Consider the following 55,969-nt stretch of genomic DNA (forward strand, 5'->3'; position numbering starts at 1 on the left):
CTGCCCAGCCACCCCGCCACGCTCCGCTCCCCGACCTCGCCGAGCCCACTCCCATCGCCCAGCCCACCCAGCCCGCCCACTACGCCCAGCCCACTCCTGTCGACCAGCCCACCCGGCCCGGTCGCCTTGCCCAGCCCACCCGCCTTGGCCAGCCCGCTCACCGCGTCCGGCTTGCTCACCGCGCCCTTCTGGCAAGAGTTCGCCTGGCGGAGCGGACAGGTCCGCCGACGCACGCATAAGCGCCCCCGGCAAGCGCCTACCTCGGCGTGTCGGCCTGCTCGGTGAGAGTTGTGCGTGCGTGGCGGTCCACCGGCGTCGGGTTGGCGTGGCGGTCCACGGGGATTGGGTTTGCGTGGCGGTCCACCGGGGCTGGGTTGGCGTAACCGTCTGGGCGGGTTGGGTTTGCGTGACCGTATGGGTGGGCTGGCGGGTCATTCGCCGGTCTCCTTGACCGCGTGGCCTTCGACGGTGAACGAGATGCCAGGTCCCCACAACCCGAGCGGCGGCATGTGCGCCTTGACCACGACCAGTACGCCGGGTTGCCCATCGACATCGGTCGCCTGCCCCTCGACCGAGTCGATCAACTCGTTGCGAACAACCCCGTCGATCAACTCCCGAGTTCGAGCCTCCCCGTCCCCCGGCTCCCGATTGATCACCGACGCGTAGTGCGCCCCCTCGGACGCCGCCGCCGTGATCGTGTTCCGCACATACAAGAACAACCCCACCTGCAGCACCCCCAAAAACAACGGCACCACAAGCATCGAAACCATCACAAACTCCACCACCGCAGCCCCCCGCTCCCCCCGCGGCACTGGCCCGCGCACAGCTCCCCGCCCACTCCCCTCACCCCGTCCCGAGGCAGGGACCACAGCATCCCGCTCCCCCAATCGCAAAGCACGCAGCACCCCGCCCCGCTCACCCCGTCGCAGAGCGCGAAGTACAGCCCCCCGCACACTCCGTCCCGACGCACGGAGCACAGCACCCCAGCCACTCCAGTCGCCCCATCGCGACGAACGGAACACAGCGCCTTGGTCGCTCCGTCCCGAGGCACGGAGTACAGCACCCCGGGCACTCCAGTCGCCCCGCCGCGACGTACGGAGCGCGGCGTGCCGGTCATCCCGTTGCGGGGCGCGGGGTGCAGCGCTCCGGCGTTCGTCGCGTGGGAAGCGGGCGGGCCGGGTCCGCACCTCCGCCGCAGCTGGGCGGGTCGAAGCAGCGCCCCGGTTACTCCGTCGCGGGGCACCCCGAAGTACCGCCGGGACCTTGGGTAGGTGGAGCGGGTGGAAGTGGTGGGGTTGGGTCACTTGTTGGAGACGGAGTCCAGGGCTTTGCCTAGCATGTCGGCGAGTTTGGGGCCGGCGATGGCCCAGATCGCCACGACGAGGCCTGCCGTCATCACGGTGATCAGGACCCAGCCGGGGACGTCGCCGCGTTCCTTCGCGGCCGGTCTGGGCCTCATCACCAGCGTCAGGAACAGTCTGGTCATCAACAGGGACATGGCATCTCCTCAATTCATCCGGCGATCAGCCGGATCCCGACGGCGCCTGGGTAGAAGGCGAAGGCAATGGTCACCGGGAGCACGAGAAACACCACCGGAATCATCATGGCGACCTCCCGGCGGGCGCCCGACTCGATCAGCTCCCGGCGGCTGGCTTCGCGGATGTCACCCGCCTGAGCTCGCAGTACGTCGGCCAGCGGCGTCCCGCGCTCGAGCGCGACCGCCAGCCCATCAGCAAACCGCGACAGCGCCAGCAACCCGCTGCGATCCGCCAACGCATCGAGCGCCCGCACCAACGGATCACCCGCTCGCGTCTCGGCGAGAACTCGTTGCAGCTCATCGGCCAGCTCACCACGACACGACCGCGCAACCCGGTCCAGCGCGGCCGCAGGACCTTCGCCTGCAGCAACTGACAAGGCCAGCAACTCGGCGACGGTCGGCAACTCGGCCAGCAACCGGCGCTCGCGACGGCGCACCTGGCTGGTCAGGTACGTATCGCGGGACAGCACCCCGATGATCGCCAGGAAGCAACACAGGACCAGCAGCCCGATCGGATTCCCGATGCCCAACGACAACGAAACAAGGGCGATCAGCAACCCCACCCCGAACCCAGCGGCGCCCCACAACACCTGCTCGATCCGGAATTCCTCAACAGTACGGTCGATTCCGGCCCGCCCCAGCCGCCGCCGAATCGACGCGGCCCCACCCAGAATCCGCTCCAGCCGCCCCGCCCCGGCCCGCAACGACGGCCCGAACAGCCGCACGATCGCATAGAACGGCGACCCAGAATCCACCACTCCCCGGAACACATCGGACCCACCGAGATCCCGCAGATACGGCCCGATCCGGTCATCGACAGACGGCTTCCGCAGGAACGGCAACCGCCGCACCACCAGCAACAACCCACCACCGAGCAACCCACCCAGAAAAGCCCCCAGCACCATCGGACTCATCGCAGCAGCTCCCCACCGAACGTCGGCCGAAGAAAGGCGAGGTGGGGCGTCAGAGTCCACGCAGAACCCGTCGACCCGGTCGGGACGAAGGTGGCGTGGGCCGTCGGAGCCGATGCACCAGCCAGCGAGCGGGCCCGAAAGAACGTGGCCTGGGCCGTCGCAGCCGACGCACCAGCCAGCGAGCGGGCCCCAAAGAACATGGCCTGGGCCGTCGCAGCCGACGCACCGGCCAGCGGGCGGGCGCGAGGGAAGGTGGCGTGGGGTGTTGGAGTCATCGCAGCACCCGTTCTGGTTCTGGTAGGCGGCCGATGCGGAGCATCAGGCGGTAGGCGAAGACGCAGACGACGGCGCCGATGCCGATGATCAGGGCGCCTACCGGGGAGTTGTAGCGCTGGATTACGTCGCCTTGGAAGGAGAGCATGGCCAGGACCAACCAGGGGGCGGCGACTGCTACCCGGGCGCCGTTGACTGACCAGGATTGTCTGGCCTCCAGTTCGGATCTGGTGCGGGCGTCGTCGCGGAGGAAGCTCGAGAGGGAACGGAGCAGGCGGCCGAGGTCGCCACCGCCGACCTCGCGGGCGATTCGCAGTGCTTCGATCACGCGGTCGCCGACTGGGTCGGCCAAGCGAGCCTTCAACCGGTCAAGGGAATCCGCGAAGCGGCCAGTGGACGCATAGTCCGAACCGAACCGCCGGAACGGCTCCCGCAGCGGCAACGGCCCCCGCTCCCCTACCTGGGCCAGCGCCTCGGACAACGACAGACCAGCCCGTACTGCGGACGCGATGTTGTCGACCACATCAGGCCACAGCTCGCGGAACTCCGCCAACCGCCTGCGCGCCCGTCCCTTCAGCAAAGCGACCGGCGCCCCACCCGCCATCACGCCGAACACCAGCCCGATCGGCAACGCAGCCGAGACGAGGAACATCAACAGAAACGCGACAAACCCCGTGATCACACAGGCCCCGATGAACGCGGCCGGCGTCACGCCCTCAACCCCGGCGGCAGCCAGCAGATCCCGGCTGCGAGTCACCAGACGGCCATCCGTACTGACCTTGGCCTCACGCGGCGCGACGAACGTCCAGATGATCAGCAGTACGCCGATACCGAAGAAGAGACCGAGCAGGAGCCCCATCAGCTCAGCCCTCCCGGCAACTCGGTGAGCAGCCCGGCCGGCGAGTACCCACGCTGCAGGAAGCGCTCGGGATGCGGCAACTGCCCTTCAGCCCGCCGCAACTGCCCGTCGACCGTGGCGAACAGGTTCTCCGTCTCGATCGCCTGCCCCTCGATACGCCCGCTGACCGCGAGGATCTCGCGCACCCGGCGCTGGCCGTCATGACTGATCCCGAGGTGAACCACCAGGTCGACGCACCCCGCGACGGTCGGCAGTACGAACCGGGAGCCGATGTTCTCCCCCGCCAGCAGCGGCAGCGTGCACATCTTGGTCAGCGCCTCGCGAGCCGAGTTGGCGTGAATCGTGCACATGCCAGGAAGTCCACTGTTCAAAGCGAGCAGCAGGTCGAGGCACTCCTCGCCGCGGACCTCACCGACGATCACCCGCGAGGGCCGCATCCGCAGCGACTCCTTGACCAGGTCGCGCAACCGGACCTCGCCGGTCCCTTCGAGGCCTGCCTGCCGGGTCTGCATCGAGACCCAGTCCGGGATCGGCAGCTTGATCTCGAAGACCTCTTCGCAGCTGATCACCCGCTCGCTGCCGGGGATCGAACCGGACAACGCGTTCAGCATCGTCGTCTTGCCCGCCTGCGTCCCACCCGAGACGAGGATGTTGAGACCGCACGCGACGGCCGCGTCGAGCACCGCGGCGGCGTGCTGGGTCAGCGAGCCGAGCGCGACCAGATCGGCCAGCCGGGTCGCCCGGACGGTGAACTTGCGGATGTTGATCGCCGCGTAGCGCTGGGTGATACCGCCGAGCACGATGTGCACCCGGCTGCCGTCGGGCAGCCGCGCGTCGGTGAACGGCTGGGAGACGTCGATCCGCCGGCCGGTCGTCTTCAGCATCCGCTCGACCAGGTCGCTGACCTCCTCCTCGGTCAGCACCGTGGTGGTCAGCTCGTGCCGGCCCTCACGCGCGATGAACACGCGGCTCGGCTCGTTGATCCAGATCTCCTCGACCGCCGGGTCGTCGAGATAGCGCTGCAGCGGGCCGAAGCCGGCCACCCGGTCGTGCACCTCGCGGCTGACCGCTTCGAGGTCGCCGATCGGCGGCACGATCCCGGTCAGGCTGCGCTCGTCGTACTCCTTGACGACCGTCGCGACGATCGCGTTCACCGCGCCGGGGTTGCGCAGCGGGTCGATGCCCTCGCGCCGGACCAGGTCGCGGACCTGGGCGTCGATCAGCTCGACCGCGTCGCCGCCGACGTACCGGCGCGGGGCAAGTCTGTCGGCTGTCATCGTCTCCCCGTGAGCGTCTCGGACGGCGACCCGAGCGGTCACCCTGAGCGACATCCTTTCAACCCTGGGCCGACCGGCGCCACCCGGTCCCGACCGCCTGTGGATAACCGTGCCACGACACAGGCTCACAGAACGTATCGGTCGCCTCACCCCAAGTCCACCGAGTTGCACGTTGTTGCACCCAGGCGCGGGGCGGCGGACCTCTTGGCAGGGAGACTCGGGTGGGTGTAACGCCGGTGGCAGGACGGGGCGTCGTACAGGTGAGACCACGACGGAGAGGCCGGGATGAGATCTACGACGGACGACTTCGAGGAGTTCGCCAGAGCGCGAACGCCACAGTTGTATCGGACGGCTTGGTTGCTGACCGGGGACCGGCACCACGCCGAGGATCTGGTCCAGGAGACGCTGGCGAAGATGTTCCGGGCCTGGCGGGGCCTGCAGCGGATCGACAACCCGCCGGCCTACGCCCAGACAGTGCTGGCCAGGACCTTCATCTCGCAACGGCGCCGGCGCAGCTGGAGCGAGCAGCCGGTGTCCTCGATGCCGGAGCGGGCCGACCGGCCGGGTGATCCGGCGTTGCGGATCTCGCTGCAGAACGCGCTGGCCGAACTGGCCCCTCTCGACCGTGCGGTGCTGGTGCTGCGGTTCTTCGAAGATCGCAGCGTCGAACAGGTCGCGCTGGATCTCGGCAAGAACGCCGGTGCGATCAGGACCAGAACGTCCAGAGCCCTGGACCGGCTGCGCGCCGTCCTGGGCGCGGACGCCGACCACCTGATCGCTCTCTGAGAAGAAGGACCCCGATGAAGAACCTGAACGACACCCTGCCCGAGCTGATGCGCCGGGCCACCGAGAACCTCGACCCCGAGTCCACCGACCTGGTCGAACGCGGCATGGCCCGCGGCCTCACCCTGCGCCGCCGCCGCACCGCCCTGTTCACCGCCACCGGTGCCACGGCGGTGCTGGCCACAGCCGCCGTCATCGTCGGCGGCAACCAGCTCTTCGCCAAGGACGCCCAACCCCCGGCCGCCAGTACGACGACCAAGCAGTCGACCGCGGTGACCAAGGAAGCGCCTAAGCCGGTCACCATGAAGGAGACCCAGGCGACGCTGACCAAGCTCCTGCCCGCGCGCCTCAAGGTCGCCAAGGCCCAGGTCTGGGACGACGGCGGGGGCTACCAGGCCGAGCTGATCGTCAACGACGGCAAGGGCCCGTCCCTGCTCAGCCTGGCAATCAGACCAGCGTGGGGGAAGGACCAGGGCTGTTCGGACCAGAAGCCCGGAACCTGCGCCCCTCGCGCGGACGGCTCAGTGCTCACGGTCGTGAAGGACGAGGTCGACGAGCGGACTCCTGGCGTCCTCACCAACCGTATCTACCTCATTCGCCCCGGCGGCGAGACGATCGCCCTGTCGAGCCTCAACGGCCCCACCGTGACTCGCAACGGCGCCGTCACGGTCGAGAAGTCTCGCCCCAAGCCCCCGCTGACCACGGCCGAACTGGTCAAGATCGCGGACAGCGACACCTGGCGCTTCCCGCCGAAGCCGGTGGAGTCGAACACCCCGGAGAAGCCCCAGCCGACGAGCCCCGGGGTGAGCAAGCCGCCGGTACCGGTGCAGGAGACCCTGCAGACGCTCAGAGCCGTACTACCGAAGGGCCTTCAGGTCACCCAGCCGCAGACGCGGGGTGGCACTCCGGAGGATTACAACGCAGCCTCTGTGATCGTCGACGATGGCAAGGGCAAGTCCTATGTCGAGGCGTTCGTCACCTACGAGGTGCCGACGGTCAAGAAGTGCGGAGTAGAGGGAGCACCGAACCACTGCAAGGTCCTGCCAGGTGGCGGTGTGGCCGGCTGGGACAAGAACTCCCCTGAGTACAGCGACGCCCGGCAGAACAAGGAGGGCGTACTGGGGAACACGGCCGTGATCCGCTACGCGGACGGCCGCTACATCAGCATCACCAGCTACAACGCGATTGCGGAGAAGGGGTTCAAGCACACCCGGCCCAAGCCGGCCATCAGCGTCGAGAAGCTGCTGGACATGGCAGGCGACAAGGACTGGAAGTTCCCCGGCACCAAGAAGTAAAGGCTCTCTCGTCCGCCGCCGGCCCTCTGAGGGGTGGGTCAGCGGTGGACGAGGGTGTGCTCGAAGGCGTAGCGGGAGGCGCGGAACAGGTGTGAGCCGTACTCCACCGCGCGACCGTGGTCGTCGTAGGTGATCCGTGTGGTCGCCAGCAGCGGGCAGCCCGGCTCTTCCATCAGGAGCCGGGCTTGCTCTGCAGTAGCGGGTTGAGCCGAGATGGTCTGGTGCGCCACCTTCAGGCGAACCCCCTCAGCCCGCAGCAGCTCATAGAGTCCGCGCTCGGCCAATGTGTTCGGGTCGGTGTCGAGCATCTCCGGGGGCAGCCAGTTGCGCATCAGGGCCAGTGGCTCGCCGTCGGCGCGACGGAGCCGCTCCAGGCGCAGTACGCGATCGCCCTGCTCGCATTGGAGGGCAGCGGCGACGTCTGGGGTCGCCGGGGCGATACCGAAGCGCAGTACCTCCGTCTGGGGCTTGCGATGCGCAGCGGCCAGGTCGTCGTACAGGCTGGTCAGTTCGAGGCTGCGGCGGACCTGGCCCGAGTTGCCGACGACCTGGGTGCCCACACCGCGCTTGCGGACCAGCAGGCCCTGGTCGACCAGCCGGGCGATCGCCTGGCGGACGGTGGGGCGGCTGAGGCCGTACGCCTCCGCGAGGTCCACCTCGTTGCTGAGCCGGGAACCGACCGGAAGGTCACCGCCCTGGATCGCCGCTTCGAGCTGCTGCGCGAGTTGTACGTGAAGCGGGGTGCGGCTGGTGCGATCTACGCTGACCTGGACGGTGCTCATGGGCACATCTTGGAGGGTCGGGGGCGCACCGTCGAGTCGAAGCATCGATTTGATCAGATCTCTTCCAATCTCGTGCCGGCGAGGAGAGCGCGGGAAAGCCTCATCCGAGCTCGTCGAGTTGGACGGGACGCCGTTCCTCGTGCGACTTCATCGCAGCCAGCGCGACCCGCAACGCGTTGCGGGCGTCCTCGCCGGTGACGGGCGGGGCCGAGCCGGTCCGGATCGCGTCGGCGAACTGCGACATCTCCGCGACGTACGCGTCGGTGAACATCTCCTCGTCGCTGCGCAGCGTCTGCTGGCTGATCCCGTGCTCGCCGTAGTGCAGCATCGGAGTGTTCGCGTGCCGCCCGGCCGTCACCATCCCCTTCGACCCGAACACCTCCCCGCGCACGTCGTACCCGTACAGCGCCGAGAAGTTCGCCTCCGCCGTCGCGATCGCGCCGTTGTCGAAGCTGAGCATCACCGCGGCGGTGTCGATCAGCCCGGTCTCCTTGTACTGCGGGGCGACCAGCGCATCGGCCCGTGTGTACACCTCGACCGGCCGGCCGCCCGGGTTGAGCCAGAGCAACGTGTCGAAGTCGTGGATCAGCGTCTCGCGGAAGATCGTCCACGGCTTGATCCCGGCCGCATGCGTCATCCCGGCCGGCCAGCCGGGATCGCGGGTGACCGAGCGCATCAGCTGCGGCGTACCGATCTCGCCGTTGACGACCGCGGCGTGCGCGGCCGCGAAGTCGCTGGCGAAGCGCCGGTTGAAGCCGACCTGGAAGACCACACCCGCTTGCTTCGTCGCCGCGATCGCGCGGTCCATCTCGGCCAGCTCGAGCGAGGCCGGCTTCTCGCAGAAGATCGCCTTGCCTGCCTCGGCCGCGCGGACGACCAGCTCGCTGTGCACCTTCGCGATCGAGGTGATCGCGACCGCGTCGATCTCGGGATCCTTCAGCACGTCGTCGATGTCCGGGTACGCCCGGGCGTCGTACTTCGCCGCGAGGCTCTCGGCCACGTCGACCCGCGGGTCCACCACCGCGGCCAGCTCGGCGGCCGGCACCCGGCGCGCGACGTTGCCCGCATGCATGGTGCCGATCCGGCCGGCGCCGATCAACGCGATCCGGATGACTTGCAGCCCATGGTCGGTACGCATGTGGTCGATCTCCTCATGACGTGTGGTGTTCCCCGTTGTGACGAGCAACTACTAGTAGTAGCAACATCTACTAGAGCGCTCTAGTCACGAGCTAGCGAACACTGCTTTGATGGGCCCGTCAAGAGTTCTGCGGCGTAATCGTTTTCGGACTAGTTGGAGGTGATTCCTTGTCCCGCGCGACGATGGAGGACGTCGCCCGGCTGGCCGGGGTGTCGCGAGCGCTCGTCTCGATCGTGTACCGCGACGCGCCAGGGGCCAGCGATGCGACCAGGGCACGCGTACTGGCCGCAGGGAAAGAGCTCGGCTACCGGCCCGACCACCGCGCCCGGCTGCTCGGCCGCACCAGGACCCGGTTGCTCGGCGTGACATTCGACGTCCGGGCTCCCTTCCACGGCGACCTGGTCGAGGCCCTGTACTCCGCTGCGGAAGCCGCCGGCTACGACCTCGCGCTCAGCGCCGTCGCCCCGTCGCGTGCCGAGCCCCGCGCCGTGCAGTCCTTGCTGGACTACCGTTGCGAGGCATTGATCCTCCTCGGCCCACAGCTCTCGCCATCCGCCCTGTCGGCCCTGGCCGAGTCACAGCCCGTCATCTCGATCGGCCGCAACGTCCGCGCGGCCGGCGTCGACGTAGTACGGACTGATGACGTCGCCGGTTCACGGCTGGCCGTGGAACACCTGCTGTCGTTGGGCCATACGAGCATCCTGCACATCGACGGCGGCAAGACGCCGGGCGCGACAGAGCGGCGTACCGGCTATCGCAAGGCCATTCGCCATGCCGGCTTCGAGGCGCACGTCCAGCCCGGCGGCCGCACCGAGGCCGACGGAGCCGACGCCGCCAAGACCTTCCTCAACGAGCCCCCACCCGTCACCGCCGTCACCCTCTTCAACGACCGCGCAGCGATGGGTTTCCTGGACACCATCCGCCAGTCCCCCTTGGAGATCCCAGCAGACCTCTCGGTGGTCGGCTACGACAACACCGCCATCGCCGCCTCCTCCCACCTCAACCTCACCACCGTTGCGCAAAACACCACAGCACTGGCTACCCAGACCATCACCACCGCGCATGCCCGGCTGACCGGCACTCCGCCGACCAGCCCAGTGGTGATCCCCCCGACCCTGGTCCCCCGCTGCACTACTGCGCCACCGCGCTAGGTAGGCAGGTTGTGCGGGGTGATCGGGTAGATGTTGGAGGGAAGGGAGTGCGGGGCGTCCGGGAGAAGGTGGTGGGCCTGGAGAAGGGCGTGGCAGCTGCGGCGGAGGTCTGCGGGGAGGTCGTGGTGCAGGACGAGCGATAGGGCGCCACTGCGGAGTAGTGCCCGGTTGTCGGGGTCCAGGTCGTGGCCTATGAAGCAGCGGTAGGGGCGGTTTAAGTCACTGAAGGCGTTGACGATGGCCTGGTTGCCGCCGCCGATCGAGTAGACAGCGTTGATGGCGGGGTCTGCAGTGAGGGCCTTGAGAGCGAGGGCATGGGTTGTGGCGTCCAGGCCGTCGGTGTTGTTGAGCTCGACGATCGAGCGGTCGGGGGCCGGCCGGCGGAGGGTGGTACGGAAGCCCATCTCGCGCTCTTCCTCACCACGGAAGGTGTCGCGGCTCAGGGTGACCAGAATGTTGCCGGGGGCATCGCCGAGCCATTGGGAGACCAGGTACGCCGCAGTAGCCCCCGCCGCTCGATTGTCGATCCCGACGTAGGCGACCCGACGGCTCGTCGGCAGGTCGGTCACCAACGTCACCACCGGAATCCCGGCCGCGACCAGGCGATCGACCGCCTCGACGACCTCCGGCTCGTCCGGCGCCTTGAGGATGACGCCCTGCGAGCCGCGCCGGCGTACCAGGTCGAGCGCCTCGACCATCGCGGGCGCCGACGCCGTCTCGTCCAAGGCGAACCGGGCACGGATGACGGCCGGCCGCAGACCCGGCAGCTCACCCTCCAGGGCCGCCCTGACCGCACCGGTGAAGCGCGCAGGCGCCTGCATGACCAGGTCGACCACCAGCGTGCGACCTCCGAGACGCAACTGGTCCTGTTGCCGCTCCAACTCCCGGACGGCCCGGTCGACCTGACGCTGCGCGCGCGTGCTCACCCCGGCCCGGCCGTTCAGCACCCGGTCGACCGTGGTCTCGCTCAGCCCGGCCTGCACCGCGATGTCGCGGACGCGAAAAGCACGGCTCATTCGCGCTCCCCGGATGACGGGTTTTTGACGGGTTTCAGGTGTACCGCCTCAATCATCCAGGCACCAGGCTGAAGCCACCACGAGAGGAGCCCTACCGATGACCTGGCTCAAGCCCGAAGACGCCCGCCTGGAAGACCTGCTCGCCGTACTGCGCACCGGCACCGACCCCGCCGGCTACCCGTACGCCGACGCGATCGAGCAGCAGGTCCCGCTGTACGACGCCGCCCGCATCCGTAAGGAGGACCCGCCTTCGGTGCAGGCCGAGCTGGCGAAGGCGCTCAGCGACGGCCCCGGCATCGTCGTCCTGAAAGGTGCTTTCGGCAACGATGTGGTCGACGCCACGACGGCCGAGTTCGGCAAGATGATCGACGACCAGCACCGGGCCGGGACCGCGGCCGGCGACCACTTCGCCAAGCCCGGTGCCAACGACCGGGTCTGGAACGCCTTGGAGAAGCTGGCGCTGCGGGCGCCCGAGGTATTCGCCGCCTACTACTCCAACGAGCTGTTCGCGTTGACGGCGAAGGCGTGGCTCGGCCCGGCGTACCAGGTCACGTCGCAGGTGAACGTGGTGAATCCGGGAGGTGAAGGTCAGACGGTGCATCGCGATTACCACCTCGGATTCCAGTCGAACGAGGTCGCGGCTCAATACCCTGCTCATGTGCACAAGCTGTCCAGCGTGCTGACACTGCAGGGGGCGGTCGCGCACTGTGACATGCCGGTGGAGAGTGGGCCGACGCTCTACCTGCCGCACTCGCACAAGTACGAGCTGGGTTACCTCGCCTGGCGGCAGCCCGAGTTCGGCGCGCACTTCGTCGCTCATCACGTGCAGTTGCCGCTGACCAAGGGCGACGCGGTGTTCTTCAACCCGGCGCTGTTCCACGCGGCCGGCAGCAACCACTCGAGCGACATCTTCCGGATGGCGAACCTGCTGCAGATCTCATCGGCGTTCGGCCGGGCGATGGAGAGCGTCGACCGGGTCCGGATGGCGGTCACCCTCTATCCCGTACTGCGTACTCTGCGGCACGATGACGCCTTCGATCTGGACAATGTCATCGCCGCGAGCGCCGAGGGATACGCTTTCCCGACCAACCTGGACCGGGACCAGCCGATCGGCGGGCTCGCTCCACAGACCCAGGCCGATCTGGTCCGCCAAGCCCTCGCCGAGGACTGGCCCGACATCCGGCTGCAGCAGGCCCTCGACGAGCACACCGTACGCCGCCGTACGGCTGATATCTGAGCAAGGGAGAACGCATGGAACCGCTTCGCATCGGAGTCCTCGGCGCCGCCCGGATCGCGGGCCGCGCGATCGCCGAACCGGCCCGGCTGACCGGCGCCCGGCTGGTCGCGGTCGCTGCCCGGGATACCGGCCGGGCGGAGGCGTTCGCCGCCGAGCACGGGGTGGAGCGGGTGCTGGCGAGCTACCAGGACGTGATCGACGATCCGGAGGTCGAGGCGATCTACAACCCGCTCGCCAACGGTCTGCACGGTCCGTGGAACCTCCGGGCGATTGCCGCCGGCAAGCATGTACTGACGGAGAAACCCTCCGCGAGCAATGCGACCGAGGCGGCCTTGGTGCGTGATGCTGCGCGCGAGCGGGGCGTAGTACTGATGGAGGGCTTCCACTACGTCTTCCATCCGGTGACGCGGCGGCTGCACGAGTTGCTGGCGAAGGGTGAGCTCGGTGAGCTGCAGCACGTCGAGGCGACCATGGTGATGCCGCCACCGGCCGACGACGACCCGCGCTGGTCGCTGTCGCTCGCTGGTGGTGCGGTGATGGATGTCGGCTGCTATGCGCTGCATGCGCAGCGGATGCTCGCGCCCTGGGGTGGTGGAGCGCCGAAGCTGGCCAGTGCCCGGGCAGGAGAGCGCAAGCGGCTTCCTGGTGTGGATGAGTGGCTCAATGCCGACCTTGTGTTCCCCAACGGGGCTACTGGCGCAGTGCGGACGAGCATGGCCGGTGAGGAGCTCGACTTCAGCCTGCGGATCATCGGTACGCGGGGTGAGGCGTTCGCACCGAGCTTCGTCCTGCCGCACCTGGACGACCGGGTCACGGTGAAGACCAAGGAGGACACCTGGGTCGAGCGGCTCGGTACCAAGTCCTCCTACACGTACCAACTGGAGGCGTTCGCCGCGCACCTCCGCGACGGCGCACCGCTGATCACCGACGCCGACGACGCCCACGCGACGATGGAACTCATCGACGCCTGCTACCGCGACGCCGGCCTCCAGCCCCGCCCTTCCTCGACTATCTAGCCGCCCACACCCTGGTGATGGCCCGGGTGGCGTTCAGGTCCTTCAGCGGATCTCCTGCGATCAGCAGGAGGTCCGCCCGTCGGCCTGCCTCGACAACACCTCGGTCTGCCAGCTTGAAGTGCTTCGCTGGTCCGGCTGTCGCCGCAGTGAGAGCTTCGGCGTTGGTCAGGCCGGCTTGGGTCAGCAACTCGAGCTCCCGGTGCAGGCTGGCGCCGTACTCGACCGGTGGAACACCAGGCTGATCATTGGCGTCGGTACCGGCGAGGATCGGCACACCCGCTTCATGCAGCGCGCTGACCGTCTCGAGGGCATCCTCAAGGCGAGTGCCTCTGAGCTTGCTGATCGACTCCGCCATCGTCAGCGTCGGTACTACGACCTGCCCGGCCGCCGCGATCGCCTCGACCTGCTCAGGACGCAGCACCTCCCCAGGCGGCACGTGGGTGACGATGTCCACGCCGATGGCGATCGCGAGATCATAGGCGCCCAGCGAAGTGGCGTGAGCGATCGTCCTCAGCCCTGCATCGCGTGCAGCCACAACAAGCGCCGCAGCCGTTTCGGGGTCTGGTCCGCCCTCTCCCGGTGCTTCGAGGACCAGCTTGAGGTAGTCGGAGCCGTCCGCGATCCGGCTGCTCACCATGTCGCCGGCCTGCTCCGGCGTACCGGCGTACGCGCCCTCCGGCATCCCGAACTGCGCATGCCGCCCACCCCGGCCGATGACCGGCAGCCCCGCGCTCCTGATGTCGGTGACGCCCGGCTGGTTGCGCAACGACTGCACCAGCGAGGCCGGCCAGGTCGCCATGTCGAGCGCGGTGGTCACGCCGTACGACACCAGCTTCGCCAGCGTCTCCGGCCCCTTCAGATGCAGATGCGCGTCGATCAGCCCCGGCAGAAGCGTCAAACCGTCCGCCTCGACCACCTCGGCAGGCTCACCTGCTTCAGCCGCGATCACCTGGCCGTCGATCACCACATCCCGCGGCCCGGTGAGCTCCCGCCCGTCGAACACCCGAGCCCCACGAATCAGCGTCGTCGCCATCGGTCCTCCTCCGTACGGGACAACTAGCACTTTATAGTACAAGCTGTACCATAAGTGCATGACGAGCCCCACCGACCCCCGGATCGAGCGGACCCGGCAGCACGTGCTCGCCTGTGCTCGCGCGCTGTTGCTGACCGAAGGCGCCGAGGCGGTGACCTTCAGCGCACTGGCCAGGCAGGCCCGCGTCTCGCGCAACACCCTCTACCGGCACTGGGCGACCCCCGAGCAACTACTCGTCGACCTGACCCTCGAGTACTACGTGATGCGCGTCGACGACAACGAGTCGATGACCGTGCCCGAGTTCCTCCACGGCCTGCGCGGCAACCTGAGCACGTCGGAGACCGCGTCGATTCTGACGGCCCTGATCGCCCGGGCGCACCGCGACGAGAGCACGTCCGAGGCGCTCCAGCACCTCGCGGGCCGGCGCAAGGAGGCGCTCGCCGCGATCACCGGTCCGCTCAGCGACGCCCAGTTCGCGGCGCTCGTCGGCCCACTCTTCTACCAGGCATTCGTCGCCCGCGGCCGTCTCGACGACGCTTTCGTCGACGAACTCATCAGCCTGACCACTCCAGGTTAAACGTTCAAATTTGTTCCGTTGATGCCTTGACGCGCACTTATGAACAGTGGCTAACTAACTGGAGCCGCCCAGTCATGAGGAGACTCCCGTGCGTCGTCGCTCGCTGTCCTTACTGTCCGTCGTCGGTCTGATCGCGCTGGCCGCGCCCTTCGCCTCCTCTGCGGGCACAGCAGCCAGTACGCCGTACGCCGGCCCTGCTGCCGGGCCGGTCTCGCCGCAACCCCAGCAGGTGACCAACCGGAGTGACGGGTTCGCCCTGCCGCCCGTGGTCGGGCTGGTGCGGGGCAAGGACTCCGATGCGGACAGCGAACGAGTCGTGCGGCAGGTGCTCAACCGGGCCGGGGTGACCGAGGTCAAGGCCACCGACGGCGTCGACCCCGGTACGCCGACCACCATCTGGCTCGGTGAAGGACCCTTGGACGGGCTGCAGGTCAGCGGTAGTGCCGGGTTGCCCGCCGAGGGGTACGTGCTGGCGGCTGGGCGCGATCGTCAGGGCCGCAATCAGGTAGTACTGGATGGCGTCGACACCGACGGCACGTACTACGCCGCCCAGACGCTCACTCAACTCGTGCAGACCCGGCACACCGGCACCGACTGGATGCCTGGCGTCTCGATCCGGGACTGGCCGACCATGCGGTACCGCGGCTCGATCGAGGGCTTCTACGGCACGCCTTGGTCGCAGGCCGACCGGCTGGATCATGTCGACTACCTCGGCGCGCACCGGATGAACACCTACGAGTACGCGCCGAAGGACGACCCGTACCACCGGGAGAAGTGGCGCGAGCCCTACCCCGCCGACAAGCTCGCGCAGCTGGGCGAACTCGTCACCCGCGCCCGCCAGAACAAGGTCGACTTCACCTTCGCCCTGTCCCCCGGACTCGACATCTGCTACACCTCCGAGTCGGACTTCCAGGCGCTGATCGCGAAGTTCGAGGCGCTCTACGCGCTCGGCGGACGGTCGTTCAACGTGCCGCTCGACGACATCGACTACAACACCTGGCACTGCGACGCCGACCGGGCGAAGTACGGGACCGGCGGAGCCGCCGCCGGACGCGCGCAGAGCGAACTGCTGAACCGCGTCCAGCGCGAGTGGGTCGAGACCAAGCCCGATCTCGCACCGCTGCAGATGGTGCCCACGGAGTACTACAACGTCTCGGAAAGCCCGTACAAGAAGGCATTGCGGGAGCAGCTCGACTCCGACGTCGTCGTGCACTGGACCGGCGTCGGCGTCGTACCGCAGACGATCACAGCCGCACAGGCCGCTGCCGCGAAGGCCGTCTTCGGGCACAACATCCTGATCTGGGACAACTACCCGGTCAACGACTATGCGGCCGGACGCCTGCTGCTCGCTCCGTACAGCGGCCGCGAACCCGCCCTCGCCGCCGACGTCGTCGGCATCATCTCCAACCCGATGAACCAGGCCGCGGTCAGCAAGATCGCGCTCTACTCCTTCGCCGAACTCGGCTGGAACCCTGCCTCCTACAACGAGCAGGCCTCCTGGCTTCGCGCCCTGGCGGAACGCTCCGACGGCGAGCAGCGCACGATCAACGCCCTGAAGGTGTTCGCCGACCTCAACACGTACGACGGCACCCTCCACTCGGCGAGCGCGCCGGTGCTCCAGGCCGCGATCGACACCTTCTGGCAGACCTGGCGTACCGGCGACAGGGCTTCCGCGATTGCGGTACTCCGGCCAGTCGTGAAGGCCGTCGCCGAGGCGCCGGCCACGATCCGCGCCGGCGTGCCCGATCCGGCCTTCGCCGCCGAGGCAGAGTCGTGGCTCAAGGCAACCGAACTGTGGGGCCAGGCGATGCTGCGCGGACTCGATCTGCTCACCACCCTCGACAACGGGAACGGCGCCCGCGCCTGGACGGCCCGTCAGGAGATCGATGCGCTGGTCACCCAGGCCAAGGCGATCCGCGACAGCCGACTGCCGCACAGTGGGACGTATCCGCGGATCGGCGAGCGCGTCGTCGACGAGCTGCTCGCCGAGATCGGCCGCGTCCAGGATCGCTGGCTCGGCGTCGTCCCGGCGCGTGCTGCATCGACGACGCTCGGCATCTATCAGGACAACGTGCCGGCGCGGATGGTCGACGGCGACCTGAACACGTTCTTCTGGAGCAATGGGACTCCTGCGCCGGACTCCGAGGTGCGGGTCGACCTCGGCGAGAGCACGGCGATCGGTGACATCGCCTTGCTGATGGGCAAAGCGGGCAGTCCTAGCGACTTCATCCAGTCGGGTGCGCTCGAGTACTCGGTCGATGGGGCTCACTGGACCGAGCTGACGCGTGCCACCACGGCCGAGGTACGGGTCACGGCGCCAGTTGGAACGAAGGCGCGCTATGTCCGGTACCGGGCGTTGGCGGCGGACGACTTCTGGGTTGTCGTGCGTGAGTTCTCGGTGCAGACGCTTGGCGGCGGCAAGACCTCGATGACAGTCACCGGTACGCCGACGCCCGCCACGGGTTCGTCGTACCAGGCAGCCGTCGATGGCAACGTTGGGACGGCCTATCTGGCGGGCAATGCGCCGGTAGCCGGGGACGCGTTGGTGGCGACGCTGTCGGCGCCTCGGGCTCTTGCAGCGGTGACTGTGCTCCAGCGGACGGCCGCAGTGGGGTCTGCTGAGGTAGAGGTCCGCGTTGGCGGGCAGTGGCGTCAGGTTGGTCGCGTGACGAGGGCATACACCGAGTTGGCTTTTGGCAGCCTTCAAGCGGAGGCGATTCGCCTTGTATGGAACGGCGGGAGCGCTACCCCACAGGTAGCCGAGCTGATCCCGCGCTGGGCGGATGCACCGCCCGTCACGCTCGCAGTCGACGACACCGACGTGGTCCGGGGTCAGACCACCACCGTCAACGTCGCCCTGGCTGCGCCCGTCGATGTCACGGGCACGCTCTCCATCGCAGCTCCCGCTGGCTGGGGAGCGCCGGCTAGCCAGCAGGTCGAGGTAACACGCGGCTTCACTCGCACAGTCTCCTTGAAGCTGACCCCACCAGCCGACGCGCCTCTGACGGCAGTCGCCATCCCGGTGACCTTCACGATCGGCAGTCAGACCTACACCAGCACGCTGACCGCGTCGGTTCGCCCGAAGACCTCCACCACCAACGCCCTGCTGAACCGACCAGCCACCGCATCAAGCGTCGAGCCCGGCACCTCCTTCACCCCGGACCTCGCCATCGACGGCAACCCGACCACCCGCTGGGCCTCTGGCTACGACGACGCTTCCTGGCTACAGGTCGACCTGGGCACCACCACTCGACTCGGCAAGGTGGTCCTCCAATGGGAAGCCGCCTTCGGATCGGCGTACCGGCTGGAGGTCTCCGACAACGGCACTACGTGGACCACCGCAGCCGACATCACCGGCGGCGACGGCGGTACCGACACCGTCTGGCTCGACGCGACCGGCCGCTACCTACGCCTCCAGGGAGTCGACCGCGCCACGACCTACGGCTACTCCCTGTATGACTTCGCCGCCTACGCGATCGTCCCGTGACCGTATTGCAAGTCCATCCAGACTAGATCTCAACTCACTCTGAGTAGTCACCGAGCCTCTACATTCGACCCATGCGGCAGACGATCAGAAGACTTCTGCGGTCGACGACCGCAGGAGGAGCTGCTCTCCTGGTGATCGTGGCCGGCCTCGGTACGCCGACGCCGGCCTTCGCCAACACCAGCCGGCCGAACACGGACTCGTTCAGCATCAGCAAGTGGCTCGTGTTCCCCGAGCTGTTCCTGTGCCTGAACTACTCCGTGACCGGCACCCTGACCTACAAAGCGGTCCGGTACGGGCCGGTCGACGGCAACATCGACTATCGCGTGGCCAGTCCGCAGGTGGTGGCGCCGACACTGACCGTCAACGGGTATCAGTACGACTCGGTCAGCCATGGGTGCACGCGGAAGCCGCTGGCGTGGCTGAAGCTCGACGTGCAGCACGCGTACAAGGGCTACGGGTGCTCGTTCAATCCGAGTATCAGCGTGCAGGTGCCGTTCTCGATCGGGGTCGGCTTCTGGCCGAGCTGCGGCAACCGGAAGGTCGGCTTCTGGAACTCCAGCTATGGGCAGGCGAAGAGCTGGAAGCAGTACAACTCGTCGGCACGGGTGAAGTTCGATCAGCAGAGGTGGTACCAGCCGCAGCACAATCCGCTGCCCAAGCCGAGTTGCTACGGCGTGATGGTCCGGTACCACGTGTACATGCGTGGGATCGACGACACGAAGGACACCGGGCAGCTCGCGATCTGCCCGACTCCTGAGTGGTGACTTCGACTGGGGTAGTCACCACTCAGGAGTGAGCGGTCAGTCGTGCGTCGGGAAGCCCAGGTTGAGGCCGCCGTGGGATGGGTCCAGCCAGCGGGAGGTGATGACCTTGCCGCGGGTGAAGAAGTGGACGCCTTCGGTGCCGTGGGCGTGGGTGTCGCCGAAGAGTGAGTTCTTCCAGCCGCCGAACGAGTAGTACGCCATCGGGACCGGGATCGGCACGTTGACGCCGACCATGCCGACCTCGACCTCGGTCTGGTACCGCCGGGCAGCGCCGCCGTCGTTGGTGAAGATCGCCGTGCCGTTGCCGTACGGATTCGAGTTCACCAGCTCGAGCGCCGCGTCGTACGACGGGACGCGCAGCACCGACAGCACCGGCCCGAAGATCTCGTCGGTGTAGATCGACATATCCGGGGTGACCTTGTCGAACAGCGTCGGGCCGAGCCAGAAGCCATCGTCGCCACCGTCGAACGGACCCTCGCGGCCGTCGACGGCCAGCTCCGCGCCGGCCTCGACCCCGGCCTCGACGTACCCGACGACCTTGTCGCGGTGCGGTCCGGTGACGAGCGGGCCCATGTCGCTGCCGCGGGTGCCGTCGCCGGTCTTCAGCGTCCCCATCCGCTCGCGGATCTTGGCGATCAGGTCGTCGGCGACCGGCTCGACCGCGACCAGCGCGGAGATCGCCATGCAGCGCTCACCGGCTGAGCCGAAGCCGGCGTTGACGGCGGCGTCGGCGGCGAGGTCGAGATCGGCGTCGGGCAGGACGACCATGTGGTTCTTGGCGCCGCCCAGCGCCTGGACGCGCTTGCCGTTCCGGGTGCCGGCCTCGTAGACGTAGCGCGCGATCGGCGTCGAGCCGACGAACGAGACGGCCTTGACGTCGGGGTGCTCGAGCAGCCGGTCGACAGCCTCCTTGTCACCGTGCACGACGTTCATCACGCCGTCCGGCAGCCCCGCCTCCTTCCAGAGCGCGGCGACCGCGTTGACCGCGGACGGGTCCTTCTCCGACGGCTTGATCACCACGCTGTTGCCACAGGCGATCGCGATCGGGACGAACCACAGCGGCACCATCGCCGGGAAGTTGAACGGCGAGATGACCGCGACCACGCCGAGCGACTGCCGGATCGAGTAGACGTCGACGTTGGTCGAGACGTTCTCGCTGAAACCGCCCTTGAGCAGGTGCGGGATGCCGCACGCGAACTCGACCACCTCCAGCCCACGGGTGACCTCGCCGAGCGCGTCCGAGAGCACCTTGCCGTGCTCGGCGGTGATCAGCGCGGCGATCTCCTCCTTGCGCGCGTTCAACAGCTCGCGGAAGGCGAACAGCACCTGGGCGCGCTTGGTGAGCGAGATCGTGCCCCACGCCTTCGACGCGTCGTGGGCGACCTTGACCACCTCGTCGACGGTGGCCGCCGAGGCCAGGTCGAGCTCACCGGTCGCCTCGCCGGTGGCCGGGTTGTAGACCTTGCTGGTCCGCTCGGAGACTCCCGTCCACGGGCTTCCGCCGACCAGATGGGTGATTCGCTCAATGCTCACAGCTGCATCCCTCGCTCGTTCGGTAAGTCTGCGTTCCTCGTCCGATGACCTCGCCGGCCTTCATCCGTCAGTCCTCATCCGTCGGCCTTCACTCGCCGGTCCTCATCCGAGGACCTCGTCGCGGGCGACCATCTCGACCTCGACCGGGCGGCCCTCCTGCAGTGACCGGACGCCGGCCGTGCAGACCGCCGCGGCCGCGTACCCGTCCCAGGCGCTCGGGCCGTCGATCTCGCCCTTCGCCGCGGCGTCCACCCAGCGCTGGACCTCGATGTCGTACGCGAGCCCGAACCGGACCCGGAAGTCGTCCGGCACCGCGCCACCCCAGTGTCCGGCCTGCTTGGTCAGTACGTCGACCCCGAGACCGATCGTCGCGCTGCCCTTCTCGGCGACAGCCTCACAGCGCACCTCGTACCCGACCTGGAAGTTCACGAACACCTCCACGTCGGCGATCGCGCCATTGGCCATCTCGAAGATCGCCAGCTGCGGATCGAGCACCCCTTCGGCGACCAGGCTGGTCGGCTTCGGGGCGTGCACGGTGATCCGCTTGATCTCGTCGTCGAACAGCCAGCGCGCCACGTCGACCTCGTGCACCAGGGAATCGCGCACGATCATCTCGCTACGGAAAGTCTCCGGGACCGTCTTGTTCCGGTGCACGTTGTGCAGCAACAGCGTCCGGCCGAGCTCACCGGAGTCCAACAGCTGCTTCAACCGCGCGTACTCCGGGTCGAACCGCCGCATGAACCCGACCTGGATCAACGACCGCCCCAGCTTGTGCTCCGCCTCGACCACCCGCAACGACGACTCGGCATCCATCGTCAACGGCTTCTCACAGAGCACCGGCTTCCCCTGCTCCAGACAAGCCATCAACTGCTCCCCATGAGCAAACCCCGGCGAGGCGATGATGACCGCATCGACCTCGTCATCACCGATCAACGCCAGTGGATCTCCAACCACCCGCACGTCGCCCAGCGCCGCAGCCAAGGTGGTTGCCCGCGCGGTGTCTGGGTCGGACACCGCGACGAGGCGGGCGCCTGAGATGCGGCGGGCGACCCGTTCGGCGTGGTCGGCGCCCATGGCTCCGACGCCGATGATGCCGATCCTGAGGTCCTGGGTCATGTGCTCTCCAGCGGGGATTGGATCCTGGCCGGCCCGTCGACCGGCCGTGCCACCGCACCTGCGTCGATGTCGCGCAGCTCGTGGCTGAGCGCCTCCAGCTCGGAACCACCGGCCATCTCGTTGGTCAGCTGCTCCAGCGTGATGTCGGCACGATGCGTGTCCAGCGCCACCCGGCCCAGCTTGAGTACGACGAAGTGGTTCCCGACCAGATACGCGTGGTGCGGGTTGTGGGTGATGAAGACGACGCCCAGCCCGGCATCGCGCGCCTTGACGATGTACTTCAGCACGACCCCCGACTGCTTGACGCCGAGCGCCGCCGTCGGCTCGTCCAGGATCAGCACCTTGGCGCCGAAGTAGATCGCCCGCGCGATCGCGATGCACTGCCGCTGACCACCCGACAGCATCCCGACCGGCTGATCGAGGTTGGGGATCGAGATCCCCATCTTGGTCAGCTCCTCCTGCGCGATCCGCGTCATCTGGCGGATGTCGAGCCGGCCGAACCCCTTGGTGATCTCGTTGCCGAGGAAGAAGTTCCGCCAGACCGACATCAGCGGCGCGAGCGCCAGGTCTTGATAGACCGTCGCGATCCCGCTGTCCAGCGACTCCCGCGGCGACTTGAACCGGCGCTCCTCACCGTTCACCGACAGCGTCCCGTCGGAGTGCTCGTGCAGGCCGGCGATGATCTTGATCAACGTCGACTTGCCCGCGCCGTTGTCGCCCAGCACGCAGGTGATCTCGCCCTGCCGGACCGCCAGCGAGACCCCGCGCAACGCGTTCACGTTGCCGTAGCTCTTGCCGACCTGGTCCAGGTGCACCACCGGGGTGGTCGGCCCGGCGGCCGCCTCGGCGTCGAAACTGCTCGTGGTGGTCATCGCGCTTCCGCCTTCTTCTTGACGACGAGGTTCACGATCGTGGCCAGCAGCAACATCACGCCCAGGAACGCCTTGAACCAGTCCGGGTTCCAGCCGGCGTACACGACGCCCAGCTGGACCATGCCGAAGATCAGCGCCCCGACCGCGCCGCCGACCACGGAGCCGTAGCCGCCGGTCAGCAGACAGCCGCCGACCACCGCCGCGATGATGTAGAGGAACTCCTTGCCGACACCCTCACCGGACTGCACGACTCCGTTCTGCGCGAACAGCAGGTGCATGCCGGTGAACCAGGCGAAGAAGCCGACCGCCATGAACAGGCCGATCTTGACCCGCTTCACCGGTACGCCGACCGCCCGGGCCGCGGCGGCGTCGCCACCGACCGCGAAGATCCAGTTGCCGATCTTGGTCTTCAGCAGGAACCAGGCGGCGATCGCGACGAAGACGATCCACCAGACGATGATGATCTTGACCGTGATCCCGCCCAGCTTGAACTGCGACGCGAACACGGCGTGGCCGGTGGAGAACCCGTCCATGTCGCTGATCGAGTTCGACGCCACGGCGCCCGACGTCAGCCGGGTCACCGCGATGTTCAGGCCTTGCAGGATGAAGAAGGTGCCGAGCGTCACCAGGAAGCTCGGCAGCCCGGTCTTCATCAGCAGCCAGCCGTTGAAGGCGCCGATCAGCAGAGCCAGCGCCAGCGACACGACCATGGCGAGCCAGACGTTGACGCTGAACTGGTACGCGAAGATGCCCGCGGTCAGACCGGCCGTCGTCACCGCGACGCCGGCCGACAGGTCGAACTCGCCGCCGACCATCAGCAGCGAGACCGGGACGGCCATGACACCGATCAGGGCGGCCCCGTACAGGATCGTCCCCACGTTGTTGATGTCCCGGAAGGGAGCCGCGGCGATCGCGAAGAAGATCAGAATCGCCGCCGCGCCGACCAGGGAGCCGATCTCCGGCCGGCTCAGCAGGCGGGCGCCCACCGACCGGGTGGAGACCCGGTCGTCGGCCGCCGCCGGCGTGGTGATCGTCGATGCCATGGCCGGACCTCAGCGCGTCCCGGCCGCGGCGTACTTCGCGACGGCCTCGATGTTCGACTTGTCGATGAACGCCGGCCCGGTGAGGGTCGCCTCGCCACCGCCGATCGTGTCGCCGTTGGTCTTGTTCAGCCAGATCGCGTCGACGGCCAGGTAACCCTGCAGGTACGGCTGCTGGTCGACGGCGAAGTCGACGGTGCCGTCCTGGACGGCCTTGGCCATCTCCTTGCTCATGTCGAAGCTGCCGATCTTGGCCGACGAGCCGGCGTCCTTGGCCGCCTGGACGGCGGTCAGCGCGACGCCCGCGTTCAGCGCCATCACGTAGTCGGCGCCCTTGTCCTGCTGCAGCTTCGAGGTGATCGTAGCCTGCGTCCCGGGCTGGTCGGCGCCGTCGACGTTCAGGTTCTCGACCGCGCCGAACTTGTCCTTGATGCCCTGGCAGCGCGCCTCGAGGCTGACGTTGCCCTGCTCGTGGATGACGCAGATGACCTTCTTGGCGCCGAGCGCCTTCAGCTTCTCACCGGTCGCCTGACCCGCGATCCGCTCGTCCTGACCGAAGTACCCGATCGCGCCGGAGGTCTTCCAGGTGTCCAGGCCGCCGTTGAGGACGGTCACCGGGATGCCGGCCGCCACCGCCTTCTTCACGTTCGGGATCACCGCGTCGGGCTTGTTCAGGGTGACCGCGATGCCGTCGACCTTGGAGTCGATCGCCGTCTGGACCAGGTTGGCCTGGCCGGCCCCGTCGGGGTCGGAGGAGTACTGCAGCTCGATGTTGTCCTTCTGCGCGGCCGCCTCGGCGCCGCGGCGGACGATGTCCCAGAAGGTGTCACCCTGCTTGGAATGGGTGATCAGGGCAACCTTCATCCGTGGCGTGGTCGCCACGTTGCCGGACGAGCCGCTCGCCTTCTCCTCCTCCTTCTTGCCGCCGGAGGAACTACAGGCGCCGAGCGCCGCGACGAGCACGAGCGCCGCCCCCGTGGCCACCGCCTTCTTCTGCCACCGAACCATGACTACCAACCAGCCTTTCAGACGTTCCGCGGTAACGCCGCGGCGTACGGATGTGACCAGAGAGCAATACTCTGCTGGTCGTCATACGGATACACCACCACCCCCGTGGGTCTGCAGATATTTCAGCGTTCGTGTCGCGATCGGTAGCGGCACGTCCGGCGGGCAGGGGTACATGTCCTGCTCGACGATCGCGAAAACATCCGCGTCGAGCCGCGCCAGCGCGTCCAGCACCGGCGCCAACTCGGGCACGCCCTGCGGCGGCTCGCACATCACGCCCCGCCGGACCGCCTCGTCGAACCCGATCCCGTCGGCCTCCGCCTGCGCGAGCACCACCGGATCGACCTGCTTCAGGTGCACATAACCGATCCGCTCCGGATACTTCCGGATCAGCTCGAGGTTGTCGCCGCCGCAATAGCTGATGTGGCCGGTGTCGAGGCAGAGGTTGACGTGCTCCCCGTCGGTCTCCTCGAGGAACCGCTCCACCGTCTCCTGGCTGTCCACGTGTCCGTCCGCATGCGGATGGAACTGCGTCTTCAGCCCGTACTCCGCGGCGATCCGCCGGCCGAGCTCGGTCACCTGCTTGCCGTGCCGGGCCTGCCCCTCGTGATCCAGCCGCGGCTCGATCACCTGACCGTCGTCGCCGCGCCACATCGACGGGATGACCACGAGGTGCTTGGCGCCCATCGCCGCGGCCAGCTCGGCAGCGGCCGAGACATCACGCCAGGTCGAGTCCCATGAGTCCGGCCGGTGCAGGTGCTCGAAGATCGTCCCGGCGGTCACTTCCAGGCCGCGCTTGTCCAGCTCTTCCTTCAGCCGGACGGGATCGGTCGGGAGATACCCGGGCGGGCCGAGCTCGATCCGCGTGTAGCCGGCCTCGGCGACCTCGTCGAGGAACCGCTGCCACGGGGTCTGCTTCTCGTCGTTCGCGAACCAGACGCCCCACGAGTCGGGCGCGCTGCCGATCTTGACGCTACCCATTGCGGCCTCCCGCGCTGGGCGCTTCGACCGGTGCGAGGTACGGCCTCTGCGCCTTCTTGGACTCCTCGTACTTCGCGGAGGCCGCGCGGGTCGAGTCGAGGCCGGACACCTGGCTGACCGGTACGTCCCACCACGACTCGCTGTCGGGGGCGCCGATCAGCGGGTCGGTCTTGACGTGGATCGCGATCGGGCCGTCGGCGGCTTTCGCAGTACCGATCGCCTTCTCCAGGTCGGCGCGACTGTTCACGTCGAGCACCTCGACGCCGAGGCTGCGCACGTTGGCGGCCAGGTCGACCGGCAGGTAGTCCCCGTCCAGCCGGCCGTCGCCTGAGCGCCGGCGGTACGCCGTACCGAACCTCTGTGAGCCAAGGGATTCCGACAACGCGCCGATCGAGGCGAAGCCGTGGTTCTGGACCAGGACGACGATGATCTTGACGTTCTCCTGGACCGCGGTGACGAGCTCGCTGGACATCATCAGGTACGACCCGTCGCCGACCAGGACGAAGACGTCGCGCTCGGGTGCGCCGAGGCGGACGCCCAGTCCGCCGGCGATCTCGTATCCCATGCAGGAGTAGCCATATTCGACGTGGTATCCCTTCGGATCGCGAGTCCGCCAGAGTTTGTGCAGGTCACCCGGCATCGAACCGGCTGCGCACACCACCACATCAGACGCCGCCGACAATTCGTTGACGGCGCCGAGGACCTCGCCCTGGGTGAGCAGTCCTTCGGCGAGTTTCGCCGTCACCTCCGCAGGCGGGTTGTAGGTGTTGTCCACAATCGCGTCCCACTGGGTTGCGAGCTCGGTCGTCAATGATCTGTACTGGTTCTCCACCGACCAACCGTCGAGCTGGGAAGCCAAGAAAACAAGGGCTTCCCGGGCGTCGGCGACGACAGGGAGACCAGCATGCTTGCCACCGTCGAAGCGCGCCACGTTGATATTGACGAACCGGACGTCCGGGTTCTGGAAGGCGGTCCGCGAGGCCGTTGTGAAGTCGGCGAAGCGGGTGCCGACGCCGATCACCAGGTCGGCCTCGCGGGCCAACGCGTTCGCGGCCGTCGTGCCCGTGGACCCGACCGCGCCGACCGACTGCGGGTGGTCGTAGCGCAGGGATCCCTTGCCTGCTTGGCTTTCCGCGACCGGGATGCCGGTCCGCTCGGCAAACTCGCGCAAGGCGTCCTGGGCGCGGGAGTAGGCGACGCCACCACCGGCCACGATCAGGGGTTTCTTCGAAGACCGGATGAGCTGTGCCGCTTTGTCGACAATCGATGCCTCGGGCAACGGGCGGGCGATGTACCAGGTGCGCTCGGCGAACAGCTCCTCGGGCCAGTCGAAGGCTTCTGCCTGCACGTCCTGCGGCAAGGCGATCGTGACCGCGCCGGTCTCGACCGGGTCGGTCAGCACGCGCATCGCGTTGAGCAGGGCGGAGGGTAGTTGCTCGGGGCGCCAGATCCGGTCGAAGTACTTCGAGACGGGGCGGAAGGCGTCGTTGACGGAGACGTCGCCGGCGGTCGTGCTCTCGAGTTCCTGCAGCACCGGCGTAGCCACCCGCGTGCTGAACACATCCGACGGAAGGAGCAATACAGGCAGCCGATTGACGGTCGCCAGGGCCGCCCCGGTGATCATGTTGGTCGAGCCGGGTCCGACGCTGGCCGTGCACGCGTAGGTCTGCAGGCGATCCCGGGTCCGCGCAAACGCCGAAGCGCTGTGCACCATCGCCTGCTCGTTGCGGGCAAGGATGTACGGCAACGCCTCCGGATCCTCCAGCTCGGACTGCAGCAAAGCCTGTCCGAGCCCAGCCACGTTACCGTGCCCAAAAATCCCGAAGCATCCGGCGAACAACCTCTGCCGCTCGCCATCCCGCTCCGAGTACTGAACGCTCAGAAATCGCACCAGCGCCTGCGCCACTGTGAGACGCACCGTCATCGCTCTCCTCCAAACCCCATAGCCACAGCCCAACCAGCAATCCCATCCGAACACACCGACCGCACCATCTCGGCCGCCGCAGGCCGTGGCCCGTTGGCCTGCGCCCTCACTCGGCGTTCCCGAACGGCAGCCTCGGGTCGATCTTCTCCGTCTTCCAGAGTTCGCGGACCCAGCCGTGGTGGGGGTCGTCGCTGATCAGCCACTCGCGTTCGGCACCGGGGCCGGCCATCACGTTCAGGTAGTACATGTCATAACCAGGAGGCGCCATCGCAGGACCATGCCAACCGTGTGGCACCAGGACCACATCCCCGCCGCGTACTTCTGCCAGTACGTCGATGGGGCGGTCGTCGGTGCCGTAGACCCGCTGGTAGCCGATCGGGTCGTTGCCCTTGACAACCTCAGGAGCATCGTCGGAGAGCTGCAGCTCGAAGTAGTAGATCTCCTCGAGCACACTCTCCTTACCAGGCTTGTGCTCGTCGTGCTTGTGCGGCGGGTACGACGACCAGTTCCCTGCCGGGGTGAGAACCTCGCAGGCGATGATCGAGTCGGCCTCGAGGACGGCCGGCGTACCGAAGTTCCGCACCTGCCGGGAGGCGACACCCGCACCTCGCAGTTCGGTCTCGACCTGCTCGACTCCGATCCGCCGGAACGGATAATCCGACGCCGCCCGCGCATGCGGGAACGCGATCCGGGCACCACCGGCGCTGACGACGGCCATCGTGGTGTTCCGCGGCACGTAGGCCAGATCGGTCGCGCCGGCGAACACGTCGGCACGGCCGCCCAGTGCGACGGTCTCGCCGTCGACGATCACCTCGGCCGACCCCGACAACGGCAACACCAGCCATTCGGAGTCCCCGGTCTCGATCTCGACGGATTGCCCCGGCCGGAGCGTACCGACGTACAGGCCGGTGTGTTCCCAGTCTTTCTCCCCCGGGCTGACAACCACATCGAAGCCATCCCGCGCCGTCGACCCCGCGGGCCGGAACCACTCGGTCATGCGACACCTCCGTCGACATCAGCTGCTCCGCGGACCTCGCGCGCGGTCATGCGGCGCCTCCGTGGACTAGGGATGAGGCTTGGTCTACGGCGGCGGCTACGTCGCCGTCGGGCGGGAAGAGGAGGGCTCGGCCTACGACGAGACCTCGGACGGAGGGGAGGCTCAAGGCTTTGCCCCAGGAGGCGTAGGTCTCTTCGGGGGCTACGGTCGGGTCGCCGCCGAGGAGGAGGGTCGGGAGCGTCGTGGCTTCCATGACGCGGGCCAGGTCGTCGACCACCGGGAGCTTGAGCCAGGTATAGGCGCTGGTGGCGCCGAGGCCGGAGGCGATGTGGATCGACTTGATGACCGAGTCCGGGTCGAGCAGGTTGGTGACGCGGCCGTCGCGGCGTACCGACCAGAACGGTTCGACCATCGCCATCAGTTTGCGTTCGGCGAGTTCGGTGACCGCCTGCGCGCTGCTCTCCAGCGTGGCGACCGTACCGGGGTCGTCGAGGCAGATCCTGGTCAGCATCTTGCCGCCGTCCAGCCGGCGCCCGGCGATGTCATCCGCCGTACCGTAAGCCGTGAACCGGTCGTCCAGCTCGAACGACGCGCCTTGCAGGCCGCCACGGTTCATCGACCCGATCACGACCTTGCCCTCGAGCGCGCCGAGCAGCAGCAGGTCCTCGAGGATGTCCGGCGTCGCGAGCACACCGTCGACGCCCGGCCGGCGCAGCGCAGTACACAGCCGATCGATCAACGCCGGCCGACTGGCCATCGCCATCCGATCGTCCCGCACGCCCAGCGCACCCCGAGCCGGATGATCTGCCGCCACAATCAGCAGCCGCCCATCCTCCCCCACCAACTCCCGCCGCCGCCGCTGCTGCCACCCCTCAGCAATCCGCTCCGGATACCGCACCCTGATCTCAGTCGGATTCACCCCAACCCCCAGTTCAGAACCCGCCCAACCACCACTTGCCCCGCCACCTCGCGGGCTCACCATCCTCGCTTCAACGCCGCCGTCACCCAGCACACCCTTGCCAGCACCACCGGCGGCGCTGGTCTGCTCAGCGCTGGTCTCGTGGGGTTCGCCTCCGCGGGGTTTGCTTGCGTACAGCCCGGTCTCGCCGAGGTCGTCGCCGTCGGCGGTCATGCGGAGTTCTCCAGGAGGGCCAGGACTTCGGATTCGGTGGGCATGGCGGTGGAGCATTCGAGGCGGGAGGCGACGATGGCGCCGGCGATGTTGGCGAAGCGGATGACCTTCTCCAGCGGCCAGCCGGCCAGCAGGCCGTGGCAGAGGGCGCCACCGAAGCCGTCGCCAGCGCCTAGGCCGTTGACTACCTCCACCGGGAAGGGCGGGACCTCCACGCGTTCGTCGCGGGTGCGGGCCAGGGTGCCTTTCGGGCCTTGCTTGACGACGGCCAGGTCGAGTCCGCGATCCAGCAGAGCTTGGGCCGCCTTGTCGGGATCCGTCTCGCCGACGGCGACCTCGCACTCCTCTCGGTTGCCCACAGCAACCGTGCAGTGCTGCAGCGCCCGCTCGACCTGCTCGTGCGCCTCACTCGGATCTGCCCAGAACATCGGCCGGTAGTCCAGGTCGAGGACCGTGAACTTCCGGCGTTCCCGAGCCTCCCACGCGGTGAAGTGCGCGGTCCGCGACGGCTCCGCCGACAACCCGGTGACCGTCGACCAGTAGATCGACGCCTCGCGAACAGCGTCCAGATCGAGCTCGGACGGGTTGATCACCAGGTCCGGCGCCTTCGGGAACCGGTAGAAGTACAAGGGGAAGTTGTCCGGCGGGAAGATCTCGCAGAACGTGATCGGCGTCGGCAACCCGTCGACCGGCGTCACGAACCGATCGTCGACACCCAGCTCCAGCAGCGACCGATGGATGAAGGTGCCGAACGGATCGTTCCCGGTCCGGCTGATCACCGCCGACTTCCGGCCGTGCCGGGCGGCGGCGACGGCGACGTTGGTCGCGCTCCCGCCGAGGAACTTGCCGAAGCTCTCGACATCCTCCAGATGCGTCCCCGTCTGCAGCGGATACAGGTCGACCCCGATCCGCCCGATGGTGAGTACGTCGTCCGCCATCAAACCGCCTCCGCGATCCGCCGCAGGTGCTCGATACTCGCCCGTACGTCGGCCAGCGGCCCGTCCCCATCAGGTCGCCCAGCCAGAATCGTGTCCTGCTCCAGCACGTACCAGCCGTCATACCCGGACTTCTCCAGCGCCGACACGATCGTCGCCAGGTCGATGTCACCGCCACCCAACGGGCGGTACATCCCGGCCCGTACGGCGTCCGTGTAGCTGACCTCGCCCGACTGCACCTTCAAGGCCCACGAAGCGTCCACGTCCTTGAGATGCGTGTGCTTGATCCGCGCAGTGTGCTTCAACGCCAACGCCACCGGATCGACCCCGCCGATCAACAGGTGCCCGGTATCGAGCGTGAGCCCGATCGTCGAGCCCGCAAGCACGCGGTCGACATCAGCCGCGTTCTCGACCATCGTGCCGACGTGCGGGTGCAGTGTCGCCGTGATCCCCTGCTTGGCGGCCAGCCCGGCCAGCGCGTCGAGGTTGGCCAGCAACGTCGCCCAGCCCGCGTCGTCAAGTACAGGCCTATCGTCATACCCATCAAGACCTGTCGCGGCCGCAAGTACCAATGTGCTGGCCCCGGCAGCGACAAACCCTTCCAGAGCACGCGCGACCTCAGGAGCCGGATCGTGCGAAGGGTCGTGCAGTACGACGGGTACGAACCCGCCGACCGCCCGCAACCCGAGATCCGCGAGCGCCTTCGCCTTCTCGGCCGGATCGTCAGGCAGGAACCCGTCCGGCCCGAACTCGGTCGCCGCGATGCCCACCTCGCGCATCTGCGCCAGCACCGTCTCTGGGTCGTACTGCCAACCCCAGTCCGGGACCTCGCAGACACCCCACGAGATGGGCGCTCCGGCGATCCTGGTGGCAACGTCACTCATCGGCCGATCTCCTCCAGAAGTACGACGCGGTTCTCGCGTCGGGACAGTTCACATGCGTCGGCAATTCGGAAGGCCTGCAAAGCATCGCGGACCGTGCAAGGGACAGGGCGGGCGCCGGCGACCACCTCGGTGAAAGCCGTCAGCTCGGCGACGTAGGCCGGCTGGAACCGGTCCATGAAGGTGCTGTGCGACTGCCCGCCGGGGAACGTCACGCCAGGCTCGGCCGACCGCAAGGCGGTGTGCTCGTCGAGGCCGACGGCGATCGAGCCGAGTGAACCGAGCACCTCCATCCGTACGTCGTGGCCGGCCGCGTTGTAGCGGGTGCCGCTCACCGCGACGAAGGTGCTGTCGTCGAGGGTCAGCAGCGCGGCGGCGGCGTCGATGTCGCCGTACTCGCCGAAGAACGACTCGCCGCGGTTGGCGCCGGTGGCGAAGACGCTGGCCACCTCGCGACCGGTGACGAACCGGATGATGTCGAAGTCGTGGACGGTGCAGTCGCGGAAGAAGCCGCCGCTGGTCGGGATGTACTCGCGCGGCGGCGGGAACGCGTCGTTGGTGTTGGCCCGGATGTGGTGGATGAAGCCGAGCTCACCGCTTGCGACCTGCTCCTGCGCCGAGCGATAGCCGGCGTCGAAGCGGCGCTGGAAACCGATGTGCACCGGAACGTCCGAGCCCTCGACCAGCTCGACGATCCGCTGGGTCTCACCGAGATCGATCGCGACCGGCTTCTCGCAGAAGGTCGGAATGCCCGCCGCGACGGCCTGCTCGATGAGCGCCGCGTGAGCCGAGGTGGCCGCGGCGATGACGAACCCGTCGATGCCACTGGCCAGCAGATCGTCCACGGAGGCCGCGAACTCCAGGCCGAGATCCTTGGCGACCAGCTCCGCCCGGCTCGCCTCGACGTCGGTGACGACGACCTGCTCCACCGCCGCCAGACTCTTCAGCGTCGCGGCGTGGAACGCCCCGATCCGCCCGGTTCCGACCAACCCGATTCGCATCCTGGCATCCCTCTCGTCAAGGCTCGCGGCTGTCCGCCGGACCAGCCTCCCGCGGTGCTGGTTCGCCCCGTCAGCTTTGCTGGCCGCACCAGGCGTGTCAATACTTTGTAAGCACATTTTCACGTCGGGACATACAAACCTCCTTCCTGTAACATCCGGACATGGCCGCCCTCCCGATCCAGATCGATCGGACGAGCCCGGTGCCGCTCTATCACCAGCTCGCCGAGCAGCTGACCGCCGCGATCAGCGACGGCACGCTGCGCCCGGGCGACCCGTTCGAGAACGAGCTGGCGATGTCCGGCCGGCTCAGCCTGTCCCGGCCGACGGTCCGCCGGGCGATCTCCGAGCTGGTCAACAAGGGGCTGCTGGTCCGCCGCCGGGGCATCGGCACGACGGTCGCCAACCAGATGGTCCATCGGCGCGCGGAGCTGACCAGCCTGTACGACGATCTGGTCCGTGAGGGTCGCACTCCGCGTACCGAAGTACTGTCCCTGGTCTGTGCCGCTCAGGACGACCGAGCCGCCGAGGCGCTCAGCCTTTCGTCCGGCACCCCGCTGGTCTCCATCGTCAGGCTCCGGTACGCCGGCGACCAACCGCTCGCGATCCTCCGCAACTGGTTGCCCCCGGCAATGGACGACCTGACCACCGAACTCCTCGAAACCGATGGCCTGTACGCCGTACTCCGCGCCCGCGGCATCCGCCCCACCGTCGCCCGCCAGCGCATCGGCGCCCGCAACGCGACCGCCGAGGAACGCCGCACCCTCCACATGTCCAAGGCCGAACCCCTGGTCACCATGACCCGCAGCGCCTACGACGCCGACGGCTCCCCCGTCGAATTCGGCGACCACTGCTACCGAGCCGACCAGTACTCCGTAGACGTCATCGTCTCCGAACGCTGACCAGTGTCATCATCTGCCAATGACAGATGATGAGCCGATCGTCGTTCGCCCACTCGCGGTCGACGACGACAGCTTCCTCAACCCGCCGCCGGGAGCACCCGCCTACTACGGATTCCCGGTCTTGGACGAGACGGAGGTCGATGGCTTCCGCTTCGGGATGATCACGGACTTTCTGTCGGCGCCGGACACCTACGGCGACGGCTTCGTGGTGGCACCCGACAACTCGCGCGCCGGGCTGATCTGGCAGTCGGAGACTGCCGTGCACTTCAACGAGAGGACGCCAGCGGGTCACAACCGCTGGGGTCTGTTCGGCGTGGGGCTGCCGCTGCCCATGCGTACTGTCGAAGACGCCAAGGCCTACCTGGCAGCCTTGCTCCCGGAGCTGAAGCCGCGCTGGGAGAGCTCCCGCTGAAGCTCAGCGGGAGCGGACGATCGAGGCTTCGAAGGTTTCTACGTGGAGGGGGATTACTACGAGGGCTACTCGCAGCGTTGGGTTGAGGCGGTTCCAGAGGAGGTCGGGGAGGGATTCCCATTCCTCGTTGACGGCTACGACGATGGGGTAGCCGTCGGTGACTACCTCCGCGGCGGTGCCGGAGTAGGTGTTGACTACGCCTGCGGTTGCTTCTTCGGAGCGGCGGAGGAACAGGGATGGGTGCTGGACCTGGTCGGCGGAGTATGAGCGGGCGGAGCCGACGACGACGTCCATCAGCTCGGGGCCTTCGGTGACGGCGCCGGCGAAGATCCGGGGAGTGCGGATGGGTGGGTCGGGCTCGTAGTCGATGTTACGGAGTACCACCTGGAGGTCGACGCAGTCGCCGTGTGCGGCGGCTAGTTCGTGGACGTGGCTGCCGTTGCCGACGATGACCCAGTCCTCGGTGCGGATCGCGGCCGTGTAGTGCCGCAGGTCGTCCGAGCCGCCACCGGCCAGGTCCTGTACGACGATCTCGTACTCCGAAACGACCAGCTCCCGTTGCTGGGACGCTGGACTCCGCCCGGTCAGCCAGTAGGCGGCAAACGGCACACCGTCGACATCCCGCCCGATCGCCACTCCACGCCCCGGATACTCACTGCGCCCCACCAGATCCTCAAGCGTCGCCACCCCCCGAGCCTAGCGCCCACCACGGCGACCCCCGCCCCTTGCGGCGACCTCGGACACCAACCGGTGACCGTGAACAGGAAATAACGTGTTCAACCCCACCGCTTGGTGTTCAAGCCCGCCGCTTGGTGTTCAAGCCCACTACTTGTGGGCTTGAACACGGAGTGGCGACCTCGGACGCGAAGTGGTGGGCTCGGACGCGAAGTGGTGGGCTCGGACAGGAAGTGGTGGTGTGGCGGTCAGGCCTGGTTGTTGAGGAGGGTGCGGACCAGGCGGAGGCCTACCGAGAGGTGGGCCAGTTCGGGGCCTTCCGTCTCGACGATCTCTTCCATCATCGTGGCGGCGCGGGACAGGGCCGTCGAGTTCAGGTCCTGCCAGGCCCGGACACGGTCTTCTGGCTCGGCAGTGGCATCAGTCGACGCCAGCACCTGACGGGTGAGCCGTGCGTGGACCGCGTGCAGGTCGTCGCGCAGAGCAGCCCGCGCCATCGTCTGCCAGCGGTCCGTCCGCGGCAGCCCGATGATGCGCTCCAGGAACAGCCCGAGCTGCAGCCGCTCCCCCAGCGCGAAGTGGACCTTGGCGACCTCCAGTACGTCGAGATCGGCCCGGTCCGCCGTCTCCACGATCCCCAGCGCCGCGTACGCCGGTGGCAGCACCGCGATCCGAGTCGCGAAATCCTCCGGCACCCCCTGGGCCAGCAACGCCTCACGCCGCTGCTCGTACAGAGCCAGCTCACGACCCCGCAGTACCTCCGGAAGCGCAGCGGTCAGCTTGGCGATCCCCGGCGCGAAGAACTCGATCAGCTCGGCGATGTCGACCGGAGACCGCCGGTTCGACACCAGCCACCGGGTCGCCCGCTCCACCAGCGTCCGCGTCTCCAACCGCATCGCGGTCTGGGTCGCGGCGTCCACGATGTTGTCGAGCTCGGCGTTGCGAGCCAACAGCTCCGGCTGGGCGAAGATCCGCGACGCGGCCAGGTTCGCCCGTACGACGTCCTCGACCGACCCGCCCGTCTCCAGCGACAACCGGTGGTACGCCGTGATGCCCGACGAGTTGATGAACTCGTTCACCACCTGCGTGGTGATGATCTCGCGACGCAGCTGGTGCGACTTCATCGGCTCGGCGAACCGGTCCTGGATCGCCTTCGGGAAGTACGACACCAGTTTGGCGGCCAGGTAGTCGTCATCGGGCAGCGACGTCTTGAGCAGCTCGGCCTCGAGCACGATCTTCGTGTACGCGATCAGCACCGACAGCTCAGGCGAGGTCAGCCCACGCCCCTCGGCCTTGCGCCGCTTGAACTCCGCGACGCTCGGCAGGAACTCCAGCTCCCGGTCGAGCAGGCCTTGCTTCTCCAGCCGCCGGACCCAGTCCTGGTGGACGTGCATCAGCGCCGCCGCCTGCGCGGTCGCGTTGGCCAGCCCGATGTTCTGCCGGTAGTTCGACTTCAGCACCAGCGCGGCGACCTCGTCGGTCATCGACGCGATCACGTCGTTGCGCTGCTTCTCGGTCAGATCGCCGTCGGCGACCACCTTGTCGAGCAGGATCTTGATGTTCACCTCGTGGTCGGAGGTGTCCACGCCGGCCACGTTGTCGATGAAGTCGGTGTTGATCCGGCCGCCGGCGGTCGCGTACTCGATCCGGCCGAGCTGGGTGAAGCCGAGGTTGCCGCCCTCACCGACCGCGCGCGCCCGCAGGTCCGCGCCGTTGATCCGGATCGCGTCGTTGGCCTTGTCGCCGACGTCGGCGTGCGTCTCCGAGGCAGCCTTCACGTACGTACCGATGCCGCCGTTCCAGAACAGGTCGACCGGCGCCTTGACGATCGCCTGCATCAACTCGTTCGGCGTCAGCGCGTCCGGGTGCCCCTCCAGGCCGAGCGCCGCCCGGACCTCGGCCGAGATCGGGATCGCCTTGTCCGTCCGCGGGTAAACGCCGCCACCGGCCGAGATCAGGTCGGCGTCGTAGTCCGCCCACGACGACCGCGGCAGGTCGAACAACCGCCGCCGCTCAGCGAACGAAACCGCAGCGTCGGGGTTGGGGTCGAGGAAGATGTGCCGGTGGTCGAACGCCGCGACCAGCCGGATGTGCTCCGACAGCAACATCCCGTTGCCGAAGACATCACCCGACATGTCACCCACACCGACCACGGTGAAGTCAGCGTTCTGGCAGTCGTGGCCCATCTCGCGGAAGTGCCGCTTGACCGATTCCCAGGCACCTCGCGCGGTGATCCCCATCGCCTTGTGGTCATACCCGACCGAGCCACCCGAGGCAAAGGCGTCACCCAGCCAGAACCCGTACTCCTTGGCGACCCCGTTCGCGATGTCCGAGAACGTCGCCGTCCCCTTGTCCGCCGCGACCACCAGATAGGCGTCGTCACCGTCATAACGCACAACGGAAGCAGGCGGAACGATGTCCCCGGCAACGATGTTGTCGGTGATGTCCAGAAGCCCCGAAATAAAGGTCTTGTACGACGCGATGCCCTCGGCGAGCCAAGCGTCGCGATCAGCAGCAGGGTCCGGCAGCTGCTTGGCGTAGAACCCGCCCTTCGCACCCACCGGCACGATCACCGAGTTCTTCACCATCTGCGCCTTCACCAGGCCCAGCACCTCGGTCCGGAAGTCCTCCCGCCGGTCCGACCAGCGCAACCCACCCCGCGCGACGGCGCCGAAGCGCAGGTGCACACCCTCGACCCGCGGCGAGTACACGAAGATCTCGTACGCCGGCCGCGGCTGCGGCAGGTCCGGAATCGCCTTGGGCTCCAGCTTGAACGAGATGTACGTCCGGGGAGAGCCGTCCGCTGCCGGGAGGAAGTAGTTCGTCCGCAGCGTCGCCTTGATGACGGTCAGGTACGACCGCAGGATCCGGTCCTCGTCGAGGCTCTTCACCGTGTCGAGCGCGGTGCCGATCTCCTTCTGCAACTGCTCGACCGCGATCATCCGGTTCGGGTCGTCAGCCGCGCCCCGGGCCGGGTCGAAGCTCGTCTCGAACAGCTGGACGAGCAGCTTGGCGATGTCCACGTGGTTGAGGAACGTGTTCTCGATGTAGCTCTGGCTGAACGGGGTCCCGCCCTGCCGGATGTACCGCTGGTACGCCCTCAGGATGGAGACCTGACGCCAGCTGAGGCTGCCCCGCAGTACCAGGGCGTTGAGCGCGTCGCTCTCCGCCTTGCCCTGCCACACGGCCTGGAAGGTGTCGGAGAAGAGCCCACGCAGCTCCTCCTTCTCCTCAGAGCCCTGCGGCGCCCGGAGCCCGAAGTCATAGATGTACGCCGTACCGCTGGGCCGGCGGATCTCGTACGGCCGCTCGTCGATCACCTCGACGCCCATGTGGGTCAGCAGCGGGAGTACCTGCGACAGCGAGAGCGCGGTGCCGGTCCGGTAGACCTTGAAGCGGCGTTCGCCCTCCCATGCCTCGTCGATCGGGCTGTAGAGCGACATGGCCAGCCCGTCCTGAGCGGGCAGACCGTCCAGGATGGTCACGTCGCGCACGGCGACCCGGGCGTCGAAGTCTTCCTTGTATGCCTCGGGGAAGGCACCCGCATACTGGCTGGCCAGCCGTGTGACGGCGCCATCGCCGCCTAGGGCGTGCAGCGCGACGTTGAAGTCGTCCTGCCAGGCACGGGTCGCCTCGACGACCTTCTGCTCGAGGATCTCGGCGTCGAAGTCGCCCACTGTCTCGCCCTGCTTCATCCGGACGACGAAGTGCACCCGGGCGAGCACGGACTCCGTCACGTAGGCGGCGTAGTCGACCGACTCGGCGCCGATCGCGTCCTTGAGGATCTGCTGCATCTTGAGCCGGACGGCCGTGGTGTAGCGGTCGCGCGGCAGGTAGACGAGGCAGGAGAGGTACCGGTTGTAGACGTCGCGGCGGACGAACAGCTTGACCGCACGGCGCTCCTGCAGGTGCAGTACGGACTGCACGATCGGCAGTAGGTCCTCTACGGGCGCCTGCAGCAGCTCGTCGCGGGGGTAGGTCTCCAGCACGTCCAGCAGGCCCTTGCCGCTGTGACTGTTGGGGTCGAAGCCGGTCTGCGCGAACAGCTCGATCGCCTTGCGGCGTAGTACCGGGACCTGCATGACGCTCTCGGTGTATGCCGTGGAGGAGAGCAGGCCGATGAACCGGCGCTCGGAGACGGGCTCGCCGTTCTCGTCGAACTGCTTGATGCCGACGTAGTCGAGGTACGACGAGCGGTGCACCGTCGAGCGCGAGTTGGCCTTGGTGAGGATCAGCAGCTTGCGCTCACGGGCCTTGGCGCTCACCTCGGGCGGCAGCTTGCCGGCGTTCTCGTCGAGCTTCGGGTCCGGCCGCAGGATGCCCAGGCCGGTGCCCGGTACGCCGCGCAGGACGCCCTGCTCGCCTTCCATCGTGAAGCTGTACTCGCGGTAGCCCAGGAAGGTGAAGTGCTCGTCAGCGAGCCACTCCAGCAGCTCCTTGGCCTCCTCGACCTCGTTCGCGCCGACCGGCAGCTTGGACGGGTCTAGCGACTCGGCGATCGAGACGGCCTTCTCGTGCATCTTCGGCCAGTCCTCGACGGCCTCGCGCACGTCACCGAGCACGCGCTGCAGGGCCTGCTCCAGCTCGCGGTGCTCCGCGGGGTCGGCGATCCGCTCGACCTCCAGGTGCATCCAGCTCTCCCGGACCAGGTCGTGCTCGTCCGCGGCGGCCGCGTCGTCGAGCACCTCCTGCAGGGTGCCGGCGATGTCGCGGCGGACCACGAACTGCGGGTGCACGAGCAGCTGCAGCTCGAGGTTGTGGTCGGTGATCACCATCGACGCGCTGTCGACCAGGAACGGCATGTCGTCGATCACGATCTCGACCACGGTCCGGCCGTTCGCCGACCAGCCATGCTCCTCGACGGTCGGCGTGAAGACGTGCACCTTGGCGGTGCCCTGCGGCCGGGTGAGCGCGGACTTGTAGTGGTGCTTGGCGGCGCCCAGACAGTCGGTCGGCTGCCGCTCGGCGACGTCCTCGGCGGCGACGTAGCGGTAGTACCGCTCCAGGAAGGTCCGCAACTTACCCGAGTCGACCTCGTTGCCGTGCGACCCTGCGGCCACCGCCTTGGCGAGCACATCCGCCTTCTGGACGTCCAGCTTGCTCTGCATTCCCCACCGTCTCCACGCGTGACAAAAGCGGCGCTCTGCGCCGAGAGACACGACTCTGTGCCCCTCCTCAGAGATTAGTCCACTTCTGTCACTGGTGTGATGTCGGGACGGTCCTTGCCGATGCCTTACGAATCACGTTTAACAGTCCTCGTCAGCCGCAGCGCCAAGGCGGGGCAGGCCAGTACTGCGCGGCGCGCGTTCGCCTGTTCACCACGGGTTATCTCGCGGTCGCGGATGACCGGGAAACCCCACTCGTCGAGCCAGACGTCGTCGGGCAGGAGGGTGCCGCAGAGTCCGTGACCGTCACAGCGGGTCCAGTCGATCTCGAGCTTTTTCACCAGGTACCTCCGGGGACCGGCAGCACACCCAGGACCGGGCGACCGCAGCCGCCGGCCAGGTGCTGCCGGATGTCGTCGTCGAAGGCCTCAAGGGCCGAAGCGAGGAAGCGGGCCGAGCCGTCAGGGTGAGCACAGGCTCCACGACCCGGTACCAGCCCCAGGTGCCGTTGGGCGTCGTGCCAGCCGGCCGGGTCTCCGTTGCCGAGGCGGCCGAAGTCGTCGACCAGGGCGGCCAGTCCGAAGACGCAGGGGCCGCATTGGCCGGCTGACTGGCTCGCTAGCCATTGGGCGACCCGGTGGACCTCGCCTAGCGGACAGGTGTCTGTACCGAGCGCCAGGACGATGCCTGCGCCGCCGGTCGTCTCGGGGCGACTCAGGTCGGTTGGTAGCCATTTGCCGTGGTAGCCGCCGACTAGTACGGGGCCTGGGGAGGCGCCGGCGAAGCGTAGTACGGCCTCTAGTGGCGTCCCGGTGGGAGTCTCGACGACTCCTGGTCGCTCTACTGCGCCGTCGATGGTCAGGAGCTGAGTGCCGGGCTCACTGATCAGCCCGGTGCTGCTGAACTCATGGGCACCGAGCCGGGCCAGTACAGCGAGCTGGGCGAAGGTCTCGACATTGGAGAGGAAGGTCGGACGCCGGTGGTAGCCCTTCCTGGTCGGCAGTACCTTCCGCCCAGGCGGAACCGGTGCGCCTCCCTCCAACACGCTCAACACCGCCCGGGCCTCGCCAGCGACGAAGCGACCGGGCGTATCGGCCACCTGGACCTCTACCCCGTCCTGCCGCTCTAGTAGCGCAGCCCTCACCGAGGCCGCCGCTGCGGGGTCGTGCACAGCTACTAGAACCAGCGGCGCCTTCAGTGCGCGCGCCAGACCGGTAGCGCCGTCTAGTACGAGATGCGGTGCCATGGTGAGGAGCAGACGGTCCTTGCGACTGACCGGCTCGCTCTCAGAGCCGTTGACGACCACTGCCTCGATCCCTCGGGCTGGGAGGTCAGCCAGCTTCAGAGCGACGGGGAAGGCCGCTCCGCCCCGGCCCCTGAGTCCCACAGCTGTCGCTAGCTCGGTGTAGGCCTCCCTGCTGAGCTCCGGGAGTGGGCCATGCGCCTGCTGGTGCCGTTGAAGGTCTGCGCGACCGGTGGTCAGCCCGGCGAGCAGGCGGGGCTGCCCGATGGCTCGCAGGGACGTAGAGGTCTCTTGCAGGATCGTCATGAGGTCCTCACCAGCCGAACGGTCGTCCTGCTCCGGAGGCGTACGGCGACGGATGCGCCGACGGCTGCCAAGCAGGTGAGAGTGATAGCGAGCATCCACGGCGTACTGCGGTCAGTGCCCGCCAGCAGGCTGTGGCCGACGGCGAGGAGCCAGCCGACCGAGGCCGCGATGTGGATCGAGCGCCAGCGCTTGGTGAAGGCTTCGGATCGCGCAAGCCGACCTCTGGCGGCACCGACGAGCGCTGCAAGCACTAGCGCATAGAAGGCGAGCACTCCGACCACCATCGCAAATGGCCGATAGCCAGAGCCGAAGGGCCACACGAGGACGGACACAGTGATGTCCACGAAGCTGTCGGCGATCACTGCCACCACGTGCGCGAGCAGGAGCAGCAGGCCGGTCACAGCGGCTGACCGATGGACGTACTGCAGCCAGAACCGCCGCTCCGGCAGTTTGCTCCCCGAGCCCAGTGCGCCGAGGGACGCGGCCAGGGTGAAGAAGATCAGGGCCATCACACCGGCGGCGCGGGCCAGGTACCACAACGTCATCAGGCGGCCCTGCTAGCGGAGGGCCAGCCCGATAGCTCGGTGACCTCACCATCGCCGGCTATGAGTCGCGCCGGGTGTCCGGCGAGGGTCAGGCGACCTAGCGCTGCCTCGCCGGTGGCGATGAGGGCAGTGCTGAAGGTGTTGGCCCGTACGGCGGTCGGCGCCCAGACCGAGGCTGTGCGCCAGCGTCCGTCGGCGGGGCGGCCGGTGCGGGGGTCGATGATGTGGTGGGCATGGTCTGTCGGGGTCTGCCAGGCTCTCGCAGTACGGGTGGAAGTGGTCAGACCGCCATGGGCGAGGGTTACCGCGACGCCTTCTTCGCCTTCGCGTTCTGCTACTCGGATTACCCAGGGCTCGGCCGGCGTACCGGCTGCACGGAGGTCTCCGCCGATCTCGACCAGTACTGCGCAGCCGTGGCGCTTGCTGAGTACCAGGGCTGCCCGGTCTGCGGTCCAGGCCTTCGCTGTGGCGCCGAGGTCAAGGGAGACGCCCTCGGGGACGCCGACCATGGCGATCTTGCGGTTCAACCTGACCTGCTGCCAGCCAGCGGCCGGTACTGGGCGTCCTGCCGGCTTCGGGAGGCGAGTGCGGACGGTCTCGATGTCACTGTCGTAGCCAGCGGCCACCACTGCGGCCCCAATGGTCGGGTCGACGGCACCGCCGCTGTTGGAGGCCGCGACGAGGCTTACGTCGACCAGGTCGACCAGTAGGCGCGAGACGGGGACCATGGAGCCGGCGCGGGTGTTGACCGCAGACAGCTCGGAGTCCGGTCTGAATCGGCTGGCCGCTTTGTCCACCCGATCCATCAGCGCCTTGAGGGCACCGCTGGCCGCACCGAGTACTACGGGATCGTCAACGGTCAGGCGGACGGTGCAGCTCCACGCCTGCCAGGTACGCGAGGCGGTCATGAGCCGTGGCTCCCGCCTTGCGCAGGAGCGTTCTGCTGAGCCGACCCGAGACCGCTGCCGTCGCTCGTGCTCCCGTTGTCGCTCGTGCTGCCGTTGTCGTCGCTCGTGCTGCCGTTGTCGTCGCTCGTGCTGCCGGTGCCGGAGTTGTCTCCGGTCGTGGCCGCCTGGCCGGTGGCGTCGTGCTGGCGCACGCTGATGATGCCGACAGCCAGTCCGGTGCCGGTGATACCGAGGAGGACCGTGGCGATCGAGGCCGCTGCCGACCTGCGCAGCCAGCGGGCGCGTTCTGGGTGGGGATCGAGCCGTGAAGTGACCATGCCCCGAGCTTCGCCGGGCGGGCCTCAGGCGCACGCCAAGGGAACCTCAAGCCGGAGTCAAGTTCTCCTGAGATGTCCCTGAGAGCAGCTCTCAGCCAGCGTCACCGTCAGGCTTGCCGTCAACTGTCGGAGGCGAGGCGTTTCCAGAGCCGGCCGCCTCCGTGGTTGGGGACCATCGCCCCTTTCGAGACTCCCCCGCCCGATGGACGGTTGGCCGTAGGTCGCGCCTGGGGCAAGACGTCCTCCGGTCGGTCCATCGAAAGATCAGAGGAGGCGTTCAGAGATGACGAGCAGGTTCAGAGCTATCGGGCTGATCGCAGCGGCAACTCTCGCGATCGGCGGGCTACCCACCGCAACCACAGCAGCGCCGCAGGCCACAACCTCGGCCTGCTCGGTGAAACTCGGGTCGGTGACGACTGGAGGCGACCACCGGATGCAGGTCATGGCGGCGACGTCGCCACCCACCCGGACGCTCGAAAGCCTGATGGCACGCGACCTGTACCCCGACGGGCAGGCCCGGCTCAGCGGCCCGATGAACAGCCGGGCCGATGTCGCAGGTCACGACGTCAGCGGCTTTGTCGTTGCGGGGAGTGCCATGTATTCGCACTACTACGTGGCAGACGAACCCAGTGGCGAGGTTCGGCGCTCCGAGCTCGTTCGCGTTGGCGGAGGCTGGAACACCTTTACCGCCATCGACGAGTCGTACATCTCCGGCCGGGTGACAACCTACGGACTGCGCGCCGACGGCGTACTGTTCCGCTGGACCGTGCAGTACAGAGATCTCTGGGAGCACAAGACCTCCTACCCCGGATTCGCGGCGGTGAAGTCGATGGCCCTGATCAGCCAGACGGCGACCTATGACACTTTCCTGGCCAACACCCGCGGCGGAGCGCTCTACACGATCCACATCCCGACCACGTCACCGATGAAGCCCGTCGTGAAGCTCGTCCGCCGCACCACCTGGCAGGTCTTCGAATCGCTGGTTGCGGAGTGGTGCGGACCGTACGGCACCCTCGTGATCGGCATCGACAAGAACGGCCGAGCCGGGTATCTGTACGCCGTCGGCCACGCCAACGGCACAGCCACAGTCATCCAGAGCCGCGGCAGAGTCCCGGTGGCTCTCAACGACCCGATCTACTTCCACTGGACCAACGACGTCGACGTCGTGCGACCACCCTTCGGCGAGTAAGCGCGCAGTGCAAGCTCTCAGCCGCAGCCGCGGACCTCTGGCGGACAGTCGGTCCGCTGGTGCTTGTCGACCGCGTCGATCACGTCGTCGGCGGCCTCGCCGAGTGCGAGCATCCGCTCCTTGCCGAGCACGTCGACGAAGAACTCGCGGACCCGGCCGGCATGCCCAGGCGCGCAGGCCTTGATCGCGGCCAGCCCCTCGTCGGTCAGCACGATCTCCGGGTAGCGGGCCTCACAGGCCTCCTTGCGGATCAGCCCGCGCTTCTCCATCCGGGTCAGGTGATGTGACATCCGGCTCTTCTCCCACTGGGTCGCCTCGCCCAGCTCGTACGCCCGCATCCGGCCGGTCTCGGACTCGGACAGGTTGACCAGGATCTCGAAGTCGGACTCGGACAGGCCGAACTCCCGCTGCAGGTGCCGGGCCAGGTGGGTCTCCAGCGTCCGGCGCATCTGCAGATAGCTGCGCCAGGCCTTCTGCTCGTCGTCGTCGAGCCACGGTGCGTTCGTCACGAGCACCATCCTACCCGACTGGGTTGACACATCAACCTAGCGCGCTATGCTCGAAGCAGGTTGACACATCAACCCACATCTTCGAGGGAGATTTTCGATGACAGACAAGAAGCTCATCGCCGTGGTCGGGGCTACCGGTTCGCAGGGCGGCGGGCTCGTCCAGGCGATCCTGGCCGACGCCGAGCAGCGGTTCGCAGTACGGGCTCTGACCCGGGACGCGCAGTCGGCGAAGTCGCAGGCGCTGGTTGCCGCGGGCGCCGAGGTGGTCGAGGCCGACCTCGACGACGAGGCGAGCCTGCGGAAGGCGTTCGACGGCGCGCACGGCGCCTTCGTCGTGACGAACTACTGGGTCGAGCGGACGCCGGCCGAGGAGGCCGCCCGGACTCGCGCCGAGATGGAGCTCGAGCAGGCCGACAACGCGGCGCGGGCCGCCAAGGACGCCGGGGTCGAGCACGTGATCTGGTCGACGCTGGAAGACACCCGCGACCACTTCGGCGAGACCGACCGGGTCCCGAGCCTCGACGACGGCAAGTACAAGGTCCCCCACTTCGACGCCAAGGGCGAGGCCAACGACCTCTTCACCAAGTACGGCGTACCCACGACCTTCCTGCAGACCACCTTCTACTTCGAGGCGATCAAGCAGGGCATGGGCCCGGTCCGAGGCGAAGACGGCAAGCTCGTCCTCACTCTCCCGATGGCCGACCAGCCCCTCTCCGGCATCGCCGCCGAGGACATCGGCAAGACCGCCCTCGGCATCTTCAAGCGCGGCCCCGAGTTCATCGGCAAGACCGTCAGCATCGCCGGCGACCACCTCACCGGCACCGAGTACGCCGCCGCCCTCAGCACCGTCCTCGGCGAGCCGGTCGAGTACCAGCCCCACACCTGGGACGACTTCCGAGGCTTCGCCTTCCCGATGGCCGTAGAAATGGCCAACATGTTCCAGTACTACGCCGAGGACTCGGCCCGCTTCACCGGCGACCGCGACCTCGACCTCGTCCGCGAACTCAACCCCGACCTCCAGTCCTTCGAAACCTGGCTCAAGCTGCACGCCGACGAGGTCAAGTCGACCGTCAGCTGACCGCCAGACGCATGACCGTCTGCGGAAGCCGATCCGCGCGACGATCGGTCAGGGAGCGTAGGTGCGGTGGGGGCGCAGGCGGACGGTGACACGTTCGGCGCCTGGCTCGGGGGGTGGGGTGGCACCGTTCATGTAGTGGGCATACATCGTGTGATGGAAGCTGCCGTCCGGGTCGTCGGTCAGCTCGACGACACCGGAGACGGTTGCGTAGGTGACCTCCCCATCGGCGGACGGCAGGCTGTGGAGGAGGAGCGCCACGCGGGGGTCGCGCTGCATGTTGCGCGTCTTGCGGCGGCCCTTGAGAGTGCTGAACAAGATGTCGTCGCCGTCGGCCAGTACGAAGATCACCGAGGACTGGGGCGAGCCGTCCGGGTTGGTGGTCGACAGGATCGACAGATGCGGCCCGGCGAGAATCCGGAACGCTGTCTGCCGCGCTGCCTCGCGCGGGCGGCCGGTGCGGTAGGGGTCGATGAATGCGTCAGTCGTCATACCCATATCGACCCGGGTGACGGTGGAAAAGAATCGGTGGACAGCCCGATTCTTTTCCACCGGACGGCGAGTCAGTATGTTGCGTGACCACGTCTGACCCGAAGACCGACTCGTTCGAAGCGGCGACCGCGCCGTACCGGACGGAACTGTTCGCCCACTGCTACCGGATGACCGGCTCGGTCGGCGATGCGGAAGATCTCGTCCAGGAGAGTTATCTCCGGGCCTGGAAGGCGTTCGGTACCTTCGAACACCGCTCCTCGGTGCGGACCTGGTTGTACCGGATCGCCACCAACGTGTGCTTGACGGCAGTGCACCGGAACCGCCGCAGGCCGGTCCCGTCCGGACTCGGCCCGCCGGCGAGCGATCCCCACGTGCCAGGCGTGCCGACCGGCCCCGAGGTGAGCTGGCTCGAGCCGATACCGGACCGGCTGGTCGTCGACGAACGGTCCGATCCCGCCGACGTGGTGGTCGCCCGCCATCGAGTCCGGCTCGCCCTCGTCGCAGCCCTTCAACTGCTGCCACCGCGCCAGCGGGCAGCCGTGATCCTCTGCGAAGCGCTGGACCTGCCGGCCGCCGGAGCCGCCGAACTGCTCGACATCTCGGTGCCCGCAGTCAAGAGTCTGCTGCAGCGCGGCCGCGCCCGGCTGGCCGAGGCCGCGCTCAGCGACGTCGAGGTGGCCGAGCCGACCGACGCCGGGGCTCGCGACGTACTCGACCGCTACATCGCCGCGTTCGAGCAGTCCGATCCGGTCGCCATCGGGCGCCTCCTCGCCGACGAGACCGTCCTCGAGATGACCGGGACCAGCACCTGGTACTCCGGAAAGGCGACATGCGAGCCGTTCATCGTCGCGCAGGCCATCGGCCGCACCGGCGATTGGGCGATGATCCCCGTCGAGGTCAACGGGCAACTCGGCGTCGCGGCGTACCACCGCGACACCGATCGCCTCTACACCGCCTTCGCCATCGTCGTCCTGGCCACCAGCCGGTCGCACCTGACCCGGATCACCCTCTTCAGCGATCCCTCTCTCTTCGACCACTTCGGCCTCCCACACCGGACCTCCAGGGATGCCGCGCGCTGATCGCGGCGATTCATTCTTGTGTTCGTCGCGGAGCGGTCACGGCCTCACGCAGAGGTCACCGCACTCGCGATGAGGCTCGGCGAGCCCACAGGCCGATAGCCGCTGATCAGGTCGCAGCGCGGGCTACGATCCGCGGGTGGCCAGAGTGCGGGTGGACGGGGCTGTCCGAGTGCTGCTCGCAGCGGCGGGTGTGGTGCTGCTGCTGGTTCTGTGGGTTGTTTCGGTACCTGACAAGGTGACCGTGCTGACGCTGGTCGGCTGGGACGCGCTCGCACTCGTCTTCGTGGGTCGGCAGGTCCGGACGATGCGGCGTGGCCGGACCACGACCGGCGAGCCGTCCGACTGGCTGCTGCCGGCGCGGTGGATGCGGCTGCGGTTCGGCGCGGTCGTACTGGCCAGTGCCGCCGGGTTGTCGAGCGGGCTGCTGATCGTGAGCGTCGACGCGATCGAGGCCGAACTCGAGGACAGCTTCGCCAGCCTGTCGGCGATCAGGGCGCTGGCCGCGATCGCCGTCGTACTGGCCTGGCTGATCCTGCACAGCGGCTACTCGATGCACTACGCCAACCTGTACTTCGAGCGCGGCGGCGGCATCCGCTTCCCCGGCACCGAGACCCCGAACTTCCTCGACTTCGCGTACTTCGCCTTCACCATCGGCGCGACCTTCGCCACCTCCGACGTCGAGATCGCCGACCGCCGCGTCCGGCACGCCGTCCTGTGGCACTCCGTCCTGGCCTTCTTCTACAACGCCGCCGTGATCGGCATCGCCATCGGCGCCTTCACCGGCAAGAGCTGACGATGTTCTTCCACCGGACCGACGACAGCGACTTCATTCGGCCGCTTCTCCGGCGAGTAGCCGTGCTGGTCGGCGTCAGTGGTGATACAACCCGTCGGTGATGTCTGCCCGCCCTGCCGTCCTGCTCGCCCTCCTTCTCCTCACCGCGTGCACCTCGATCGAACAAGAACCAGCCCCAGCCGGTACTTCGGAAAGCTCGATCCGCTCAGAACTCGCCCTGGTCAAAGTCGTCACCACCCGGCCCAAGGTGAAGGGCTACGAACGCGCCTGTGGCAAATCCGGCGCCTGCTCCTTCGGTCAGGCGTGGTCCGACAACCACTCCGGCCCCGGCGGCCACGACGGCTGCGACACCCGCAACAACGTCCTCGCCAAGCAACTCACCGACGTCACCTACAAGGCCGGCCCGAAGCACTGCGTGGTGATGTCCGGCCAACTGCTCGATCCGTACACCGGCCGCCTGATCACCTTCCGCAAAGCAGCCGCCAGCAAGGTCCAGATCGACCACATCTACCCACTCGCCCGCGCCTGGGACCTCGGCGCCTCGACCTGGCCGGCCCAGCGCCGGATCGACTTCGCCAACGACCTGACCGACAACCTCCTAGCCGTCGACGGCGCCACCAACGCCAGCAAGTCCGACCAGGGCCCCGGCGAATGGCTCCCGCTCAACAAGTCGTTCCGCTGCACTTACGTCGCCCGCTACCTCCGCGTCGCGGCGAAGTACAAACTCCCCATCACCCGCGACGACCAAGCAGCCGCCAGAACCCTCGCGCCGACCTGCAGCTGACTCAGTCTTTGAGGAGCTTGGCCAGTTGAGCGGTGTCGGCCAGGTAGCGGTCGTAGGGGAAGTCGGCTTGGAGTAGATAGGTGCGGAGCTGGTCGTAGAGGGGTTTGCCGCCGTCATGGAAGGCCTTGCGACCGGCTTCGGTGATGGTGACGAGGCGGCGGCGGCCGTGGTCGGGGTCCTGGGTGACCTGTACTAGACCTGCCGCCTCCAGCGGACCAAGGGCCCGACTGACGGCTGGGTCGGAGACCAGTAGCGCCTGCGCGAGTCGATGCTGGGTTGCCGGCTGGATGTCCTCCAGCGTGCCGAGCAGGCGGAGCTGGCTGTAGGTCAGGTCGCCGGGGCCGTCACCGCGTTGCCGCGCGGCCTCTCCGAGCAGGAACACCACACGATGCAGCAGGTCAGCCAGTCCGTCATCCACAGGAGCAGCATACCTGAATCTTGCGTAGTTAATATTAACCATGCAACACTCGATCCATGAGCACACTTTCCTATCTCTTACAGACCTCCGTTCCCCTGCTCTGGCTGGTCATCGCGGTCGTGGGCGCGACGATCCGCACTCGCCACAGCCCCTCCCGGGAGGCGAAGCTGGCGACCTGGCAGCGCTGGTGGGCGACCGCCGCGCTCGGTTGCGGCAGCCTGTGGATGACGATCTCGTTCCTCACGATCCCCGACGTGATGGCGACCGCGATCGGCTTCAACCGCTCGCCGTTCCTGTTCGAGATCGCCTTCGCCAATCTCGGCCTCGCGGCGATGGCCTTCCGGGCCGCCTCACCGAAAGCCTCGGCCAGGGAGCGCATCACCGTCGGTCTCGGTGCCGGCATGTTCCTCTGGGGCGCAGTGATCGGCCACCTGTACCAATGGTTCGCCAATGGCGACCACGCCGCCGGCAACACCGGCGGCGTCCTCATCTACGACCTACTGATCCCCGCGGTCATGATCGGCCTCGCGGTAGCTTCAAGGCGACGCGAGGGTCAGGTGGACGGAGGAGCCGCTCGGGAGGTTCGGGTGGATGGTCAGCCGGCCACCAGCGGCCTCGGCACAGCGGCGGGCTATGTCAAGGCCTAGCCCTGTCGAGCCCCGGTCGCTACGGCCCCGCTCCCCTGCTCCTAGTGGGATGCCGGGGCCTTCATCCGCGACGACGATCAGTACGCCGGTAGTACCGCCCACTGGTTGCCTGGTGAGGATGATGCGCGCCGGAGTGCCGTCAGGCGTGTGGGCGACGACGTTCTCCACCAGTGCGTCGAGTGCCGCGGACAGGTCGTCCGCTGAGGCTCGGACCATGGCAGGCGGCTGCACTAGGTCTAGTACCAGGTCTCGGCCTTGGTCCTCGAACAGTGGAGCCCAGAAGGCGGCCCGGGCGCGGGTGACCTCGACAGCGTCGCAATGCGGGACCCGGCCCTCGCGCTGAGGGCGACGGGCGGCGCTGATGACAGCGGTGAGGGTGCGCTCGAGGCTGTTGACCTGAGTGTTGAGTTCCTCGGCCCGCTCGCGGTCAGGGAGCGCCTCGACTTGCAGGCGGAGTGCGGTGAGTGGGGTGCGGAGGCGGTGCGAGAGGTCGGCGACGGCTTCGCGTTCGACGGCGATGACTTCGTCGATGCGGTCGGCGAGACCGTTGAGGGCGGCGCCGACCTTGGCCACCTCGGCCGGGCCGGTGGTGGGCGCCCGGGCATCGACGTCACCTCGGGCTAGGCGTTCCGCAGTACGGGCTGTTTCTTCCAGGGGGCGGGCCATCCGGCGGGAGACGAGTTCGGCGCCGATGACGCTCAGGAGGAGTACCAGCAGGCTTCCGCCGAGCAGTATCGCGAGGCGGGTCGGCAGGCCGTGGTACAGCTCCTCGGCGGTCAGGTAGATGCAGATGGAGGCCGGGCCGGTCTTGGTGTCGACGCTGATGTCTGTCGCCTTGCCGTCGCCGATGGCGCGGAAGGACGCGGTCGAGAGCTTCGGTGGGCCGTGGTCGTCGTCATCGCCGTCGTCGTCGCCGGGGATCGGCTTGGGGTCCGCGACGCCGCCAGGTGGCGGGTCGCCGAGCGTGGTGCCGTTGGGAAGGCGGACGGAGATACGGCCGGCATTGTTCTTCTTGACCTCGTCGATGTAGGCCTGGATGTCGGCGGAGGTGCGGTCCTTGTCGCCGACGTAGTACGCGACGTTCTCGGCCTGGTAGCGGGCAGCTTTGAGCGACTCGTCGGCGGCGGCGTTGCGCAGCAGCAGGGTGAGCGGGATGGCGAAGGCGAGCACGACGAGGGTCGTCATACCGACCGAGAGCAGGAGGATCCGGCGGCGCATCGTCAGCCCGCTTCCGGGGATGCGAGTTTGACGCCGACGCCGCGGACGCTGTGCAGGAAACGCGGTTCGGCGGCCGTCTCACCGAGCTTGCGGCGCAGCCAGGAGAGGTGGACGTCGACCGTGCGGTCGCCGCCACCCCACGGCAGGCCCCAGACCTCGGCCAGCAACTCGCGCTTCGTGACGACCGTCCCAGCCCGGCGCGACAGGGCGAGCAGGAGGTCGAACTCCTTGCGGGTCAGGTCGACGAGCTGGCCGTCGACGGTCACCTCGCGGCTGCGCGGATCGATGGAGAGCGCGCCGAGGTTGAGCGTCGACTCCTCCTGCTGATCGGGGCCGCCCCGGCGTAGTACCGCCCGGATCCGCGCGTCGATCTGGGCGGAGCTGAACGGCTTGATCACGTAGTCGTCGGCGCCCGCGTCGAGCAGCCGCACCACGCTCGCGTCGTCGTCCCGGGCCGTCGCGACGATCACCGGTACGTCGCTGACCGCGCGAACCATCGCGAGCACGTCCCGCCCGTCGAGATCCGGCAGCCCGAGGTCGAGCAGCATCACGTCAGGCTTGTCCCGGGCGACGGCCGCGACCCCTTCGGCCCCGCTGGCGAGCGCCGTGACAGCGTGCCCGGCCGCCGTGAGCGACTTGCCCAGCGACGTCCGGATCGCATCGTCGTCCTCGACCAGCAAAACCCTCGCCATGAGATCGAGAGTAGTTGCCCCGCACCCACCACCTCCCACATCTCAGGGGTTAACCCCCGAACTGATGGGTTGCCCGGTCGGATTCTGGCTGGGCAACCCACCGACTCAGGGGTTAACCCCTGAGATGTGGGAGGTGGTGGGTGGCGGCGGTCTGGGGCCTCAGCTGTCGGCTGGCGGGAGTGCTGGCCGGAGTGGCGCACGGAGGCCGGTACTGCGAAGTTCCAGGTCGGCGAGTCGGGTGATGACGGCGGTGTCGCCCTCGCGCCAGGCGGTGACCGGGTCGTCGGAGATCTTCGCCAGCTTGTGCATCGGCTGGTTGGCCATCGCCCGGAGCGCGAACAGGTCGAGGTCGGCCGCGTTGTCGATGAACTTGCGCGCCGCCGTCGCGCGTCGGCTGAACCTGATCCGCCGAGGCAGCCAGATCAGCAACGCGAACAGCACCGGCAACCCGATCGTCACGCCGGCCAACAGATAGGCCAGCTGCTCCACCGCATGCGCCTGGTCCCGCCCCGCCTCGGCCAGCCTGGACGCCGCATTCGCCGCTCCGTCGATCGGCGCGCGCAACTCGTCGCCGACCGCCGGCACCTTGCCCACCGGCTCGGAGAACCTGTGCAGGTCGGCCGCCAGCCCGTCGCCGGCCTCGGCCGTCTTGCGACCGGGGTAGCCGAGCGCGTTGGTGATCTTGAAAACGGTCAGCCCGAGCGCGGTACAGAACGCGATCCAGCCCAGCAACATCAGATCCCCGAAAGCCTGCCCGAACCGCTGCACACCCACATCGGAGTAGAGCTTCACGCCGGTCATCTCCTCGATCGGTTACTCCACCAATGCCCATGTCAGCGCGGGCTGACACTAGTACTGTCTTGTCGTGATCGCGATCGCGGCGGACGGTGTGTTCGACGGAGAGGTCTACTCCGGCGGCGGGGCGGTCGTGGTCGTCGAGGCCGGCCGGATCGTCAGCGTCGGACCAGCCGGTACTACGCCCGCCGGGTGCGAGGTGACCCGCTTCGACGGCTGCACCATCTTGCCGGGGCTGATCGACACCCACGTACACCTCTGCTGCGACGGCAAGCCGGGCGCCCTGGACCGCATCCCCGACTTCACCGCGCCCGAACTGGACGCCGTCATCGAATCCTCACTGAGGACTCAACTGGCCGCCGGCGTCACCACCGTGCGGGACCTGGGCGACCGCGACTGGGCTGTCCTCGACTGGCGCGCCCGTCATCCAGACGCTCTGTTACCGACCATCCTCGCCAGCGGCCCACCGATCACGATCCCCAACGGCCACTGCTGGAACATGGGCGGCGCCGTCACCGGCGACGACGCGTTGCGTGCTGCCGTAGCCGAACGGGCCGCCCGCGGAGCCGACGTCGTCAAGATCATGGCCAGCGGCGGCATCAACACCCCCGGCACCGACCCGGCTGCCGCTCAGTTCACCGCCGCCGAACTCCTTGTGGTGGTTGAGGAATCCCACGCGGTCGGCCTGCCCGTGACCGCCCACGCCCACTCCCTCGACGCCATCCGCTTCGCCCTCTCCGCAGGCGTCGACAGCATCGAGCACTGCTCTTTCATCACCGCATCCGGCCTAGGCGTCGACGAGTCCGTCGTCGAGGAGCTGGTTGCAACCGGTACGCCGGTATGCCCCACGCTGGGCATCGTCCCCGGCATGACCCCACCACCCGCAGTGCTGGAGCATCTACGGCGTACGGGCTCCGACCTCAGCACGCGCAACGCCCTGTTCGCCCGGCTCCACCATTACGGCGTACGGATCATCTCCGGCTCCGACGGCGGTATCACTCCGGCCAAGGCGCACGGCATCCTCCCCGAATCCCTCATCGCCCTGACCGACGGCGGCCTCTCCCCCACAGCCGCCCTGACCACCGCCACCCGCCACGCCGCCACCGCCCTCAACCTCCCCACCAAAGGCCGCCTCACCCCCGGCTCAGACGCCGACCTCTTGGTTGTCCGCGGCAACCCCACCACCGACATCACCACCCTGCGTTCACCCGAGGCGCTGTTCGTCCGCGGTCGGCGTGAACTTTCTGTCTGTGGGGGTCGTTAAGGTGACGTTGTGGTTGAGAAGTCGCTTGGAGTGCTGGGTTATCACCGGGCCGTCCTGTCGCAGGTACGCCGGGTGGATGAGCGTGCCTGGGCGGCTTTGCGGGACGGGGACGCGCGGGACGACGGGCTGAGCGACGTACTGCTGCGGAACACGTATCGGCTCGAGGCGGAGAGTCACCCTGAGTTGCATGCGGCGGGGCGTCGGGCGGCGGAGGCGCTTGGGCTCGGGGTGGAGATCGAGTTCTTTCAGGCGCAAGGAGCCGGACAGCCCAATGCGTCGCTGCTGCACCAAGGCGATCGGGCGGTGATCCTGTTCGAGGGGCCGTTGCTCGAGCGGTTGGATGCCGACGAATTGACGGCGGTGTGCGGGCACGAGCTGGCGCACCGGGTGCTGTGGACGGTGGAGGACGGCGCGTATCTCGCGGTCGACCGGCTGCTCGACGCGGCGGCTGCCGACGCACGGACGCCGGCGCAGTACTTGGAGACCCATCGCCGTTGGGTGATGGCATGCGAACTGTTCGCCGACCGCGGCGCCCTCGTCGCCTGCGGAGACCTCGGTACTACGGTCCGCGCGCTGCTGAAAGTCCAAACCGGACTGGGCTCCGTTGACCCAACCGCCTACCTCCGCCAAGCCAACGAGCTGGACCTGAGCACCGGCAGTCGCGGGACCAGCCACCCCGAAGGCGTCGCCCGCGCCTGGGCACTCCAGAACTGGCTGGCCGACGAAGACGTCGAGGTGCTGCTGACCGGCCCGCTCGACGTCGACTCGCCGGATCTGCTCGACGCCGCGTTGCTGCGCGAGCTGAGCATGGACTTCGCGGCCCACATCGCCCACGCGGAGGGGCTGCGTTCGGACACGGTCGCCACCTACGCGGCCGGGTTCGCGGATCCGCCCGGGCCTCTCGGCGTACCGGGTGGTGCGGTGCCGCGCTTCGACGAGCCGCTCGCGATCCGGCCGGTGGACGGTGCGCCGATCCCGCGGCCGCGCGCGTTGACGGGTGCGACCCGGCAGTACCTCTGCTATCTGCTGCTCGATCTCGCGACGGCCGATCCCGAGCTGGGTGATGACGGGCTCATCGCGTCGCTGCGGGTGGCACGGCGCGCCGGGCTTTCGGAGTACGACGATCTGGCCGACGACGAGCTCGGCTGGAGCGACAAGCGCCGCGCCGAGCTGACCCGGGCGGTGACACCATGACGACCCCTGCCGCTGGCCGCCACGCCATGACGGACCTCGTCGCGCTGGCCGTCTCGCAGGGCGGGCTCGGCAATGACGCGCTGCTGGCCGCCGTACTACCGCTGTTCCACGCCACCGCGGAGGTGCACGAGCGCGGCCTGGTCGCGCCGCTGCGTGGTCTCGATCGCATCACCGTCGACGACCGGACCAGACTCGGTTTCGCACCGGAGGATGCGTCGCGCCCGTTGATCCAGGCCGCCGAGATCGCTGCCAGGGAAGGGCATCGGGCCTCGGCAGTCGAGGTTGTCGCGCACCGTGAGACCTCGGTCGATCTGGGCGAGAGCGGCGGCCGACCGGTTCTGCAGGTGACCGATCCCGTGCCCGAGGCGATCACCGCGCCGGTGCTCGTGCCGGGCTGGCAGAGCTGGGAGCACGTCCTCGGCCATCACGACCCGCTCACCGACATCTTCAGTCTCGGCCAGCTCCTGATCGGCCTCGGCTGTGGACTCGACCTGTCCCGCACCGAGGACGTCGCCCGGCTGATCGATGCCCGAGGCAACTTTTACACGCTGACCGGCTCGCTGCATCCGGTGATCGTCTCGGTGGCGTCGCAGATGGCCGAGCCCGACCGTCATCGCCGCGCCCAGGACCTGCGCTCGCTGATCGAGCAACTGGAGAACTACCGCGACCAGCCGCTCGACTTCGACGTCGACGCGATCACCCGCGACACAGCCGATCGGCGCGAGGCAGTCCTGAAGGCCTTGCGGGACAGGCTTTTCGACCTCTCCCGGCGTAACCGGCTGGTGCAATTCCGGCACACGGCCCAGACGATCAACCTCACCGAGGTCTCCGTCCCGCTGATGCTCGACGTGCGC

General features: G+C 68.1%; 54 protein-coding genes (1 of these 54 cut by a window edge). 19 read left to right on the top strand and 35 right to left on the bottom strand.

What is annotated here, in order from left to right; all coding sequences use genetic code 11:
* Positions 1-431: 431 nt before the first annotated feature.
* The 6 genes from ABD116_RS41455 to ABD116_RS41480 all read right to left on the bottom strand — a co-directional run bounded on the left by ABD116_RS41455 (position 432) and on the right by ABD116_RS41480 (position 4,860).
* Positions 432-824 (bottom strand): TadE/TadG family type IV pilus assembly protein, encoded by a 393-nt coding sequence (locus ABD116_RS41455; RefSeq protein ID WP_425552270.1) that lies wholly within the window; start codon positions 822-824, stop codon positions 432-434.
* 476 nt (positions 825-1,300) lie between these two features.
* Positions 1,301-1,498, bottom strand: coding sequence for a hypothetical protein (locus ABD116_RS41460; RefSeq protein ID WP_343984199.1), 198 nt, complete (start codon positions 1,496-1,498; stop codon positions 1,301-1,303).
* A 14-nt stretch (positions 1,499-1,512) separates the two neighbouring features.
* On the bottom strand, positions 1,513-2,451 hold the full coding sequence (locus tag ABD116_RS41465) for a type II secretion system F family protein (protein ID WP_343984201.1): 939 nt from the start codon (positions 2,449-2,451) through the stop codon (positions 1,513-1,515).
* Positions 2,448-2,726 carry a hypothetical protein gene (locus tag ABD116_RS41470; RefSeq protein ID WP_343984203.1) on the bottom strand — a complete coding sequence of 93 codons (279 nt, stop codon included), beginning with the start codon at positions 2,724-2,726 and terminating at the stop codon, positions 2,448-2,450. The genes ABD116_RS41465 and ABD116_RS41470 overlap by 4 nt, the downstream gene beginning before the upstream one ends.
* Positions 2,723-3,583: a type II secretion system F family protein gene (locus ABD116_RS41475; RefSeq protein ID WP_343984205.1), complete on the bottom strand. Its 861-nt coding sequence runs from the start codon at positions 3,581-3,583 to the stop codon at positions 2,723-2,725. The genes ABD116_RS41470 and ABD116_RS41475 overlap by 4 nt, the downstream gene beginning before the upstream one ends.
* Positions 3,583-4,860, bottom strand: a complete 1,278-nt coding sequence (locus tag ABD116_RS41480) for a TadA family conjugal transfer-associated ATPase (RefSeq protein ID WP_343984207.1) — start codon at positions 4,858-4,860, stop codon at positions 3,583-3,585. The genes ABD116_RS41475 and ABD116_RS41480 overlap by 1 nt, the downstream gene beginning before the upstream one ends.
* Positions 4,861-5,145: 285 nt before the next feature.
* Between ABD116_RS41480 and ABD116_RS41485 the strand changes: the two genes are divergently transcribed.
* Together ABD116_RS41485 and ABD116_RS41490 are read left to right on the top strand one after the other, a co-directional pair.
* Positions 5,146-5,646 (top strand): SigE family RNA polymerase sigma factor, encoded by a 501-nt coding sequence (locus ABD116_RS41485; protein WP_343984209.1) that lies wholly within the window; start codon positions 5,146-5,148, stop codon positions 5,644-5,646.
* 14 nt (positions 5,647-5,660) lie between these two features.
* The gene (locus ABD116_RS41490) at positions 5,661-6,938 is read left to right on the top strand and encodes a hypothetical protein (RefSeq protein WP_343984211.1); all 1,278 of its coding nucleotides are present in this window, start codon (positions 5,661-5,663) and stop codon (positions 6,936-6,938) included.
* Positions 6,939-6,976: 38 nt separating this feature from the next.
* Here ABD116_RS41490 and ABD116_RS41495 read toward each other — a convergent pair whose 3' ends face one another.
* Positions 6,977-7,720 (bottom strand): GntR family transcriptional regulator, encoded by a 744-nt coding sequence (locus ABD116_RS41495; RefSeq protein WP_343984213.1) that lies wholly within the window; start codon positions 7,718-7,720, stop codon positions 6,977-6,979.
* 100 nt (positions 7,721-7,820) lie between these two features.
* Positions 7,821-8,858, bottom strand: a complete 1,038-nt coding sequence (locus ABD116_RS41500; protein ID WP_343984215.1) for a Gfo/Idh/MocA family oxidoreductase — start codon at positions 8,856-8,858, stop codon at positions 7,821-7,823.
* Positions 8,859-9,025: 167 nt separating this feature from the next.
* Here ABD116_RS41500 and ABD116_RS41505 point away from each other — a divergent pair, with 167 nt between their 5' ends.
* A complete protein-coding gene (locus tag ABD116_RS41505; protein WP_343984217.1) occupies positions 9,026-10,009 on the top strand; it encodes a LacI family DNA-binding transcriptional regulator in 984 nt (327 codons plus the stop codon).
* Here ABD116_RS41505 and ABD116_RS41510 read toward each other — a convergent pair.
* The gene (locus ABD116_RS41510) at positions 10,006-11,025 is read right to left on the bottom strand and encodes a LacI family DNA-binding transcriptional regulator (protein ID WP_343984219.1); all 1,020 of its coding nucleotides are present in this window, start codon (positions 11,023-11,025) and stop codon (positions 10,006-10,008) included. The genes ABD116_RS41505 and ABD116_RS41510 overlap by 4 nt on opposite strands.
* A gap of 97 nt (positions 11,026-11,122) precedes the next feature.
* Between ABD116_RS41510 and ABD116_RS41515 the strand changes: the two genes are divergently transcribed.
* Together ABD116_RS41515 and ABD116_RS41520 are read left to right on the top strand one after the other, a co-directional pair.
* Positions 11,123-12,262 carry a phytanoyl-CoA dioxygenase family protein gene (locus ABD116_RS41515; RefSeq protein WP_343984221.1) on the top strand — a complete coding sequence of 380 codons (1,140 nt, stop codon included), beginning with the start codon at positions 11,123-11,125 and terminating at the stop codon, positions 12,260-12,262.
* Positions 12,263-12,276: 14 nt separating this feature from the next.
* The gene (locus ABD116_RS41520; RefSeq protein WP_343984223.1) at positions 12,277-13,278 is read left to right on the top strand and encodes a Gfo/Idh/MocA family protein; all 1,002 of its coding nucleotides are present in this window, start codon (positions 12,277-12,279) and stop codon (positions 13,276-13,278) included.
* Here the strand turns inward: ABD116_RS41520 and ABD116_RS41525 are convergent.
* Positions 13,271-14,311: an amidohydrolase family protein gene (locus ABD116_RS41525; RefSeq protein ID WP_343984225.1), complete on the bottom strand. Its 1,041-nt coding sequence runs from the start codon at positions 14,309-14,311 to the stop codon at positions 13,271-13,273. The genes ABD116_RS41520 and ABD116_RS41525 overlap by 8 nt on opposite strands.
* A 58-nt stretch (positions 14,312-14,369) precedes the next feature.
* Here ABD116_RS41525 and ABD116_RS41530 point away from each other — a divergent pair, with 58 nt between their 5' ends.
* The 3 genes from ABD116_RS41530 to ABD116_RS41540 all read left to right on the top strand — a co-directional run bounded on the left by ABD116_RS41530 (position 14,370) and on the right by ABD116_RS41540 (position 19,139).
* Positions 14,370-14,888 carry a TetR/AcrR family transcriptional regulator gene (locus ABD116_RS41530; protein ID WP_343984227.1) on the top strand — a complete coding sequence of 173 codons (519 nt, stop codon included), beginning with the start codon at positions 14,370-14,372 and terminating at the stop codon, positions 14,886-14,888.
* An 88-nt stretch (positions 14,889-14,976) separates the two neighbouring features.
* Complete coding sequence (locus ABD116_RS41535) at positions 14,977-18,375, top strand: glycoside hydrolase family 84 protein (RefSeq protein WP_343984229.1); 3,399 nt, start codon at positions 14,977-14,979, stop codon at positions 18,373-18,375.
* Between the two features lie 71 nt (positions 18,376-18,446).
* Positions 18,447-19,139 (top strand): hypothetical protein, encoded by a 693-nt coding sequence (locus ABD116_RS41540; protein WP_343984231.1) that lies wholly within the window; start codon positions 18,447-18,449, stop codon positions 19,137-19,139.
* A gap of 36 nt (positions 19,140-19,175) precedes the next feature.
* On the opposite strand, the gene ABD116_RS41545 is transcribed toward ABD116_RS41540, so the two are convergent.
* The 12 genes from ABD116_RS41545 to ABD116_RS41600 form a co-directional block, all read right to left on the bottom strand.
* The gene (locus tag ABD116_RS41545) at positions 19,176-20,672 is read right to left on the bottom strand and encodes a CoA-acylating methylmalonate-semialdehyde dehydrogenase (RefSeq protein WP_343984233.1); all 1,497 of its coding nucleotides are present in this window, start codon (positions 20,670-20,672) and stop codon (positions 19,176-19,178) included.
* A gap of 102 nt (positions 20,673-20,774) precedes the next feature.
* Complete coding sequence (locus tag ABD116_RS41550; RefSeq protein ID WP_343984235.1) at positions 20,775-21,788, bottom strand: Gfo/Idh/MocA family protein; 1,014 nt, start codon at positions 21,786-21,788, stop codon at positions 20,775-20,777.
* Complete coding sequence (locus ABD116_RS41555; protein WP_343984237.1) at positions 21,785-22,660, bottom strand: ATP-binding cassette domain-containing protein; 876 nt, start codon at positions 22,658-22,660, stop codon at positions 21,785-21,787. Before ABD116_RS41555 ends, ABD116_RS41550 begins: the two co-directional genes overlap by 4 nt.
* On the bottom strand, positions 22,657-23,703 hold the full coding sequence (locus ABD116_RS41560; RefSeq protein ID WP_343984239.1) for an ABC transporter permease: 1,047 nt from the start codon (positions 23,701-23,703) through the stop codon (positions 22,657-22,659). Before ABD116_RS41560 ends, ABD116_RS41555 begins: the two co-directional genes overlap by 4 nt.
* 9 nt (positions 23,704-23,712) lie before the next feature.
* Positions 23,713-24,708 (bottom strand): substrate-binding domain-containing protein, encoded by a 996-nt coding sequence (locus ABD116_RS41565; RefSeq protein ID WP_343984241.1) that lies wholly within the window; start codon positions 24,706-24,708, stop codon positions 23,713-23,715.
* A gap of 81 nt (positions 24,709-24,789) precedes the next feature.
* A complete protein-coding gene (locus ABD116_RS41570) occupies positions 24,790-25,686 on the bottom strand; it encodes a TIM barrel protein (protein ID WP_343984243.1) in 897 nt (298 codons plus the stop codon).
* Positions 25,679-27,610, bottom strand: a complete 1,932-nt coding sequence (iolD, locus tag ABD116_RS41575; RefSeq protein ID WP_343984245.1) for a 3D-(3,5/4)-trihydroxycyclohexane-1,2-dione acylhydrolase (decyclizing) — start codon at positions 27,608-27,610, stop codon at positions 25,679-25,681. Before iolD ends, ABD116_RS41570 begins: the two co-directional genes overlap by 8 nt.
* Before the next feature lie 106 nt (positions 27,611-27,716).
* The gene (gene iolB / locus ABD116_RS41580) at positions 27,717-28,607 is read right to left on the bottom strand and encodes a 5-deoxy-glucuronate isomerase (protein WP_343984247.1); all 891 of its coding nucleotides are present in this window, start codon (positions 28,605-28,607) and stop codon (positions 27,717-27,719) included.
* A 46-nt stretch (positions 28,608-28,653) separates the two neighbouring features.
* Positions 28,654-29,526 (bottom strand): Cgl0159 family (beta/alpha)8-fold protein, encoded by an 873-nt coding sequence (locus tag ABD116_RS41585; RefSeq protein WP_343984304.1) that lies wholly within the window; start codon positions 29,524-29,526, stop codon positions 28,654-28,656.
* Between the two features lie 209 nt (positions 29,527-29,735).
* Positions 29,736-30,677, bottom strand: a complete 942-nt coding sequence (iolC, locus tag ABD116_RS41590; RefSeq protein WP_343984249.1) for a 5-dehydro-2-deoxygluconokinase — start codon at positions 30,675-30,677, stop codon at positions 29,736-29,738.
* Positions 30,677-31,558, bottom strand: a complete 882-nt coding sequence (locus tag ABD116_RS41595; protein ID WP_343984251.1) for a sugar phosphate isomerase/epimerase family protein — start codon at positions 31,556-31,558, stop codon at positions 30,677-30,679. Before ABD116_RS41595 ends, iolC begins: the two co-directional genes overlap by 1 nt.
* Positions 31,555-32,556 carry a Gfo/Idh/MocA family protein gene (locus tag ABD116_RS41600; RefSeq protein ID WP_343984253.1) on the bottom strand — a complete coding sequence of 334 codons (1,002 nt, stop codon included), beginning with the start codon at positions 32,554-32,556 and terminating at the stop codon, positions 31,555-31,557. Before ABD116_RS41600 ends, ABD116_RS41595 begins: the two co-directional genes overlap by 4 nt.
* 161 nt (positions 32,557-32,717) lie before the next feature.
* On the opposite strand from ABD116_RS41600, the gene ABD116_RS41605 reads away from it, so the two are divergent.
* Positions 32,718-33,455, top strand: coding sequence for a GntR family transcriptional regulator (locus ABD116_RS41605; protein WP_343984255.1), 738 nt, complete (start codon positions 32,718-32,720; stop codon positions 33,453-33,455).
* 19 nt (positions 33,456-33,474) lie between these two features.
* Positions 33,475-33,867, top strand: a complete 393-nt coding sequence (locus tag ABD116_RS41610) for a hypothetical protein (protein ID WP_343984257.1) — start codon at positions 33,475-33,477, stop codon at positions 33,865-33,867.
* A 3-nt stretch (positions 33,868-33,870) separates the two neighbouring features.
* Here the strand turns inward: ABD116_RS41610 and ABD116_RS41615 are convergent, their stop codons facing one another.
* From ABD116_RS41615 to ABD116_RS41645, 7 genes are all read right to left on the bottom strand, one after another.
* Positions 33,871-34,554 (bottom strand): IMP cyclohydrolase, encoded by a 684-nt coding sequence (locus ABD116_RS41615; RefSeq protein ID WP_343984259.1) that lies wholly within the window; start codon positions 34,552-34,554, stop codon positions 33,871-33,873.
* Positions 34,555-34,790: 236 nt separating this feature from the next.
* Positions 34,791-39,650, bottom strand: coding sequence for an NAD-glutamate dehydrogenase (locus tag ABD116_RS41620; protein WP_343984261.1), 4,860 nt, complete (start codon positions 39,648-39,650; stop codon positions 34,791-34,793).
* 125 nt (positions 39,651-39,775) lie between these two features.
* Complete coding sequence (locus tag ABD116_RS41625; protein ID WP_343984263.1) at positions 39,776-39,988, bottom strand: ferredoxin; 213 nt, start codon at positions 39,986-39,988, stop codon at positions 39,776-39,778.
* The gene (locus ABD116_RS41630) at positions 39,985-41,196 is read right to left on the bottom strand and encodes an NADH-ubiquinone oxidoreductase-F iron-sulfur binding region domain-containing protein (RefSeq protein ID WP_343984265.1); all 1,212 of its coding nucleotides are present in this window, start codon (positions 41,194-41,196) and stop codon (positions 39,985-39,987) included. The genes ABD116_RS41625 and ABD116_RS41630 overlap by 4 nt, the downstream gene beginning before the upstream one ends.
* On the bottom strand, positions 41,193-41,741 hold the full coding sequence (locus ABD116_RS41635; RefSeq protein ID WP_343984267.1) for a ferric reductase-like transmembrane domain-containing protein: 549 nt from the start codon (positions 41,739-41,741) through the stop codon (positions 41,193-41,195). The genes ABD116_RS41630 and ABD116_RS41635 overlap by 4 nt, the downstream gene beginning before the upstream one ends.
* Complete coding sequence (locus tag ABD116_RS41640) at positions 41,741-42,649, bottom strand: FAD:protein FMN transferase (protein WP_343984269.1); 909 nt, start codon at positions 42,647-42,649, stop codon at positions 41,741-41,743. The genes ABD116_RS41635 and ABD116_RS41640 overlap by 1 nt, the downstream gene beginning before the upstream one ends.
* Positions 42,646-42,966 carry a hypothetical protein gene (locus ABD116_RS41645; RefSeq protein WP_343984271.1) on the bottom strand — a complete coding sequence of 107 codons (321 nt, stop codon included), beginning with the start codon at positions 42,964-42,966 and terminating at the stop codon, positions 42,646-42,648. Before ABD116_RS41645 ends, ABD116_RS41640 begins: the two co-directional genes overlap by 4 nt.
* Before the next feature lie 283 nt (positions 42,967-43,249).
* Between ABD116_RS41645 and ABD116_RS41650 the strand changes: the two genes are divergently transcribed.
* Positions 43,250-44,155, top strand: coding sequence for a hypothetical protein (locus tag ABD116_RS41650; RefSeq protein ID WP_343984273.1), 906 nt, complete (start codon positions 43,250-43,252; stop codon positions 44,153-44,155).
* 17 nt (positions 44,156-44,172) lie between these two features.
* Here ABD116_RS41650 and ABD116_RS41655 read toward each other — a convergent pair whose 3' ends face one another.
* Positions 44,173-44,673, bottom strand: a complete 501-nt coding sequence (locus ABD116_RS41655) for a MarR family winged helix-turn-helix transcriptional regulator (RefSeq protein ID WP_343984275.1) — start codon at positions 44,671-44,673, stop codon at positions 44,173-44,175.
* Between the two features lie 88 nt (positions 44,674-44,761).
* Here ABD116_RS41655 and ABD116_RS41660 point away from each other — a divergent pair, with 88 nt between their 5' ends.
* Positions 44,762-45,742, top strand: coding sequence for an NmrA/HSCARG family protein (locus ABD116_RS41660; protein ID WP_343984277.1), 981 nt, complete (start codon positions 44,762-44,764; stop codon positions 45,740-45,742).
* A 48-nt stretch (positions 45,743-45,790) separates the two neighbouring features.
* Here ABD116_RS41660 and ABD116_RS41665 read toward each other — a convergent pair whose 3' ends face one another.
* Positions 45,791-46,231 carry a PPOX class F420-dependent oxidoreductase gene (locus ABD116_RS41665; RefSeq protein WP_343984279.1) on the bottom strand — a complete coding sequence of 147 codons (441 nt, stop codon included), beginning with the start codon at positions 46,229-46,231 and terminating at the stop codon, positions 45,791-45,793.
* Between the two features lie 83 nt (positions 46,232-46,314).
* On the opposite strand from ABD116_RS41665, the gene ABD116_RS41670 reads away from it, so the two are divergent.
* The 3 genes from ABD116_RS41670 (at position 46,315) to ABD116_RS41680 (ending at position 48,887) form a co-directional block, all read left to right on the top strand.
* Positions 46,315-47,310, top strand: coding sequence for an RNA polymerase subunit sigma-70 (locus ABD116_RS41670; protein WP_343984281.1), 996 nt, complete (start codon positions 46,315-46,317; stop codon positions 47,308-47,310).
* Between the two features lie 136 nt (positions 47,311-47,446).
* Positions 47,447-48,103: a DUF1345 domain-containing protein gene (locus tag ABD116_RS41675; RefSeq protein WP_343984283.1), complete on the top strand. Its 657-nt coding sequence runs from the start codon at positions 47,447-47,449 to the stop codon at positions 48,101-48,103.
* 100 nt (positions 48,104-48,203) lie between these two features.
* Positions 48,204-48,887, top strand: a complete 684-nt coding sequence (locus tag ABD116_RS41680; RefSeq protein WP_343984285.1) for an HNH endonuclease family protein — start codon at positions 48,204-48,206, stop codon at positions 48,885-48,887.
* A gap of 1 nt (position 48,888) precedes the next feature.
* Here ABD116_RS41680 and ABD116_RS41685 read toward each other — a convergent pair whose 3' ends face one another.
* On the bottom strand, positions 48,889-49,305 hold the full coding sequence (locus ABD116_RS41685) for a MarR family winged helix-turn-helix transcriptional regulator (RefSeq protein ID WP_343984287.1): 417 nt from the start codon (positions 49,303-49,305) through the stop codon (positions 48,889-48,891).
* A gap of 56 nt (positions 49,306-49,361) precedes the next feature.
* Between ABD116_RS41685 and ABD116_RS41690 the strand changes: the two genes are divergently transcribed.
* The gene (locus ABD116_RS41690; protein WP_343984290.1) at positions 49,362-49,952 is read left to right on the top strand and encodes a DUF6790 family protein; all 591 of its coding nucleotides are present in this window, start codon (positions 49,362-49,364) and stop codon (positions 49,950-49,952) included.
* On the opposite strand, the gene ABD116_RS41695 is transcribed toward ABD116_RS41690, so the two are convergent.
* The 3 genes from ABD116_RS41695 to ABD116_RS41705 form a co-directional block, all read right to left on the bottom strand.
* On the bottom strand, positions 49,842-51,170 hold the full coding sequence (locus ABD116_RS41695) for a HAMP domain-containing sensor histidine kinase (protein ID WP_343984292.1): 1,329 nt from the start codon (positions 51,168-51,170) through the stop codon (positions 49,842-49,844). The genes ABD116_RS41690 and ABD116_RS41695 overlap by 111 nt on opposite strands.
* 2 nt (positions 51,171-51,172) lie before the next feature.
* Positions 51,173-51,862 (bottom strand): response regulator transcription factor, encoded by a 690-nt coding sequence (locus ABD116_RS41700; RefSeq protein ID WP_343984294.1) that lies wholly within the window; start codon positions 51,860-51,862, stop codon positions 51,173-51,175.
* A 159-nt stretch (positions 51,863-52,021) separates the two neighbouring features.
* Positions 52,022-52,663 (bottom strand): hypothetical protein, encoded by a 642-nt coding sequence (locus ABD116_RS41705; protein ID WP_343984296.1) that lies wholly within the window; start codon positions 52,661-52,663, stop codon positions 52,022-52,024.
* 64 nt (positions 52,664-52,727) lie between these two features.
* On the opposite strand from ABD116_RS41705, the gene ABD116_RS41710 reads away from it, so the two are divergent.
* The 3 genes in view from ABD116_RS41710 to ABD116_RS41720 are tightly spaced (at most 9 nt apart) and all read left to right on the top strand, a layout consistent with a single transcriptional unit that may run on beyond the window.
* The gene (locus ABD116_RS41710) at positions 52,728-53,921 is read left to right on the top strand and encodes an amidohydrolase family protein (protein ID WP_343984298.1); all 1,194 of its coding nucleotides are present in this window, start codon (positions 52,728-52,730) and stop codon (positions 53,919-53,921) included.
* A 9-nt stretch (positions 53,922-53,930) separates the two neighbouring features.
* A complete protein-coding gene (locus ABD116_RS41715; protein ID WP_343984300.1) occupies positions 53,931-55,115 on the top strand; it encodes a M48 family metalloprotease in 1,185 nt (394 codons plus the stop codon).
* Positions 55,112-55,969: the beginning of an AAA domain-containing protein gene (locus tag ABD116_RS41720; protein ID WP_343984302.1), read on the top strand. The gene runs 4,707 nt beyond the window's last position; only the first 858 of its 5,565 coding nucleotides appear in the window; the start codon lies at positions 55,112-55,114; the stop codon falls past the right edge of the window. Before ABD116_RS41715 ends, ABD116_RS41720 begins: the two co-directional genes overlap by 4 nt.

Origin of the sequence: Kribbella koreensis (genome assembly GCF_039525325.1) — a bacterium.
GTDB classification, from domain to species: Bacteria; Actinomycetota; Actinomycetes; order Propionibacteriales; family Kribbellaceae; genus Kribbella; species Kribbella koreensis.

What these genes read in the sequence shown, in the direction of transcription:
- ABD116_RS41495 (WP_343984213.1), bottom strand. Translation starts at nt 7,720, where the DNA reads ATGAGCACCGTCCAGGTCAGCGTAGATCGCACCAGCCGCACCCCGCTT.
- ABD116_RS41650 (WP_343984273.1), top strand. Translation starts at nt 43,250, where the DNA reads ATGACGAGCAGGTTCAGAGCTATCGGGCTGATCGCAGCGGCAACTCTC.
- ABD116_RS41470 (WP_343984203.1), bottom strand. Translation starts at nt 2,726, where the DNA reads ATGACTCCAACACCCCACGCCACCTTCCCTCGCGCCCGCCCGCTGGCC.
- ABD116_RS41600 (WP_343984253.1), bottom strand. Translation starts at nt 32,556, where the DNA reads ATGCGAATCGGGTTGGTCGGAACCGGGCGGATCGGGGCGTTCCACGCC.
- ABD116_RS41560 (WP_343984239.1), bottom strand. Translation starts at nt 23,703, where the DNA reads ATGGCATCGACGATCACCACGCCGGCGGCGGCCGACGACCGGGTCTCC.
- ABD116_RS41480 (WP_343984207.1), bottom strand. Translation starts at nt 4,860, where the DNA reads ATGACAGCCGACAGACTTGCCCCGCGCCGGTACGTCGGCGGCGACGCG.
- ABD116_RS41690 (WP_343984290.1), top strand. Translation starts at nt 49,362, where the DNA reads ATGAGCACACTTTCCTATCTCTTACAGACCTCCGTTCCCCTGCTCTGG.
- ABD116_RS41510 (WP_343984219.1), bottom strand. Translation starts at nt 11,025, where the DNA reads ATGAGCCGTGCTTTTCGCGTCCGCGACATCGCGGTGCAGGCCGGGCTG.
- ABD116_RS41565 (WP_343984241.1), bottom strand. Translation starts at nt 24,708, where the DNA reads ATGGTTCGGTGGCAGAAGAAGGCGGTGGCCACGGGGGCGGCGCTCGTG.
- ABD116_RS41475 (WP_343984205.1), bottom strand. Translation starts at nt 3,583, where the DNA reads ATGGGGCTCCTGCTCGGTCTCTTCTTCGGTATCGGCGTACTGCTGATC.
- ABD116_RS41465 (WP_343984201.1), bottom strand. Translation starts at nt 2,451, where the DNA reads ATGAGTCCGATGGTGCTGGGGGCTTTTCTGGGTGGGTTGCTCGGTGGT.
- ABD116_RS41570 (WP_343984243.1), bottom strand. Translation starts at nt 25,686, where the DNA reads ATGGGTAGCGTCAAGATCGGCAGCGCGCCCGACTCGTGGGGCGTCTGG.
- ABD116_RS41500 (WP_343984215.1), bottom strand. Translation starts at nt 8,858, where the DNA reads ATGCGTACCGACCATGGGCTGCAAGTCATCCGGATCGCGTTGATCGGC.
- ABD116_RS41705 (WP_343984296.1), bottom strand. Translation starts at nt 52,663, where the DNA reads ATGACCGGCGTGAAGCTCTACTCCGATGTGGGTGTGCAGCGGTTCGGG.
- ABD116_RS41695 (WP_343984292.1), bottom strand. Translation starts at nt 51,170, where the DNA reads ATGCGCCGCCGGATCCTCCTGCTCTCGGTCGGTATGACGACCCTCGTC.
- ABD116_RS41640 (WP_343984269.1), bottom strand. Translation starts at nt 42,649, where the DNA reads ATGACCGCCTCGCGTACCTGGCAGGCGTGGAGCTGCACCGTCCGCCTG.
- ABD116_RS41645 (WP_343984271.1), bottom strand. Translation starts at nt 42,966, where the DNA reads ATGGTCACTTCACGGCTCGATCCCCACCCAGAACGCGCCCGCTGGCTG.
- ABD116_RS41485 (WP_343984209.1), top strand. Translation starts at nt 5,146, where the DNA reads ATGAGATCTACGACGGACGACTTCGAGGAGTTCGCCAGAGCGCGAACG.
- ABD116_RS41665 (WP_343984279.1), bottom strand. Translation starts at nt 46,231, where the DNA reads ATGACGACTGACGCATTCATCGACCCCTACCGCACCGGCCGCCCGCGC.
- ABD116_RS41620 (WP_343984261.1), bottom strand. Translation starts at nt 39,650, where the DNA reads ATGCAGAGCAAGCTGGACGTCCAGAAGGCGGATGTGCTCGCCAAGGCG.
- ABD116_RS41610 (WP_343984257.1), top strand. Translation starts at nt 33,475, where the DNA reads ATGACAGATGATGAGCCGATCGTCGTTCGCCCACTCGCGGTCGACGAC.
- ABD116_RS41655 (WP_343984275.1), bottom strand. Translation starts at nt 44,673, where the DNA reads ATGGTGCTCGTGACGAACGCACCGTGGCTCGACGACGACGAGCAGAAG.
- ABD116_RS41680 (WP_343984285.1), top strand. Translation starts at nt 48,204, where the DNA reads ATGTCTGCCCGCCCTGCCGTCCTGCTCGCCCTCCTTCTCCTCACCGCG.
- ABD116_RS41520 (WP_343984223.1), top strand. Translation starts at nt 12,277, where the DNA reads ATGGAACCGCTTCGCATCGGAGTCCTCGGCGCCGCCCGGATCGCGGGC.
- ABD116_RS41530 (WP_343984227.1), top strand. Translation starts at nt 14,370, where the DNA reads ATGACGAGCCCCACCGACCCCCGGATCGAGCGGACCCGGCAGCACGTG.
- ABD116_RS41630 (WP_343984265.1), bottom strand. Translation starts at nt 41,196, where the DNA reads ATGACGATCCTGCAAGAGACCTCTACGTCCCTGCGAGCCATCGGGCAG.
- ABD116_RS41635 (WP_343984267.1), bottom strand. Translation starts at nt 41,741, where the DNA reads ATGACGTTGTGGTACCTGGCCCGCGCCGCCGGTGTGATGGCCCTGATC.
- ABD116_RS41660 (WP_343984277.1), top strand. Translation starts at nt 44,762, where the DNA reads ATGACAGACAAGAAGCTCATCGCCGTGGTCGGGGCTACCGGTTCGCAG.
- ABD116_RS41525 (WP_343984225.1), bottom strand. Translation starts at nt 14,311, where the DNA reads ATGGCGACGACGCTGATTCGTGGGGCTCGGGTGTTCGACGGGCGGGAG.
- ABD116_RS41540 (WP_343984231.1), top strand. Translation starts at nt 18,447, where the DNA reads ATGCGGCAGACGATCAGAAGACTTCTGCGGTCGACGACCGCAGGAGGA.
- ABD116_RS41555 (WP_343984237.1), bottom strand. Translation starts at nt 22,660, where the DNA reads ATGACCACCACGAGCAGTTTCGACGCCGAGGCGGCCGCCGGGCCGACC.
- ABD116_RS41605 (WP_343984255.1), top strand. Translation starts at nt 32,718, where the DNA reads ATGGCCGCCCTCCCGATCCAGATCGATCGGACGAGCCCGGTGCCGCTC.
- ABD116_RS41550 (WP_343984235.1), bottom strand. Translation starts at nt 21,788, where the DNA reads ATGACCCAGGACCTCAGGATCGGCATCATCGGCGTCGGAGCCATGGGC.
- iolB (WP_343984247.1), bottom strand. Translation starts at nt 28,607, where the DNA reads ATGACCGAGTGGTTCCGGCCCGCGGGGTCGACGGCGCGGGATGGCTTC.
- ABD116_RS41460 (WP_343984199.1), bottom strand. Translation starts at nt 1,498, where the DNA reads ATGTCCCTGTTGATGACCAGACTGTTCCTGACGCTGGTGATGAGGCCC.
- iolD (WP_343984245.1), bottom strand. Translation starts at nt 27,610, where the DNA reads ATGACGGTGCGTCTCACAGTGGCGCAGGCGCTGGTGCGATTTCTGAGC.
- iolC (WP_343984249.1), bottom strand. Translation starts at nt 30,677, where the DNA reads ATGGCGGACGACGTACTCACCATCGGGCGGATCGGGGTCGACCTGTAT.
- ABD116_RS41515 (WP_343984221.1), top strand. Translation starts at nt 11,123, where the DNA reads ATGACCTGGCTCAAGCCCGAAGACGCCCGCCTGGAAGACCTGCTCGCC.
- ABD116_RS41490 (WP_343984211.1), top strand. Translation starts at nt 5,661, where the DNA reads ATGAAGAACCTGAACGACACCCTGCCCGAGCTGATGCGCCGGGCCACC.
- ABD116_RS41700 (WP_343984294.1), bottom strand. Translation starts at nt 51,862, where the DNA reads ATGGCGAGGGTTTTGCTGGTCGAGGACGACGATGCGATCCGGACGTCG.
- ABD116_RS41595 (WP_343984251.1), bottom strand. Translation starts at nt 31,558, where the DNA reads ATGAGTGACGTTGCCACCAGGATCGCCGGAGCGCCCATCTCGTGGGGT.